Consider the following 57,671-nt stretch of genomic DNA (forward strand, 5'->3'; position numbering starts at 1 on the left):
CGGCGGATTTTACCATGCCTACATAGTTGGTGCTCCAGTCCTTGAGGTTGGCCAGGTACAGGTCGTCCTTGCCATCGCCGTCGAAGTCGCCCACATAGAACCTGTCATTCTTGTTCATGATCCAGTAACCGGGCGCGCCCAGGTTGTTGTCATACCTTTTTATAAAGGACATCTTGCTGCCGGTGGACTTCATCATGCCTACATATTTGGTGCTCCAGTTGGTGGTGTTCACAATGTAGAAATCGTCCTTGCCGTCGCCGTCGAAATCGCCTACGTAAAAATCATCGCCGGCGGACATCTGCCAGCCTTCCAGCAGTTTGTCATATCTTTTAATACAGTCGAAACCGTTACCATTGGAGCGGAGCAGGGCAAAATACGGTCCATGGCTGCCCCAGTTGGTGCCGTTGAACACGAAGAGGTCTTTTTTGCCATCGCCGTTGAAATCCGCTACGTAGAACTTGTCGCCAGGTGTGAATTGCCAGCTTGATCCGCCGGTGTTCACCCTTTCGGTAGCGGTAAAAATGTGGTTCATCTCCCCGCCATCTGAGCTGTACAGGGCCAGGCTGTTGCCAAAGTGCAGCGCCAGGTCGCCCCTGCCGTCGCCGGTAAAGTCGCCTGCATAGGAGTTATTGAAATTATAGCTGCGGTAAGGCTTTACCCGGGTCTGCATTTCGTTGTAGCATACGGGGCAGAACAGGGGCGAGTTACCGCGCATGCGGCAGTTCACCACCGGGCGGAACTTGCCCTGGCCGGTGTATTGCGCGCCTTCAAACAGGCCGGCGTCCCTGTCCGTATCAATACCTGCAGGTGCAGCAGCGCCGCAGCCGGTGGTAGTGGGCACGGCGCGGGATGCCGGTACGAAATTCTTCCACTGGCCTTTGAGGGTATTGCGGTTCGTGTTCGTGGTCACGTTCATCGCGGTGGGCTCTGCGCCGCTGTATACTTCACAGTCCACGGTGTACTCATCGGCCAGCAGGCCTACCATATGGCCCATTTCATGCGCGGCTACGGTCCAGCCGGGATCGTTGTCGTTGGTGCCGCGGGTGATGGCCAGCCTGCCGCCGCCTGCGCAGCCGCCAAAACCGGTCTCATTGAGGATAATGAACACGTAGTTGTACTGCGGCACCAGGGAAGTGAGGATGTTATTGAGCCGGGTGGCGGTATTGGGGCCGGGCTCCATCCAGCAGCGGTCCCATATGCCGCTGTAGCGGTAGTCAAGCGCGGTGTTGCGGGCGGTGGTCACGTTACCGTCTGCATCCACCCTGGTAACGCCGGACTGGGTGGAATTGGCGTTGATGCGGTAAATGTTATAGGCATCCATCGTTTCGTCGAACAGGTCCTGGTTGAAGAGGTTCCTCACCAGGTTGTTCACATGGGTATTGTAGGCTGCCTGGTCAGCGGCAGTGAAGCCGTCGCCGATGATGACGAGGTTCAGCTTGGCGCCGTTAGCGCCGTTGCGCAACAGCTCCGTTACGGTTTGGGCCTGCGAGGCTGCGCACAGCACACAGCATAATATGCCCAGGAATATCTTTTGCATCTTGAATACTTTTTGTTGGGGTGAACGAAAGGGGTTATTGACGGCGGATCACTTTCTGCAATGCATCGGTGCTGATCACGCCTTTACGCTGCAGGGCATTGGCCTGCAGCATTTTCACGTTACGGCTTTCCGGTACGGCCTCCCCGCGCACTTTGGAAAATTCCAGCGACGGGGCCTTTATGGCGTTCTTGTCCAGCACCTGCCTGGGCAGGGTGATATTGATATAGGCTTCCTTTGCCTGCAGCACCTTATGGTTGCCGTCCGGCGAATAGGCGTGCATTTCCAGGGGGTCCTGGAAGGAGCCGGTGTATACTTCGCGGCCGTTGTCCTTCAACTGGTACACATACTCGCTGGTAGCGGTGCTGTCCTCTACCAGGCGACCATTCACCCGGGAATAGCTCACCGGCTCGTAGCCGTTGGGCGTTACCCTTACCACTACTTTTACATAGTAGTCATCTGACTGCTGCAAGGTGACCGGTTTTACCAGTTGCTGGGCGCGGATGCCGGTGGCGGCCACGCGCAGGGGCATATTGCCCGCAGTGGGCGCCAAAGTGGCCGTGCGGCTGATCGCGGCGGTACCTGCTACCGTAGCCGGGCTGGCCAGGGTGGCGGTCCTGGCTACCCGTTTGGCCGTTACCGGCACGCTGGTAGCCTTGATGGCCGTGGCCGCGGGCTGGGCCTGCAGGCGGGCTTTGAGGGTGGGCGCTACATTGCGCGCACCGGTTTGTTTGGTTTCCGGGCGGCGGTCTTCCAGCTCAACGTCTCCCTTTTTGAAGCGGTAGAAGAAACGGGCCGCCGGCGGCAGGGCCTCCCGCAGCGCATCGTCAATGAACTTGTCCACCACGTTGCAGGTAATACGGGTATCCAGGGATATCTCCGTAACGAACAGCATGATCTGGTAAGAAGATTCCAGGCTGCTGATCAGCTCTGACAGGGGCACATCGGCGGCTTTAATGGACATTTTGCCGCTTTTGGCGTCATAGCGGATGCTGATCTCCGCTGCCGGGTGGCGGTATGCAGCAGGATGGTTTGCCAGGATACGGCTCCCCGGCGCGGGATATACCAGCACGCAGGAGAACATGACCGTCAGCAGGGTCCTGATCCGGGCGGTAAGCTTCCTGTACAGCGGGTGGACGGGCCTCCGTTGTTCGCTTCCCGGCGGAAGCAAATGAGTGGTGTTCGGTTTCATGATCTTTCTTTTGGGGTTATAAAAAAATGAGCTTCAGGGTCCATCCTCCATACGGGTGTAACGCCGAAATGTGCTGCGATACGGGTTTCGGGGTTATGGACAATGAATTTCCCCGCAATACTAGGCCATTCTGCCAAAAGTTGCCCGCCTGAAGTTGGTGGTTGGCTTGAAAAGTTTAATATCTGGCAGATTTGAGGAGATAAACGTAAAATCCCAAATCCCAAATCCCAAAATGCAAGGCAGGCCCCCAACTGATACTGAACGGTTATTTGTGGCCAGGTGGCTGCCCCGGATTGGAATTTGGGATTTGGGTTTTGGAATTTTATATTTTTGCAGACCTATTATAATGACAAGCATGGAACTTTCTAAGAATTATCTACCGGCAGCTACAGAGGAAAAATGGTACCGGCACTGGACAGACAAGGGCTATTTCAGGAGCCAGCCTGATAACCGCCCGCCCTTTACGATCGTGATACCCCCTCCCAACGTTACCGGGGTGCTGCATATGGGGCATACCCTCAATGAAACGGTACAGGACATCCTGGTGCGCCATGCGCGCATGAGCGGCTTCAACGCCTGCTGGGTGCCCGGCTCCGACCATGCTTCCATAGCCACCGAAGCGAAAGTGGTAGACATGCTGAAACGCGAGAAAGGCATTGAGAAATCCCAGCTTAGCCGCGAGGAATTCCTGCGCTATGCCTATGAGTGGAAGGACAAGTACGGCGGCATTATTTACCAGCAGATCAAAAAGCTGGGCTGCTCCTGCGACTGGGACCGGGTGACCTTTACCATGGACGATCATTACTACGAGGCGGTGATCAAAGTGTTCAACGACCTGTACAAGAAAGGACTGATCTACCGTGGGGCGCGCATGATCAACTGGGACCCCAAGGCCAAAACGGCGCTGAGCGACGAGGAAGTGGAATATAAAGACCTGCAGGGCAAACTATATTACGTGAACTACGCCATCGTGGACAGCGAGAACAATGCTACCGGCGATTTCATTACCATTGCCACCCAGCGCCCCGAAACCATCATGGGCGATACCGCCATTTGCGTAAACCCTTCCGATGAGCGCTATGCGCACCTGCGGGGCCGTTATGCCGTGGTGCCCCTGGTAAACCGCAAGGTGCCCGTGATATTCGACGAATACGTAGACCCCTCCTTTGGCACCGGCGCGCTGAAAGTAACGCCGGCGCATGATATCAATGACTACAACCTGGGCCTGAAACATCACTTGGAAGTGGTGGACACGCTGAACGAAGACGGTACGCTGAGCGCCGCCGCCGGCGTGTTCATTGGCGAAGACCGTTTTACCGCCCGGAAAAAAGTAGTGGCTGCATTGCAGGAGCAGGGCATACTGAGCAAGGAGGAGGTATACACCACCCGCCTGGGATACAGCCAGCGCAATCCCGATACCGTGGTGGAGCCGCGCATCAGCACGCAGTGGTTCGTAAAGATGGCGGAGCTGGCCAAACCGGCCCTGGAGGCCGTAGTCAACGGTGATGTACGCATACATCCCGGCGACCGCTTCCTGGCCACCTACAGGTATTGGATGGAGAATGTGAAGGACTGGTGCATCAGCCGGCAACTGTGGTGGGGACAACGTATCCCGGCCTATTACGCGCCGGACGGCAGCTTTGAGGTAGCCGAAACAGCGGAACAGGCGCTGGCGCAGTTCCATGCCCGGCCGGACTTTGCCGGCCTGCAAGCGGCGGACCTGCGGCAGGACGAGGACGTGCTGGATACCTGGTTCTCCTCCTGGCTGTGGCCTATGGAGGTGTTCCATGGCATTACGCAACCAGGCAATAAAGAGATAGACTACTACTACCCTACCAGCGTGCTGGTAACCGGGCAGGATATCATCTTCTTCTGGGTGGCGCGCATGATCATGGCCGGCCTGGAATACAAGCAGGAAAAGCCTTTCAGCGATGTATACTTTACCGGCATGGTGCGCGACAAGCTGGGCCGCAAGATGAGCAAATCCCTGGGCAACTCGCCGGACCTGCTGGAGCTGATAGACCGCTTTGGCGCGGATGCCGTGCGCTTTGGCATCATGATCTCTTCTCCTGCCGGCAACGACCTCCTGTTTGACGAAGCCAGTTGCGAGCAGGGACGCAATTTCTGCAACAAGATATGGAACGCGCTGAAGCTCGTGAAAATGTGGGAAGCCCGGCAGTCAGCCGAAGAAAAAGACAGCACGGAAAGCGCATTCGCCATCCAATGGTTCGACAGCCGCCTGCGGGAAGTACGGCAGGAGGTGGACCAACTGTTCAGGGACTTCCGGCTGAGCGAGGCGCTGAAAACCATTTACAGCCTGGTATGGGACGATTTCTGCAGTTGGTACCTGGAGTGGGTGAAGCCCGGCTTTGAACAGCCGATTGCCACCGGCGTATACCGCCAGACGCTGCAATTCTTTGAGCAGTTGATGCAATTGCTGCACCCTTTCATGCCTTTTGTAACAGAAGAGCTGTACCAGCAACTGCAAACCAGGGCCGCAGGCGACGACCTGATCATCCGGCAGTTCCAGCCGGTGGCAGCGCCGGGCCACGCCATCCTGGTGGAAGGCGCGCTGGCCAAAGAGGTGATCAGCAGCATCCGCGACGCCCGCAACAAGCACCAGCTCAAACCGAAGGACCCGATCACCCTGCACATTGATACCCATCATGAAAACGCCTTCCGCCAGATAGAAAGCATCCTGGCCAAACAGGTGAATGCCAAAGCTATCGTGTATACGAAAACGGCGGTGCCGGGCGGCATTACCCTGGTGGTGCAAAAGGACAAACTCTATATTGAAACGGAAAAGACGCTGGATACCGGCGCCCAGAAGGCGCAATTGGAGCAGGACCTGGTATACCAGCAGGGCTTCCTGGCATCTGTAGAGAAAAAGCTGGGCAACGAGCGTTTTGTCCAGAACGCCAAACCCGAAGTGGTGGCCGCAGAGCGCAAGAAAAAAGCCGATGCGGAGGAAAAGATACGGGTGATCATGGAGAGCCTGAAGCAGATGTAATTTTTAGCGGCAGCAAACGTTAAATGTAGATGCCGCTGCTTACTTATACTATGATACGAAAGACCTTTTTATTGTACGGGCTGTTACTGGCGGGTTGCGCGCAGGTATGTGCGCAATCTGCCGGTAAGGGCAAAACAGGGAATAAAAAACCGCTCCGCTTCCGTACCACCTGGGGCGTTTTCCTGAGCGATACCCTGCCCCGCCCGGAAGTGGTGAAGCTGCTGGATTCCTCCCTGGTAGTGCGCGACCAGCAGAACAACAAATATCCCGTGGTATCCTTTGACCTCACCTATGCACAAAAGGAACCCTACCTGAACGACACCACCGGCCGGCCGGGCTTCTATACGGAGTACATCGGGGACTCCTTCCGGTCCGACAAGCTCTCCCCCCTCTGGAGCAGCCGTTTAAAGGACATGCTGTCCACCGGCGAGGTCCTTTTCTTCGATAACATTATCATTAAATATCCCGGCCCCGCGGGGCAGGAGGACAAATACTACCGTGTTCCCGAACTAAGAATTGTGGTCCGGTGACGTTCAATAACTAAAAAGCTGCTGCAATGGCAGGATGAAATCAAACCGGTTACGGGCGTTATCCGCCGGGTCCTGGTCCAGCAGGTGGCTGTAGCGGACGCCGAAGGTGAAAGGAATGGTATTGCCGATCTTCGTATCAAAGAACAGCTCCCCTCCCGTGGATGCATAGCGGGTAGTGACCTTAGCCCTGAAATCATACGCTTCACTGTGATCATAGAACACATTGCCCCGCAGGCGCAGCAGGTACACCAGGTGCGCAAAGCCCCAGTCCGGGTATACGATGGGAAAATGATAATTGGCCCCCAGCTTGAAAATGTGCTGGTAAAAGGGATCATTATACCCCCTGGCATATACGAAATTATCTGAAAAGGAATAGCGCTGCATGGTGTCCTTCCGCTGGTAAGCGCCCTGCAGCACCAGGTTGTGATTGGGAAACAGGCCTGGCAGGTACAGGTCCATTCGGCCGTAGAGCTGGTGCGCCGGCACATTGTCTACGGAATGGGTGTACTGCAGGTACAGGTATTGCCCGAAATGGGTGAATATGTTCTGCGGGGCCTTTACCCGCTGGTTATTGAATACCAGGGCGTTACTGAGATACTGCACGCCGTCGTCCACGAACTTGAAGCCCCGGGCGTAGGTCTGCAAATAGTGATAGTTGCTGCTGAGGGAAAGGCTCCTGCCATACAAGCCGGAGGACAGGATCAGCGGGATGGTGAATCCCCCGTGCCAGTCCAGCTCGTTCCAGTACAGGCGGCCGCGGTTCTGCGTAAGCACGGAGCGGTTAATCGTATAGTCCACCCCTGCCTGCAGGTAAGGGAACCAGGCCCCGTACAGGAAATTGGCGCCCAGCGTGGAGCTGCCCTCGTTGCGGTTATACGTATAGCCAATGGCGGTAGATGCGGTGTTCAGCACATTATTCCCGTACAGCGTAAGGCTGTAATCCGGATCATCGAAGGTGGGCACCCAACTGTGCAGGTTAAAAAGGCCGTACGCTTTATGATACGGCTGTACCGGGTAATGCCGGGCGGGTATGCTGTCCAGTATGTTGCCGCCTTCCTTAAAATCGGGGCGCAGCCAGGCGCTGTGCGCATTCACCGTGGTATCCACTTCCGGCCAGGCGCCGGCCCGCAGCGGGGCGGTGTAAAGGGAATAGCCATTGCTGGTGAATTCGCTGAACACCAACTGCCGGTTGCTGACTGCGGCATGCAGCACGCTGTTGGGGCGGTCCGTTACCTGGTACAGCTTTTTATCCGCCAGCGTCACCGCGTATATATTATTCACGTCTTTCCGGGAGCCGGTAAAGTACACCGTATCACCGGACACCACGGGCGCACCGATCACGTTGTAGCTGAAGGGGGTCAATAGCGTAGCGGCGCCGTCTGCCAGGGATTGCCGGACCAGGGCCATCTGCCCTTCCCGGTTGCGCACGGGGCTGATCACGGCGCCGCCGTCTGCCGTAAAGCGGGGAAAGGTATAGTACCAGTTATCCGGGTTGGGCAGGGCGCTGAGCAGGGCGCCGGTATGCGCATTGAGCAGGTGCAGCCCGTAACGCTGCCCCGGTGTAGTGAAGGCGGTAATGATCCGTTCGCCGTCCGGCGTAATGTCCGGGGAGAAATATTTTGTGTGATGCGTGATCGTATAGGTTTTGCCGTTAGCCCGGTCATGCATTTTTATAATGGAATAGTCCTTCCATCCCCAGCGGGGATCGTAGCGGGCCTCGGTCCATAGCAGGCGGCCGTTGCTGTAGCTGAAAAAATCGTCAAAGCGGCTGCCGGGGCGGGTAATGAGCTGCTCGTGCCCGCTGCTGTCCACCAGGTAAAAGCCGGGTATGCGCTGGTAGCTGCTTTTCAGCACCACCCACTGGCCGGGACCGGCGCTGTACACGTAGCGGTAGTTGGTCACTACTTTGGCCGGGGGCAGCAGCGGACTGGCCGGGGTGATCTCCTTCCTGGCCGCATATTCCTTCCACCACTGGTTATACTCCTGCATGGCGGCCTGGTAAAAACCGGTGATATTATGCCCCGTTCTGCGGCGCAGGCTCTGCGAAAGCGGGTAAAATAATCCCCGGAAGCGTACCGCATCCGTGGTGACGTCTTTCCAGAACGTTTGCCCGTAATGGTTACGGCCGTAGGTGCTTAGCAGGTATCCCAGCTCGTAGTGATTGGGCACATAATCCCGGTAGGAACCGTTGCGGATCTTCATGTAGGAGTAATCCTCGCCGGACAGCGCCAGGCCGCGGAAACCGTCAAAGAAAGCGGGCAGGCGTCCCCTGCCCTGCGCGCTGAGCGCTGTTTCCATGGTCACCGCATCGCCCTCCCAGAACCAGTTGGGCACCGCGATATTGGTCACAGCCGCCTGTCCCAGCTCTCCGCCCAGGTAAGAGAATACTTTGGAGATCCCCTGGCGGAAATTGATATTCTGCAGCACATGGCGGTATTCATGCAGCGCCAGTTGATCCTCCCACTGCAGGGAGCCCAGCTCCAGGGAGGAAGGCGGCGGCGCCAGGTAAAACTCCGAGCGGAAAGGCCCCAGTTGCACATAGCCGTTGGACAGGAGGGTCTGGTTCTGCAGCACAATGTCCACCTTGCCCTGCCGGTTACCTATGGAGGTGCGCGCTTGGCGGTTAAGGTAATGCACAATATCCGCCACCCGCTGTCCCTGTGCCTCCAGCCCGGCCGGAAAAATAACGCGGGCGGTATCGGTATTGATCTGCCGCCACTGCAGGGAGGGCGGGTTGCCGCCGAAACGCTGGGCCAAAAGCAAGGAAGGGAACAGTAAAAGGATGAGCAGATGTGCAACTGTGCAGGCGGCAGGGACCGGATAGAGTGGTTGAATGGTGCATTTCATGTGGTGCTGTGCTGATACGCTGATCTGCTAATATAATATATTAAATGTGCAAATCAGCATTCCGGCAGGCTGATGGGAATATTCACCGCTAGGCCGCCATCGGAGGTTTCCTTGTACTTGGAATTCATGTCCAGGGCGGTTTCCCACATGGTTTTCACTACAGCGTCCAGGGATACCTTGGCCAGCTCGGGATTGCTTTGCAGGGCCAGTTGGGAGGCGGTTATGGCCTTAATGGCGCCCATAGTGTTCCTTTCTATGCAGGGCACCTGCACCAGCCCGCCAATGGGATCGCAGGTAAGACCCAGGTGGTGCTCCATGGCTATTTCAGCAGCCATCAGCACCTGGCGCTGGGCGCCGCCCAGGCATTCGGTAAGGGCGGCGGCGGCCATGGCCGAGGATACGCCGATTTCCGCCTGGCAGCCACCCATGGCGGCAGAAATGGTGGAGCGCTTTTTAAAGATGCTGCCTATTTCGGAAGCGGTAAGCAGGAACTGGATGATCTTTGCGGGCTGGTAGCCATCGCAAAAGGTGATATAATACTGCAGCACGGCGGGGATCACGCCGGCCGCACCATTGGTGGGGGCGGTCACCACCCGGCCAAAGGAGGCGTTCTCTTCGTTAACCGCCAGGGCAAAGCAGCTCACCCAGTCCAGCGTATAGGCGAAGTGGTTGCCACCGCCGCGGATCGCGGCGATCCAGGAATCAAAATCGTGGTAAGTGCGGCCCTGCAGCAGCTTTTTGTTCAGCGCGGCAGCGCGGCGCGCTACCCGCAGGCCGCCCGGCAGCTCGCCTGTGGTATGGCAGCCCCGGAAAATGCAGTCGCGCATTACCTCCCAGATGTGCAGCACGCCTTCGCGGGTGGCCGCTTCGGAGCGCCAGGCCTGCTCGTTCTCCATCACCAGCTCGGAAATGGAATAGCCGGTCTTGATGCACCATTGCAATAGCTGGCGCGCATTGTCTACCGGGAAAGGCAGTTCCGCGGAGGCTATACCGGCCGTGCCGGCTACGCCCGCCTGCTCACCTTCCTTCACCACGAAGCCGCCGCCCGTGGAATACCAGGTGAAAGCCTGCTGCTCCCCGCCGCTAAAGCTCACCAGGAAGGTAAGCGCGTTGGGATGGAAAGGCAGGCTTTCTTCGTAGAGGAACTCAATATCTTCGAGGGGGTCAAAGTCAATTTCATGACGGCCGTTGAGCAGCAGCTTTTTCATACGGCGGATATCATTCACCTTGGCGTTGATGTTATTCACGTCGAAAGTAACGGGATCGTCGCCGGAAAGGCCCAGTTGCACTGCAATATCGGTACCGTGGCCGTGGCCGGTCTTGGCCAGGGAACCGTACAGGAGCACCCCTACCCTTTCCACGGCATCCAGCCGGGAGGCGGTTTCCAGCTCCTGCAGGAAACGCAGCGCCGCCCGCCAGGGACCCAGGGTATGCGAACTGGAGGGACCTACGCCTATCTTGAAAATATCAAATACGGAAATGCTTTCCTGTGCCACTGTTTTGGTGTTTTGGCGCCAAAGGTAGGGAAAAGTTGGCAGTGGCTATTTAAAATCCACCAGCCCTACTTCGCACACCAGCACGGAGTTGGCCGGGATATCTTCCACGCTTATATTGCCAAAACCGAGGGCGGAAGGGATGATCATGAAGATCCGGCCGCCTTTGGCCACTTTCTGCAGCCCGATCTGCCAGCCGGCGATGTGATCCTTGAGCGGGCGGCCGTCAAAATCGGTGGGCCCGAGGGCAACGTCTATCAGCTTGTCGTCCAGGAAACGGCGGGTATAGGTGATGTAGGGCACATTTTCCAGCGTCATAAAGCTGGTGCTGTCGCCCTTGTCAATTACGGCGTAATACAAGCCGGTAGGATCTTTCGTCAGTTGCAGGTTGTGGGAGTGAATATACTGCAGTATCCGGGCCTGCTCTGCGCCGGTGCCAGCGTCGTCCATGTTTTCCAGCAGAGCGGAAGACTCTTTCTTGGCGCAGCCGGAGAGCAGTATACAGGTAATGCAGTAAAGGCTAGTTTGTAAAATCAGCTTCATTCCTCAATTTTTGTTTCATCCGTCAATATTTAATTTTTTACGGGTCGGATGACATCGAAGATGCATCGAGTCCTATAAATGTCTATTATAACCGAGATAAACCTCGCCCCTGTGTAAGCAATGTTTATCATGCCCGGTTTCACAGGGTTTCATTTGTTAAACGCCGGAAAACGGGAAATGTTACAAAAAAAGCACGGTCGCTGCTGCGCAGCAACCGTGCCTATCATGTAAGGGTACCTTGTACCGGGTATTAATAGTCCATACCCATGCCGTGACCGCCGGGCATAGCAGGAGCAGCCTGCTTGGGCTCGGGTTTGTCGGCCACCACGCATTCGGTGGTCAGGAGCATGCCTGCAATAGAGGAGGCATTTTCCAGGGCGATACGGGTTACTTTGGTCGGGTCAATTACACCGGCGGAGATCAGCTTTTCGTAAGCTTCCGTGCGGGCATTGAAACCGAAGTCGCCTTTACCTTCTTTTACTTTCTGCACTACGATAGAACCTTCGATACCAGCGTTAGCAGTGATCTGGCGCAGGGGCTCTTCGATGGCGCGTTTGATGATGGCGATACCGGTAGTTTCGTCGTTGTTGTCGCCTTTCAGGGACTCCAGCACTTCGATTGCACGGATGTAAGCCACACCACCACCTGCTACGATGCCTTCTTCTACGGCAGCGCGGGTAGCGTGCAGGGCGTCGTCTACGCGGTCTTTCTTCTCTTTCATTTCCACTTCGGTAGCAGCACCTACATACAGTACGGCCACACCACCGCTCAGCTTGGCCAGGCGTTCCTGCAGCTTTTCACGGTCGTAGTCGGAAGTAGTTACTTCTATCTGGGCCTTGATCTGGCTGATGCGGGCCTGGATATCTTTCTTCTCGCCTTTACCACCTACGATGGTCGTGTTGTCTTTATCGATGGTTACGGATTCTGCCCTGCCCAGGTAAGTGAGGTCGGCATTTTCCAGTTTGTAACCCTGGTCTTCGCTGATCACGATACCACCGGTCAAGGTAGCGATGTCGGTCAGCATTTCCTTCCTGCGGTCGCCAAAGCCGGGGGCTTTTACAGCGGCCACTTTCAGGGTACCGCGCAGTTTGTTCACCACCAGGGTAGCCAGTGCTTCGCCTTCCAGGTCTTCAGAGATGATCAGGAGGGGTGCGCCCTGCTGTGCTACTTTTTCCAGGATGTGCAGGATGTCCTTCATGGCGCTGATCTTCTTGTCGTAGATCAGGATGTAGGGATTCTGCAGCTCTACCTGCATTTTTTCGCTGTTGGTGATGAAGTAAGCGGACAGGTAACCGCGGTCGAACTGCATACCTTCTACTACTTCTACGGTAGTGTCGGTGCCTTTTGCTTCCTCAACGGTGATCACGCCGTCCTTGGTCACTTTGTTCATGGCCTCGGCGATCAGCTTACCGATCTCGGAGTCGTTATTAGCGGAGATAGCGGCCACCTGCTCAATTTTCTGGTTGTCGCTACCTACTTTTTCAGATTGTTTTTTCAGGTTTTCCACTACAGCTTTCACGGCTTTGTCAATACCGCGTTTCAGGTCCATAGGGTTAGCGCCGGCAGCTACGTTCTTTAAACCTTCGCCGATGATGGACTGGGCCAGTACGGTGGCAGTGGTAGTACCATCACCTGCCACGTCGGCAGTTTTGGAAGCTACTTCCTTCACCATCTGGGCGCCCATGTTCTCGATAGGATCCTCCAGCTCTATCTCTTTAGCAACGGTCACACCATCCTTGGTCACACCCGGAGCGCCGAATTTCTTTTCGATAACAACATTGCGGCCTTTAGGACCCAGGGTCACTTTCACTGCGTCGGCCAGGACATCAACGCCCTTCTTCATTTTGTTGCGGGCATCAGTGTTAAAGAATATTTGTTTTGCCATAATCGTAAATGATTTTTAGGTTTTAATGTGGAATGTTTGGGAGAGAGCTACGCAAGCTGTCTTAAACAATCGCCAAAATGTCGGATTCACGCATAATTAAGTAATCATCGCCTTCAAAGCTGATCTCGGTGCCGGAGTATTTGCCATACAGTACAGTGTCTCCTACCTTAACGGTTACAGGCTCGTCCTTTTTACCAGGACCAGCAGCTACAACTGTGCCTTTTTGCGGTTTTTCCTTGGCAGTGTCGGGAATAATGATGCCACCGGCGGTTTTTTCTTCAGCGGCTGCGGGTTTCACAATTACCCTGTCAGCTAAAGGTTTAATACTTAAATTCTTAGCCATAGTATTTAAATTTTAAAAAAGTTTGATAGCAAATAACAACTTAATAAGGTAAGATTAGAATTTTGACGTTTGTTTCGCCCTCGAGAATTATGCCAAGGGGGATTTCGGGTCAAATTTTCAGTCAGCCAGGACGGCAAAGATAGGGAGGACTGACATAAATGCCAATTTTTCAGGAATCCCGTCAAAAAGTGGCAGAAAAGGGACTGCTCAGCTAGTTTTGCCATTGTGAACAAATTGCTCTAGCTTTGCGCCCTTATTAGTTCTTATAGATATAAAGATGATCAGTAGAAGAAATATCCGGGTAAAGGTGATGCAAACCCTTTACGCCCTGGAAACAATGGAGCCTGGCAATATTAAACCAGGTACGGCTACCAGCCTGCTACGGGAGAAGCTGGACCAGACCTGTCAGATCTTTACTTACTTACTCTACTCCCTGGTACAGGTGGCCCGATACGCGGAAACAGACGCCAGGGCCCGCGCTTCCAAACACCTGCCTACTGCAGACGACCTGAACGTAAATACCAAGATATCCGGCAACGAATTCCTGGAACAGATACACCAGGACAAAGGCTTCCAGGCCAACCTGGAAATGTGGAAAATGCGGTTCCTGCCCGACCAGGAGCTGATCCGCAAGCTCTATAACAGCCTCGCCGCCGCCGATATTTACAGGACCTACATACAGACACCCGGCCGCAACCGGGCCGCCGAAAAGGAAATAGTGGAATACATGTATAAAAATGTGCTGGTGGGCAATGAGCTGTTCCTGCAGCACATGGAGGACCATTTCCTTCACTGGGGCGATGATGCGGAGATGATGGGCCTGCTGATCAATAACTACCTGAACAAGCCCCACCTGTTCAACTTCATGCAGCTCATCAGCCAGGAAAAGCTGGAATATGCGCGGGAGCTGCTGCTGACGGTCAGCGATAAGAAGGACTACTGCCTGGAGCTGATCAAGCCCAAGCTGCAGAACTGGGACCCGGAAAGAATAGCGGCGGTAGACATGTTGCTGATGGAAATGGGCGTTTGCGAGTTCCTCTACTTTCCTACCATTCCCACCAAGGTGACGATCAATGAATATATTGACCTGGCCAAGACCTACAGCACGCCGCAGAGCGGGCAGTTTGTGAACGGCATACTGGACAATATCCTCAAAGACCTGGAACAGGCGCAGCAGATACAGAAAACAGACCGTACGAAAAAATAGTTACTTTTGCGGACGGAGTATATAACACACTATGAAACAACTGTTCTATATCCTTATTGCCGCCGGTATACTGGCCACCGCCTGTAACAGCGGGGCCGCCAAAGAAGACCGGCAAACTGCCGCAGCAGCAGCGGTGACAGACAGCACCCAGGGTGCGCCGGAAATCACGTTTGAGCAAACCGTACATAACTTCGGGCAGATCACCCAGGGCGAAAAAGTGGAATATGCTTTCAAATTCACCAATACCGGCAACAGGGACCTGCTGATACAGGACGCGGTATCCAGTTGCGGCTGCACGGTGCCGGAATGGCCCAAAGAGCCGGTAAAACCCGGGGAAAGCGGCTACCTGAAAGTAGTGTTCGACAGTCATGGGAAAGAGGGGTTCACCGAGAAAGAGATCAGTATCAAAGCGAATACCAATCCCCCTTTCATACAGGGGCCCAAGATACAGTGCACGATCGTGAAAAATTAAACTTAAAACAACAATAATACGATTTACAACATGAACATGCTGAACATTTTATTGATGGCATCACCGCAGGGCGGCCAGGGTGGCGGCTCTCCCATGGTGTCTTTATTGTTCTTTGCGGGTATGATAGTAGTTATGTGGCTATTTATGATCCGTCCGCAAACCAAGAAAGCCAAATTGCAGAAACAATTCAGCGAAGGGCTGCGCGAAGGCGATAAAATAGTGACCATAGCAGGTATCCACGGTAAAGTAAAAAAGATCAACGCCGATAATACCCTGCAACTGGAAGTAAGCCCCGGCACTTTCTTTACCATTGAGCGCTCTGCTGTAAGCATGGAGTACACCACCGCGCACCAGAAAAATGAAGAGAAGAAGTAAGAAATAGTGGAAAGGAGAAGGGAAAAGGGAGAAAGTCCATTTTGAGGCTTAAAACTAAATTATAAATGTCCCGTTCCGGTCATCCGGAGCGGGATTTTTTTTGCGGCTTTTTCCTTTTCCCCTTCTCCCCTTTTCCCCTTCTCCCTTCTCCTATATTTCATTAATTTGGCGCTATGTTAAAAATAGGCATTACGGGCGGTATAGGCTCCGGCAAAAGCACGGTGTGCCGGATATTCGAGCTGCTGGGCATCCCGGTATACTATGCGGATGCGATGGCCAAAGAGATCATGAACCGGGACCCGGAGCTGAAAGCGCAGATAAAACAGCATTTCGGGGAGGACATCTATGACAGCCAGGGCCTGCTGGACCGGCAGCGCCTGGGCGGCATCGTGTTCAGGGACCAGGCCAGGCTGCAATTGCTTAATTCCCTGGTGCACCCGGCCACCATCCGCGACTCCGAGCAGTGGGCCGCGCGGCAGCAGGCGCCCTATGTGCTGAAAGAGGCCGCCCTCCTGTTTGAGTCCGAAGCTTTTCACTACCTGGACAAGGTCATTGGCGTGTCCGCCCCGCAGCCCCTGCGCCTGCTCCGCGTAATGCAGCGGGACCAGGCAAGCCGGGAGGAAGTGCTGGCCCGCATGCACAAACAGATGGACGAGACCATCAAGATGCGCCTATGCGATTACGTGATCTATAACGACGAACAGCAGATGGTAATACCGCAGGTGCTGGCGTTGCATGAAAAGTTGACACACTAAAACGACTCATGGCAGGAAAGAAAGACCCTTCAGGAAGAACCATTATTATGACGGAAGGCAGCGGCAAGCAGGCGGTAACGCCGGTGCTGCTGCTGGAACTGGATGCCGCCGCTGTGCCGGCGGTGAAGATCAGCGCGGGACTGATCAGGACCGTGCACGATGAACGTAAATGCCAGCGCATGCCGCTGCAGGACAAAAAATCCCTTTCCATTTTCAATACCCTGCCCCCCGGCGTACAGCACCTGCTGCTGCCCTGCACGCAGGAAGCCATGGTGCACAAGGAGCTGCAACTGAAGGAGAAATTCCTGGCCGCGCCGGTGAAGGAACAAACCCTGCAGCAATATATCCAGGAGGGCATGGCCCAGTACCTGTACCATACGCTGCAGCAACTGCGCCCCCTGGCCCCGCTCCTGCCCTGGTACTGCCAGGTAACGGAACAGTCCCTGGAAAAAAGGATACGCCCGGTAACGGTCAACAACTATGCGCCACTGCTTTCCTTTGAGCTGGTGCGCACGCCCGGCGGCATACTGCGGCTGCTGGCCATGGTAACGGTGAACGGGCAATCCTGGCCCCTCTCCGAGTTTGAGCAGTACGGTTTCCTGCTGCGCAGCCGGGGCGAGCTGTTCATCCTCTCCCCTGCAGACGCCCGCACGCTGGAGCAATTCCCCCAGGGCTACCGCGATGTGCCGCGGGCGCAGGAAGGCGCCTTTTTGCAGCATACCCTGCCGGCGCTGGCGGAGCGCTATCCGGTGAATAAAAACATCCTGCTCAGCAAAGAAGAGGTGGACGCGCCTCCCGAATGCAATATCTGGCTCAGCGAGCTGAATAAAAATTTCCTGATGCTGCGCATACAGTGGCAGTACGACCGGTTTACCGTGGAGGATGATACCCCGGACGCTACCGTATGGATCACCGAAGGCGATACCCAGTATGAGATCAAGCGGCGCCCGGAAGCGGAAAAGGAGATCAGCGCCTTTGTGAGGGGCCTGCACCCGCGCTTTGCCCAGCAGCGCAACGGGTATTTTTACCTGTCCTTTGCCGAAGCCGAAAAAAGCCAGTGGCTGGTGAAGTGCTACCGCAAGCTCACGGACCGCAACATAGGCGTATACGGCATGGACGAGCTGCAGCATTTCCGCTACAACACGCATATACCGGTAATGGACATACGCTGGCACAGCCAGGCAAAGGACCGGCTGGACCTGGATGTAAAAGTGCTGTACGGCGACCTGTCCGTGCCGCTTGCAGACATACAGAAAGCGCTGCTGCACCGGCAGCCCCACCTGTTGTTGAAAGACGGCACCATCGGCATCATACCGGAGGAGTGGCAGCAAAAATATGCGCTGCTCTGGAAGCTGGGACAAGTGCACAAGGACCAGCTACGCCTGTCCAACCTGCATTTTACGCTGGTACAGGAAATACTGGACTCACCGGCTGCCACCACACGGGAAAGCATCCGGGAAAAATGGGAGCGCCTGCAGCAGCAGCATTTTGCCGTGCCGGCGGAGATCAATGCCCGGCTGCGCGACTATCAGCAGGCCGGCTTCGCCTGGATGTGCCTCCTCGATGAAATGCAGTGGGGCGGCTGCCTGGCGGACGACATGGGCCTGGGCAAAACCCTGCAGACCATCACCTTTTTACAGCATGTATGCAATAAATATCCCGGCGAAACGCACCTGGTGGTATGTCCTACCTCGCTGATCTACAACTGGGAAAGCGAGCTGCAGAAGTTTGCGCCCGGCCTGCGCTACACTATTTACCACGGCCCCAGCCGCAGCTTTGACGAAGCACAGTGGCAGGAGCAGCAATTGATCATTACCAGCTACGGCACCGTGCGCAGCGACGCGGACATCTTTTCCCGCTTCGTGTTCGGCTACGTGGTGCTGGATGAAAGCCAGGTGATCAAGAATCCCGCTTCGCTCACCACCAGGGCTCTGCAGGTGCTGCAAAGCCGGAACCGGCTGATCCTCAGCGGTACGCCTATCCAGAACAACACCATGGACCTGTATGCGCAGATGCACTTTGCCAACCCGGGCCTGCTGGGCAACCAGCACTTCTTTAAAACGGAATTTGCATTACCCATTGACAAATATTCGGACGGCGGCAAAGCGGCGGACCTGCGCAGGCTCATCTATCCCTTCCTGCTGCGCCGTACCAAGGAACAGATCGCCAAAGACCTGCCGGACAAAACAGAGATCGTCATGTGGTGCGAGATGGGTAACGAACAGCGGCAGGTATACAACCAGGTAAAAGCGCTGTACAAGGAAAAATTGTTGAGCCGCATACAGGAGGAAGGCATGGCCGCCAGCGCCATCTACATCCTGGAAGGCCTTACCCGCCTGCGGCAGATCTGCAATGCCCCGCAACTGGTGCCGGAGCACGCCGGCGGCAGCACCAGCTCTGTAAAACTGGATGAGCTGATGCGGGAGATCAGTGAGAACACCGGGACGCACAAGGTGCTGGTATTCTCCCAGTTCACCAGCATGCTGCAGCTCATTGCGCAGGCCATGGACACGGAGGGCATTCCCTACCTGTACCTGGATGGCGGCACGAAAGCGGACACCCGCCAGCAACTGGTATCACAATTCCAGCAGGACGAAGAGCTGCGCGTGTTCCTGATCAGCCTCAAGGCCGGTGGCGTGGGCCTGACCCTCACCGCCGCCGATTATGTGTACCTGGTAGATCCCTGGTGGAACCCCGCAGCGGAGCAGCAGGCTATCGACCGCACGCACCGCATTGGCCAGCAGAACAAGGTATTTGCCTACAAGATGATCTGTAAGGACAGCGTGGAAGAGAAGATACTGGCGCTGCAGCAGCGCAAGCAAATGATCGCTGATGACCTGATCAGCGAGGAAACCGGGTTTATGAAGAAGCTGACGGAGGAGGATATAGCGTTCCTGTTTGATTAATGTGCCGGTGTGCTGATATGCGCATACGCACACCAGCACATCAGCACACCTTATTCCGAAACGAACTTGAAGAACCTGCTCTCCTTCCCCCCTGCCGTCTCGTCCTGGTACAGGAACTTCAGGTGTTTCTGGTCAAACTTCTCGAAAAATTCTTCCCAGGATATTTCTTCCAGGCTGTCTTCCCCGCTGTAGCCGGGGAAATTGATGCGCAGGATGCCTGCTTCCTCCTTGCTGCCGGTGCTTTTTACCGTTGCCGGCTTCCCGCCGCGCTCCTCCGCCCATTTGCGGATCACGTTATGATCTGTTGTGCTTAAAGATGCCATAATTACCTCCTTGTTTTTATGGTATATCTCCCTAAAAATGTGTGCCATACCATACGCCGGGCGGCCTGGCCAAAACTTTGGGACGGTAATTGCAGCAAAGCGGTGGCAGGGGGCAACAGGATGATGAAATTTGGCCACGCTTTAATTATATCTTTAATTTGCAGTATTTTATAGGATCAAAATATTTTATTTATGTCATTATCAACCAGGAAAACGGTATTATGCTACATCTTCATGCTGATAATGATAGGCAGCCGCTTGCAGGCTACCGGTGGCGAACGCCAGGCAGGAGCCGGTTTACAGGAAGACACCGGCAGCCACAGCAAAGCGACGGACTTCCACATCAGGCGCGGCACGAATGTAAGCCACTGGTTATCGCAGAGCATTCTACAGGGCAATGACCGCGTTAACTACTTCACGGAAAAAGATGTTATTTACCTCGCCAACCATGGTTTTGACCACATACGTTTACCCATAGACGAAGAAGAGCTGTGGAATATGCAGCAGGAAAAAGTACGCTCCTCCTTCCAGTTGCTGCACCAGGCCATGCAATGGTGCTACCTGCATCACCTGAAAGTGGTGATAGACCTGCATACCTTGCGCAGCCGGCACTATCATACCAAGGAAAAGCCTTTGTGGAACGACCCGGAAGCCCGGGAGCGCTTCCTGCAATGCTGGCGGGAGTTGAGCGGGGAATTGAAAAGATACCCGGTATCCATGCTGGCCTACGAATTGCTGAATGAGCCGCTGGCAGACAGCGCCGAACAGTGGAACGAGCTGCTGGCCGAGGGCATAGCGGTAATACGGGAACGGGAGCCCCGGCGCGTGATCGTGATCAGCAATAACGGGAAGCATGACCTGGGCAGCTTTGACGGGTTGCGGGTACCGGCAGGCGATCCCAACATCCTGCTCAGCTTTCATTACTACAACCCGCTGATTCTCACCTTTCACCTGGCCCGCGGCTTCCGGTTTGATGACTACAACGGCCCGGTGCATTACCCGGGACCTACCGTCACCCAAAAGGAAATGGACGCCGAGCCGGCCACCATCCGCAACCTGATCACAGGCAGCACAAAGCCCTACAACCGGGAGGTGATACAATCACAACTGCAGCCTGCCCTGCAGGCCGCCAAACGGCTGCAACTACCCCTGTATTGCGGGGAATGGGGCTGCCTGAACACCGTGCCCAAAAGAGACCGGCTGCGTTGGTACAAAGACGTGAGGCGCGTGCTGGAAGACAATAACATCGCCTGGAGCAACTGGGACTACAAAAGCAAGGGATTCGGGTTTATGGGGGAAGACGGAGAAGTGGACAAAAGCCTGTTAAGAGCACTGGTAAAGTAAAAGCAGGCGCCCAAAAGCTAAAAAGGACAAATCCGCTCCATATACAAGACCGAAAAATGAAAGGGGTTGTACTATTTCCTCCCATCATTTTTTTATCATTTTCATTTTCATTCATTTATTTCTCATTATGAACGAGATAGCAACACTTTTTTCCCTACATTTGACTTATTAGATTGTCATTTTCCTGTAGAGAGGCATTAGAATAATATCAACCAACAGTAACCATTATCGTAAATGTCCGGGGGGAGAGCAGCGTTATGATCCGCTGATTCCGGCTGCGCCGCCACGTTTGTCACTCCCAGGCGTTGACCATTATCTTTTAAACGTAGGAACAAAATAAATGCAGATGCCATCGTTCACAGATGATATCCTTTTATTACGACACCTGAAAACCGGCGACCCCAGGGCTTTTGAAACCTTCTTTCAAAAATACCGCATGGCAGCCATGGTAACCGCAATGGCCATCCTGAACAGCGAAGCCGCCGCCAAGGACCTGGTGCAGGAATTCTTTACGGATTTCTGGCAGAAACGGCTGTACCGGTATGTAAACCGTTCCCTGCATGGATTTGTAGTGCAGGCGGTGAAGAACAAATGCATCAACCAGCTCAGTAAGGAAGATACGCGCCGCCGGCGCATGCAGGCAATGACACTGTTCGATGAAGGGATCACCTGGCCCGATAACCGGCTGGAGCGGCAGGAACTGCGCAGCGAAGTATCCGGGCTCCTGCAGCGTGTATTATCGCCTGTCACTTTAAAGGTGGTGCAACTGGCCTATATGGACGGCAAAAGCCGCAAAGAAATCGCCGCTGAAATGGGCACCAGTCCTAATACAGTACGCAACCAACTGGTACAGGGACTGAAGATCTTACGGAAAAATATACGGCGGTCATAGTCCGCCTCCCCGCTGCAATCTGTCTTGTATAGAAAAAAAACGGTATGGCCTCCCGGATGGACCCTGACTATATTTTCTGGATGATGATCCAACGGCTTACCGGCACCCTGGACCGGGAGGATGCGCAATACCTTAACCGGCTGCTGGAGCGGGACCCTTCCGTAAGGGATACCTGGCATCGACTGCTGGACCGCTTTTCCGCCGAGGATATTGCCGGCCATATGATGCGGTTTAACCAGGAAGCGTACTGGCAGGACATGCAACTGCCCGAGCACCTGCCTGCACGCAGCAGGCGTTCCTTCCTGCCCGTGAGCAGGGTATGGGCATGGGCAGCCATATTGATCGTGCTTGCGGGAGCCGGTGGATATCTCTTTTTTAATACCCGCAGTAGCCGCCAGGCTGCCGGAGCATCCCGGCCCACAACCACCATCCCGGCAGGCGCGGTACAACTGGAGCTGGCCGGTGGCCCGGTGATAGACCTGTCCGTACCCGGCGAGGCCATACAGGCCGGTGGAGTAATACTACATGCCACCTCCGGAAGCCTGGCTTATACAGCCACAGATCCGGCCCTGCCTGCAGCCAGCGGGAACAATATCCTGCGGGTACCGGCCGGCTGCGATTACCAACTGGTATTATCCGACGGCACCCAGGTATGGCTGAATGCCGCCACCGAGATACGTTTCCCGTTTACCTTCACCGGTCCCACCCGGGAGATCACCCTGAACGGGGAAGCTTATTTAAAGGTGGCGCAGGACGCCGGCCGGCCGTTCATCGTGCATACGCCCCGCAGCGCCGTACAGGTACTGGGCACCGAGTTCAATGTAAACACCTACGATACCGGCCAGGTAAAAGTGGCGCTGGTAGCGGGCGCTGTTAAACTGCAGGCAGCAGCAGCAGCAGTGATCATCACGCCGGGCCAGGAGGCCGTATACACGACCCGGAGAAAAGGGATCACCATACAGGGATTTGACGAGGAGGAAGCGCTGAGCTGGCGGCAGGGCATTTACTGCTTTAACGACGCCACCATTGCGGAAATGTGCCGGGTATTGCCCAGGTGGTACGGCATCCCGGTAGTGCTGGACGATGCCGCGCTTGCACAGCGGCGTTTCCAGGGCGTCCTGGAACGGCGCAAGCCCGTTACCGTATTCCTGGACCTGTTGAAAGAGCTGCACATACTGGATCATTATTTTGATGAGGAAGGGACCCTGCACCTGGTGCAACCGGGCCCCGCACCATCCTCTTAAAAAATATACACCATGACGATCATTGCCTGGTGTTTCACCAGCCTGAAGAGCGGTTATTTGTCCCCGGTCTATACTTATGGTACCATGCACTCAAAAAGATTGCACCTATACGTTACCACTAAGCACCAGCCCCAGGAGCAATAGCTGTCCGCGTTCATCCATAGCACAACGGGGGCCTTCATCATTACATCCTAAAACATGCACATGATGTCTTATTTCAATCCCGATGAATTTATAGAGCTGCTGGTTAAATATCATGACGGCCAGGCAAGCCGGAAGGAGGTGTTGTTTGTGGAACGGCAGCTTAAGGAGAGCGACCTGGCCCGCAACTTATGGGAAGATGTACAGGCGACCTTTGCAGAAGAGGACGCGGAAGCTGCAGCCGCCCGGCAGCAGCAGCGCAGGCGTTACCGTCCTTACTGGCTGGCCGCCGCCGCCATCGTACTGCTGCTGATAGCCGGCGACAGTATATTTGTACACTTCCGGCAGCAACAGCGGACGCCGGTAACAGTTGATGCCCCCAAAACCGCTGTCCTGCAGTTGGCTGATGGGCAAATGATCCCGCTGGAACGGCAGGCCGGCCGGCTGGCAGACGCCGCCCGCAGCGTGTACGCCATTCCTGGCATACCGGCGGGCTATACATCCGGGCCGCATGCGCAGGAGCTCAATACCCTGTCCGTTCCCAAAGGATATACCTATGCCCTGCTGCTCCCTGACAGCACTGCGGTATACATCAATGCCGCCACGGACATCCGGTTTCCATTCCGGTACAATGCGCAGCGGCGGGAAGTGCATATAGCTGGTGAAGCTTATTTTGAGATAGCCCCCGACGCCACACGCCCGTTCATTGTACATACGCAGCAGGCGGACATCATTGCCCTGGGCACTTCCTTTAACGTGAACACCTATGATAACGGGCTGCGGGCTTCCCTGCTGACCGGCGCCGTAGTGATCATGGAGAAAAACAAAATGGTGCAGCTATCGCCCGGGCAGGTAGCCATCAAGGACCCCTCCACCGGATCGCTGGTGGTAGACACTTTCAGGAACGATACGCTGCCCACCTGGATGGATGGACGATATTACTTCAATAACAAGACCCTGCAGGAAGTATGCCGCACCGCGGAAAGGCTGTATGATATAACCATCATATTTGACAAAGCGGAGATCGCGCAATACCGCTATACCGGCGCAATCCATCAAAAGCGACCGGTAGCCGTGTTTGTGAAGAACATTGGCGGGCCGAATAAGATAGATTATTACTTTGACAAGCAGGGAAAGTTGCATTTAAGATAGCGTCTCTCATCCACCTACTGCCCCTGCATATTAAGAAATTGTTAACCCCTTTTCTCTCCCATTGCATTATGGAAGGGGACAACTAAATTGTACAATCGTTTGAAATTAGCTGTCCTCAAATAGCCATGCAAACCATATGAAAAGAGATGCGCCCCTGTCTTTTTATCCTTTCGTTCATGAGCGTCCTGTCGTACGGACATGGATAAACTCCGGCATCTGTTTATCATTGCGCATTACCACCGGTAACAGCATCGCGTCACTCCTAAATAAAACTGCCGCCTGATGGAATTCCGCGCCAACAATCCCGGTGAGATGGATGACAAGCTGGTATTTACCCGCCTGGAAGTGGAGAAACTGCACCATGTAAAGCATTACATTGACAACAACCTGGAGGCCAGGCTAACCATTCCCCTGTTGTCCAAACAATTTCATATCGGCACTACCCACCTGAAGCAGGGATTCCGTAAATACTTCGGAAGCACGGTATACCAGTACATCCTGCGGCAGCGGATGGAAACCGCCAAACAACTGCTGGCTAAAGGACAACGGGTACGGCAGGTAGCGGCGGACACGGGTTATTCACTAACGGGATTCTCCAAAGTGTTTAAGAACTATACAGGGATATCCCCGATAGCATACCGGAACAGCACACGCTGAGCGCATTATATCGCCTTCAAAAATTTTTGTCCGATAGAATAAATAATTGTTAAATCTTTCAGGTAATTTCATTTCCAGACACAACGATATGCGAGCCCTGCGTGCCCCTCACATGCAGGAATTTTTTTGGACCCTCAAAATTGTTTGATCTATGCCAGGAAAAATATTTCCGCATTAATGGAGCCCGAAACACCCGTATCACAACATAGCAAAATTTAACCCTTACCTGCAGCAGCGCTGCGGGGAAGCCATACTATTAATTGACTGAAAACCTGTCTGCGGCAGCAAGCGATGTATCTATTGTTTGCAGTACAACTGCATGCTTGCCCGCTAACCAATACTATGACCATGAACATTCTAAAAGTAGCGGATGGTATTACAGGATTATTCCCCCGGAAAATTGCGGTGAACATTGTGCATGCCGTCAGCGGCGAAACAGTAGCCACTTACAAGGCAGACCTGGAAAGTCTCCCGGAATCCTTTAACCGGCCTACTGTGATGGAGATCAACGGGCAGGCCTGGCGTGTTACCAAAGCAGATCCTGTACATATGGACCATGTGCGGCGACGCAAAGGACTGATGCTGCATGTGCAGAAGGCGGCGCAATTCCAAACATTTAAGTCCCTGGTACCGACGCGGGCAGCCTTGCTACCCGTAGCGGTGGTGCCATCCATAGCGCATGATAGTACACTGACTATTACACCGGATGAATGGCGGCAGCTCGAATTCCTGCCGGCGGACCTGCAGCCTGTTGTAGAAGAAGAAATACTGCTGATTGAAGCGGTGATGCAACGAGTGCCAGATGATAATGCCTTGTTGGGTTACGATACCGTGCATATCCGGGAAAGGATCGGCACTACTCCCCTGCGCATTCCGTTTGATAACTTTTACCAGTCGGTGAAGGGGAAAGAAAAGGGGGTGGTGCGCCTGGATGATCATGCGGTTATTGAGCATGGATTCTTTATCCGGTCGGAGCATTATGTGTATTACGGTGTGATGGAGGGTGAGGATATTGTGCAGTTGTGTTTGCGGACGTTTGATAGTGCGGATGATGAGTTTAGCAGTGTGGTGGAGGGTTGGGATCTGGTATTGGTGGATTGGTGTGGAGGGAGGGTGGTGTAGGGACCAATTTCATTCACGATAAAGCATTTTCCATGTATTACGAGGAAACTATAAGACGAATAGAGAAGATTGATCGCCTTATCCGGATAAAAGGAACCGGCAATGCAGCTACACTGGCAGAAAGGCTTGGTGTTTCAAGGGCAAGCGTTTACGAGTACCTGGACCTCATGAAACAGCGTGGAGCGCCTATTAAATATTGCCAAAGCAGGAAAACCTTTTACTATGATGAGGAAGGACGCTTTGAGACCAGCTTTGTGCCTAACAAAGGAGTAGGGCACCCGTTAAATGACGTAGCCTCTCTAGTTCCATTTGTACTCATGATACCAGCCTTGCTATAGATCAGTTATATGTATACACCAGGTGAAAAAATAAAGTGCATTATGAATCCTCAAACAGTCAGTGCTACCACCCATAATACAGAAGCGACCGAAACCAAAGGAAAGGTAGAGAAGAAGAGCGGTAAACGTATCGGGTACAACTATATTATTTTGAAAAGCCTGAAAAAAAGCCAGAAAAATGATGTAGTTAAGTGTATTTATATAAAAGGATTAACAAATTTCGGTATCTGTGTGATCAAGGAAGGTTCCTTCGGGGACTCTATGGATAAATATGGCCGGGACATCAGAGACAGGCTTATCTGGCAAAAACAGCTACACGAAACCTTACACCGGAAAATTCCCATCCCCGGTTCATTGGGCAGTTTTGAAGAAAATGGAAATTATTACCTTATACTTGAGCGAGTAAAGGGAAAGTCTCTCCATGCAATCTGCAAAGAAAAAAACAAGGAACTCAGGAAAGCGGTAACCACAGGGACCCATCTGGGATTAAATCTTCTGGACTATTTATTGCAGATTGTCTCCATATTGGATAAATTACATTATTACAAAATAATACACCGTGATGTTACAGTAGCAAATTTTATGGTAACACCTACAGGTAAAGTAACCGTCATCGATATGGAGCTTAGCTATTCCCTTCAGCAACAGTTCCCCTCCCCCCCTTTCACTTTAGGCACATTTGGCTTCATGTCGCCGGAGCAAGAAGCTACACAACCTCCAACTGTGCAGGAAGACATCTTTTCGGTCGGAGCCATTATATTGTTGATATGGAGCGGTATATGGCCTAACAAATTAACCAACGGCACTACAATTGAGGAATTAACCAGAAGAGTGTTTTTCCTTGTTCCCGATGAACGCATAGCCAAACTGGTGCTAAAATGCATCCATCCGGTAGCTGACCAGCGCCCTGATCTGAAAACAATATTTAATACTATAAGCGAATACCGGGAAGATCTACAAAAAAAAAGAAAACGTTCCCAATCAAGGGCGGATACATTTCACCGGGAAGAAATCCTGGACACCATCCAACGTACAATAGGAACAATTCATAGCCCTTTAATGGCCGACGAGGAAGGCTGGTTCTCAGACGACATGAACTATATCGAAAACCGAAGTACCAACAAAATCTATAAAGTTCACAATGCCGGCTTCAGTTATGGGGCGAGCGGCATTATATACGCCTTAAGCAAGGCCCGGTCGCTGGGTTTTGATGTACCACCTACGTCTCCGGAAATTAAAAAAGGTCTACACATCATAGAGGAAAGGTATATCGAAAAGGCAAACTCATATCCCGGACTTTTTCAAGGCGGAGCTGGGATTGCGTCAAGCCTGGCAACAGCAATACAATGCGGATTGATTGCGCCTGACCGACAATACACTGACTGGATAGAAATGCTGCTAAAGAGAGAGAATAAACAATTAAACCTGGCATATGGCGCGGCCGGACAGGGAATGGCACATTTGCTATGCCGGCCTTATATTTCCCAATATAATCTGGAGGAGCATTTGATCAGCTATGCCGATCAAATGCTGGAGCACCAGGAAAAGGACGGCTCATGGATACGCTCAACAAATGACAAAAAGAAGAAGATAACCAAGGGATTTGCCCATGGTGTTGCAGGCATCGTATACTATTTACTTGAAGTTTCAAAACGCTATCAATATAATGAAGCGTTTTCCGGGGCACAAAAAGGGTTAAAATGGTTATTAAAAAAATCGATCAACAAAAGTGGGGCACTCATATGGCTAAACTCCGAAAACAAATCCCCCCTGCCGCCCTGGTGGAGTGATGGTGGTCCAGGCATTGCGCTTTCATTCATTACAGCCTATGCAATTTCCGGGAATCATCTGTATAAAGAATGCGCTACAAAAGCCCTGCAAATACATGACAAATATATACTTCATTCTAACCTAAGCCAGTATCAGGGATTAAGTGGACTGGGAGAAATATACCTGACAGCCTTCCACCTTCTAAATGACCAGGAATGGCTGGACCGGGCTGCATGGATTGCCCAGGTGATCATGCACTTAAAGAAAGAAAATACCAGGTGTGGTCCATATTGGCTGGTGGGAAACGAGCCTCAGCCGGTAGCCAACTTTATGGGAGGTAACTGTGGAATCCTCCATTTCTTAATGCGTTACTGCTATCCGGACAAGCTTAGTTTACCTTTAATAACTGGTTGAATCACCAAATATCAGGGCATGCTATCTGATTCTCGTACGGTCCCCTCTGGCATCAATTTTATAGAAACGGCCTTCTTTTATAAGCAGCGCCTCCGGCTTTCCATACAACGGATCTACCCCCATATTTACCAATTTCCCCTTAAAGGCATCCGTGTTTAGATCCAAAGAAGGATTCCCGGTTATTATTGCATTAACATCAAAATGGTCCGCCACTGGGTAAGTCTTAATCTCCCGTTTCTGAGCAACAAATAAATCCTCCGGGCGGGCATAATACGAACGGGCCATGTTATTGATTTCCGTTATCGATAAATGGGGCTCATAAACTTCTTTAAACATAGTGCTATGCAAAAAACACATATCCCCTATTTTCTCTATAATATTCTTATGCCGCAACCATCTCCACAACTCGTTATTTCCGTCGTATAGTGCAGTAGATGGATGCTTAGACGACTTCCTTTTCACAGCATACCTCGGATGAGCATATCGCCATTCTCCGTTCAGGTTTGCGATCTCGCGGTTACTCAAAATAAAATGAACATATCCACCCGACCTGGCCGCCTTCTCTTCCAACGAATATATTAGCCAGAGGCATGCTATGCCAAGCTCGCTCTCTTCAAAAAAATTCCCCAAAAGGACAAGGTGCCCGTTACCGTAGGTCCATCTATAGCTTTTGTCTATGACACCATTCATCAACAAAAGCCTTCTAAAATACCGGAACTTACCACTAATATTAGCTAACACCAATATTCTTCCAGGGGTTTCATGTTCCGATGGTTCATTATGACAGTTTCTCTTCAGTCGTAAAGAAAAGTATACTCCAGCCCGCTTCGCACCCGGCTCGATCAGTGATATTCTTGTCTTGGGTCCCATATGACCAAATTCATTTGTTATTGAATCACAAATCTGACAAATACTATTCAGCTATGCCAGAGAAAAAACCATGTAAATTTTCCTTTACTGTTGCAGGAATAACCTCGATCTTTTTATAGACCCTTTTATTGGCGGTATAATATATCATAGGTTTATCATAAAACAAATCATACTTAAATCCCCGGTTACTACTATCCAGGAACAGCCTGCCTTCAACAACGGGCAATTCCGCTCCCTGCTCCCTGAAATAACTGTTTATAGTTTTATATCCTCCTCTTGCAGAAATAACAATAAACCGGTTATGAGGCAAGGCATCCCTATGCTTAACAATACTGTCGATGGCCTTCTTCCGGCAAGCCGGGCAACTGGCCTGTACCGGTAATATCAGGAATGCCAACGAATCTGCCTGCACAGCTTCCGGAACAGCATTCCGGGTAACGGTCAGAATGTCACCAAAAACTTTCGCCTGCTCTTCAGGCTGGGTGATCATTATACTATTACCACTTTTCGCCGCCTGCCTTCCGCAGGCCGTCACTAACAGGATGAGCAACAAAAAAACAAATACCTTTCCTGCCGAAACATTCCTTCTACTTTTAACGGATAATTCCATAGTAATTCTTTTTAGTATACATTAAAGCATCCAGACAAACTATCATTCGAATCATTTATTACCCGAAAACCCCAATTGGCCGGTCGCCAGATCGTTGTAAACCAATCTCACAAAGTGGAGCCCATATTCATCACGCGGATTCACCCTTGCATAAATACCACCATTTGCAGTAAAGAAAATGGACTTCAATATCACCTCCTTATTAATAGAAGACTCGCCAATAATCCTGCAATGCTCATCAAAAATAATCAGCCGTTGCTCCCGCTCCCAATTCTTAGCCTGGTAATCTGCCATACTAATTCCGGACTTTGCCACCCTCAGATAGCGCTTTCTATATGGATCAAAGTAAATAGGCCCATATGAATCCCTGGTCAAATAGCTTCTATAATTACCTTCGTTATCCTCCAATGTATCCTTACTCACCGGGAGGATTATATCGGCTTGCCGGCGACTTTTGGCATAATAGGCAACGTGGTAATCTGTCAGATCGGTTTCGTAGATATTTGAATCAGCCGGGAAGCTAAAAACAAAATTATTCCGGTTATTATAACAGTAGCTGTAATCCAGGAAATGGTATCCATAGATATTTTCCTGATACATTACAGGTAATGGATAGCACAAGCTAGCCTTATCATTCTCCATATCAAACCGATACAGTAGTTTCCATTGTCTCAATGCCTCCAGCGATGTTTCCTTTACGTAAGGGCGGGTACTGGCGTACAGTAATCCTTCTTTTACAACCGGGGGATTGGTGTTCTCAAATTTGGCCCAGGCGTTAGGTGGATCTTCAAGGAAAGCGGCACTTCCCTTAAGCCTGCCGGAGCTGTCAAACAGAAAGCATCTGTTCCTGGTATTTATAAAAACACTGTCAAAGTTCCTGATATAAACCGTTGTCTTAAATAACTTCTCCCCGGGAAAAAAGCTCTTAAGTATGATCTTCTTTAGCAGTTTTCCGGATTGAAAGTGGTATATATTAATAGATTCGGAGCGCCGGTCATAAAAAGAAATATACTCCTCTTTGCCTTGTGAGAAAATGTTAAAAGATTTAATAACATTATATGTATTCTCATTTAAACTAAACGTTACTGTATCTGTTGTCTCCTTCAATTCTACCAGATCATAATTGGGCTCAGTATATCTATACACGTTATCCACTGTATGGGCAGTTTCATTACAACTGAGGATAATAATTATATGCACCACAGCCAGCATGCACACCCCATTTTCACGTTCAAATAAATAACGTATCACAAACATTAACAGCTTCATCCAATAAACATTTATAGCCAGGTGGCCTGTCCTGATTTTAAGCAATGGCTTTCTACAAAGAGTCATAGAAAGCCATTGCTTATTCATTAAATTGATAAAGGAGGCGGTGTTTTACTCTACAGTAGTACCCATACTGGTGGGAACAAGCCCACCCGTAGTACCTGAGTCAGCAGTAAAAATGCAAGACTCCCCGGCGGCAGGAACGCAGGTGACAGAAGCACCGTCTGAAGAAGGTACTATAGAGTTCATGCCAAATTTATCGGCATCCTTTGCTTTGTCCTTTGAAGGAATGACGGCGGCAGTTACAGCAGAAGTCACTGTTAATACCAATCCCAGAATGGACAGGTTTTTAAATGATAACGGTTTCATAATAGAACATTTAGATGGTTAATAAACAAAAAAGGTAATCAATGGCCACTAGAATTACCTTTCTAAATTAGCATTAACCTGTCCAGCATGACTGGACAGGTTAATAATTCTATTACAAAGCCCTGGGTTAATTACGTATAATGAGGTCTATTCCTGCAAACCGGCCTGTGTAAAAAGCTCCTCTTTGTGGAACAACAGCCTTTTATCTCCTTGTGCATTTACTCTAAAATATCCGGCGTTCTCAATAAGCAGGGCCTCCGACTTACCCTCCGCGTGGTCTGTATCAATATTGATCACTTTCCCATTATAATGCATACTGATCGTATCCGCAACAATTGTATGTCCGGTAACAATGCGATTTACATCAAACTTATCCAATGTCCGCTCCACCTGCTTCAGTTCAGCTTTATAAATCGTATCTCCATTGGTCAATATCTTTTTCCAGCGGTCCTGGTAATACAACCTGTACCAAAACGGGGAAGTCCTGGGATCAAAGATAATGGCTATATCTTTCTCCAACATATTCCCCTTTAGGCTGTCTTTGTTATAGTCATAATAAAAACGCGCACGCTGATTTATTTGGTCAATAGAAAGCGGCAACCTGTTTACAGCGTCACTGATCCCTGCGTGAACAAACAGTACATCCCCAATCTTTTCCACAATATTCTTGGTGCGCAACCATTTCCCCAATTCTGTGTTCTTTCCATAAAGGTCCGGATAAGACAAGCCGAGTCGCTTTGCATTTTTTTGATACTTTTCTTCCACATACCGGAAGTCCCCGCTGAGGTTCATAATTTCATGGTTTCCCAATATAAAATGCACATGCCCACCCGCGGCCTCCGCTTTCTCCTCCAAAGAATAAATCAACCATAATACTTCAGTAACCTGTTGTCCTCTGTCAAAAAAATCTCCTACGCAAACCAAATGCCCATCGCCAAATGACCAGTTATAGTCTTCATCAATTACCCCGTTGTGCTGTAGTAACTTTCTGAATGCACTAAAATCGCCTTCGATATCTGATACCACGAAGAGTTTATCGGCCCGTGGGTAACTCGCCCGTTGGACCTCATGCGCCATTTTGATTGGAACATTGAATGCCCTACCCACCTGGTCACCGTTAACGCTCAATATCCGCCGGGAAGAAGGTTCCAATACTTCTGAAACAATACCAGACGGGGAGATTGAATAGGATGTGACAGTATCTGACCTGTGGAATACATAAGGACCATCATGCGCCAATAGTAATTGCCGGCGAATCAACTGCACCAACCGTTGCCCCCCGTCATCACGGGGATCAGGCAATGGATTTGCAGCAATATTTCCCCAAGAGTCCAATAAATACAGTTTGGGAAATGAAGTAACGTTAAATGCCTTCAACATAGGATGCTCGGTGCCAAGGCCGGCGGTATACAGGTTAATCCCCTTTCCGGTGGTATACTTCCCTTCCGCCAGGCTCTTCGTCCACCGATCCACCCGCTTATCCGCAGAAACGCTGATAAATACAACATTGCTATCACCTTCAAAAGTCTCCTCCACCTTTTTCATCGCCCGCGTCATCTGCACGCAACCTTTACAACCTGTAAACCAAAAATCCATAATGGCTATCTTCCCGGCAACTCTATCTTTTGTAAAGAGATGGCCCTTCATATCCACAAGGGAAAAATCGGGTGCTGGCATTCCGTCCCTTAAGGACCTTGCTTTCCTCTCATATTGCCTGACCCACTTTTTAAATGCAGGATATCCGGGCTGCAGGTAATAATCAGCAAGCAATGTTTCGGTCTCGGGTACAAACCCTATTTCCTTTATGGTTTCGTAAGTCAATAAAAATGCGAGCAATTTCTCCCGTACTACTCCTTTATATTTTTCCTTTGCCTCGGAATAATACAGCAATCTACGCTTAGCATCTGTGTTCAGACTGTCGTGGTCAATATTAAACAAGAATCTCCTGAACACTTCCGCTCTATTAAAGGTGTACAGATATGCCGCACGATCCAGGTTAGTTGACAGCGAGCGTGCCCACTTCGCGGGGGCGCTATAAAAGGTAGAATCATATATCTCTGCCAGATCGGGTCCGGTTATGCCGGAGCCTTTAAGCGTCTCCCTATTGGTCCAAAACAGGTCCAGCCGGTCACTCTCTATAGTTATAATAGTATTAGCCTTTATGCGTTCATAGGCAAATGCCGAAATGCGGTTCCTGTAGCTTTCGATAAGCGGCAGCACTACATCCAACTGTCTACTGAAGTAGGTATTCCATTTGAAATAATCTTCCAGGGAGTTCACCGAAAACAAAAATGACTTCGATGGTCGAACGATGCGATTCTTAAGCATTTCTATTCCCAGGAGCAGATCAAACTTTGCTGCACCTCTTCCCGAAAAAACTGTATTCCCATCTTTACGAGATACTTTAATGTGATCCCCGGGTTCTGCCAAAAACGTAATACCTTTCTTACCTAAAAAAGGAGAAGAGAATAATAACACGGGATCATCTGAATGGAGCGTCCACTTTACGTTGTCCTTCAATACGCTTTCCTTTACTGTTTTCCATTCAGGTGTTCCAACATAATTCACTTCAACAAACCTCAGGTCTGTTTCGTTACCGGTAAATGCTACAGGCATTTTTCCTTCGATAACAATAGTGCCCGATTGACGGCTATATGCCCATTCCGCCGTAAAACCATATCCTCCAAATATTGCGAATAAAATAACTAATCTACACTTCATTTGATATTAATTTAGTAGCCGGAATTTTGAGGCAAACCAGACAAATTGACATCCGTAGCAGGGATAGGGGCAATCGCTTTATTACTCGGATAAATCAACTCCTTTGCAACAGGAATTGATGCGTCCTCCCGGTATACATTTTTGTTCCACCTGAGCAGGTCAAACATTCTGTGCCCTTCAAATGCAAACTCTTTCCTCCACTCCTTGTGGATAGCATCCAAGAGGGCTTGCCCGGTACCAATGGTGGCTGGAGCACCGGGATCGGCCCGTTTGCGGACCATGTCAAGAAAAACTCTGGCGCTATCCTCCTGGCTCAGTTTTGCATACGACTCTGCAGCAACGAGAAACATCTCCGATGAACGAAGTATAGTATGGTAATAAGAAAGCGAGGGAAGGGGAAATCCATCAATAGCTCCGCCGGGATACTTAGTTACATTCCAGTTTTCCCCATCCTGGGCTACCCACACATTCCTTGCGTCTGCAGGACTCTCCTTTAAAACGGAGGCGATATCACCGGTTGCAACAAACTGCTGAAAGGAAGGATCAAAATACAACCCTGCGAAATATGTATAATAATTACCGCTTCCGGCGCCACCCCATGCAGGCGGCAATTGGAACAGCGCCTCCGTTTCCTCCGCAGTGAACAGCTTTGCAGGATAATCCGGCATTTTCATCAAAGGAGTAATTGCCGCCACGGCTGTTGCAAGGTCCTTTGCCGCCTGAAAATCTCCTTTATAAAGATAGATCCTGGCCAGCAATGCTTTTGCTGCGTTGCCAGTCATCATCAAGACATTGTCACTTCCCGTAGGCAGTAACCGGATCGCATCACCAAGATCAGCGATCATATGATCATACACGGCAGCCACAGTGGCTCTGGAGAAAACCTTCGTCCAATCAGAAGAAGTAATATATGGGATCCCTGGATGTGATGCGTCGGCAGTAAAGTTATAAGGCTGTGAGAATACATTTACCAGGGCGGCATGTACCAAAGCCCTTAAAGCGGATGCCTGCCCTTTCAGGTTATCAGCCTTTTCTTCATTTTCGGCCCGATACCTGTCTGCAGATTCGATCACAAAACTGCAGTCTCCCGCAATCCTGTAACCGGCAAACCAGGATGGGTTCATATTCAACCCTTCCGGGCTGATAATATTAGACACCTCTTCGTCGCTTTGCTGCGCCCAACTGTAGTGAGGCATCAATGCATTCGACCCTGTAACAGGCTTTACATTATCGGCAATCAGATCCGGGTAGATAATTGCATATCCATGATAGAAATATGATGCCAATTCCAGGTAAATCCCATTTAAATAATCCTCCGTTGTTTTCAGATCAGTAACGTATGACTGCCGGAGCGGATAACTGTTATCAGGAACATTCAGAAAGTCTTTTTTGCAAGCGCCTGCCAAAAGTACCAGTATAAACAGCACGTGCCATTTTTTACCTAATACGTTTTTCATTATCATTTATTAAGACGATTGAGATATTAAAAATTAACATTCAGCCCGCCCGAGAAAGAACGCTGGCTTGGATATGCATAAAATGTGCTACCCGTCAGGTCTGAATTATCAGGATCCTGCCCCGGAAATTTAGTCCAGAGGGCAAGGTTGTTTCCCTGGACGTACACCCTCAACGAGCTCAAGCCTGACCATCCAAGCATGTTTCCGGGAAATGTGTATGATAGCGTTATATTTTTTAGCCGTATATAGTCTCCGTCAAACAGGTAGCGGGTCGAAAAACGGTCCCCTCCATCGGTATTATTGAGCATTCTCCTGGGATTACTGGCAATATCACCTGGTTTCTGCCAGCGGTCCAAAGCCTGCTTTACCTGGTTAGCATATGGGTACCGGCCGTCTGTTAACAATGGGTTGGCGAGGGCACTGTTGAATACCTGAAAGCCATATTGATAGTAAAACATTGCGGAAAGTTCCAGGTTGCCAAAGTTTAATGTACTGGTAACCGCACCAAATCCGTCAGGCTGCGGCTTACCTACGAATTCTCTTATTGCTGCATTATAGTCACTGGTAGTCTTACCTGTAGAATCGATCCATGTAGGTAATCCATCCGCGGGGTTTACCCCAGCCCATTTTTTTAAATAAAAAGAATTGTAGTTCCTTCCCACTTCATTTGCCATCTTGTTGTTTACCGTTGCGGCAGAGGGTACATTTGCTTTCGTAAGCTTGTTCTGATTGGCACTCCAGTTCGCGCTCACATTCCATCTGAATGTCCCATTCCTTATTATATCCGCTGAAAGGGAAAGCTCTACCCCGCTGTTCTCTATGTTTCCTATATTGGACAAAACACTGTAATAACCCGAGCTTTGGGGAAGATTTATCCTGGATATGAGGTCGCTGGTATTTCTTTTATAGATATCGGCGGCGACTATAATCCTGTCCTGCAAGAAGCGCGCTTCCAAACCGGCATCCCAGGTGAAAGTCTCTTCCCACCTCACATCCGGGTTGCCTGGGCTGGTTCCCGGGTAGACAGCTACATTACCCTGAAAAGTGGATATTTCCAGTATGTCATAACGTGTAAGCCGGTCAATGGCGGCAGAGTTCCCGGCTGCACCAATGCTGCCCCTGATCTTTAAGTAGCTCAGCCAGGGAACCTGCTTCATAAATGGTTCAGAAGTAATTAACCATCCCAATCCTGCAGACCAGTAAGTACCGAACCGCTTTCTGTCACCAAATCGGGAAGAACCGTCCCTTCGCAAACTGGATGAAATAAAGTATCTGTCCCTGAACGCGTAATTTGCCTGCCCGAAGAACGATAACAGGGTTTCCCTCGTACTTACTCCACCGTATCGCTGTACGGTAGCTCCCGGGCTATTTATCTGGTCATAATAGGGAAGCCCCAGTCCTTTAACTGATACAAGCAGGTGCTTCCTGTTCAATACCTGCGCCTCCTGGCCCAATAGTATATTAATTATATGCTTTTCATTTATCTGCCTGTCAAACCGGAGAATATTTGTGTTAATAATGTTTGCATTTCGCAGGTCCATCTCCTCCACTCTTCCTACTCCTGTCGAATAATTAACCGGATCAAACAACCTCGGATCGACCTTCTCCTTTGACTCCGTCAGCATAAAATCCACTCCAACATTAGAAGTAAACCTTAAATACTTCAGAAAACCGACCTCCCCATATAGTTTAGCCAGCCCCCGGTATGATGTATTCCTGTTAATGTTATATTCCGCTGCGGCTAATGGGTTTGCTAACGGGATAGCCGAGGATGTGCCCCATTCATAGTTCAGCATATAATTGCCATCAGCCAATCGAACCGGGTTTAGGGGCGACATAACCTCTGCTATCCCGTTTGTCTGAAAGGCATCAGACGTATTTGAATAATCCTGCCTATTATAAGAGAACGTTGTATTGATACCGAACTTAAGCCAATCGCTTGCACGATTTTCAAAATTAAACCGGAGAGAAGTCCTTTTATAACCCGTTCTCCTGATGATGCCCTTTTGGTCAGAATGTTCCACATTCAAATAAAAATTGTTGCGATCACTGCCTCCCGACATTGAGATCTCATTGGTAACAGTGGTGGCATCTCCAGTATATAATTCACTATACCAGTTGGGGGCCGGATAAAAATCGCCATTCGCCTGCACAGGAAATTTTTGCTGCAAATCCGCCCTGATCGCGTCATCCGTCCACCTGGCAGGGTCAGTATTCCTGTATGTTTCATAGAGTAAATCAAGGTACTCCTGCCGGTCCAACACCTGCATTTCCCCTTTCCACCTGGAAGCAATATCTGTTTGATGACGAAAACTGAAGACTGTTTTACCTGATTTTCCTCTCTTGGTAGTAACCAATATTACGCCATTGCTTGCCTTGGATCCATATAACGCAATAGCCGCCGCATCCTTCAATACAGTTATTGTTTCAATATCCGAAGGATTTAGCTGGGACAGCGGGTTGCTGATGGCTGTACCGGAGATCCTGATCTGAATAGGGTCCTGAGAAACAGGTATACCGTCGATGACGATTAATGGATTTCTTACTGTTGTTCCATCCACCAGCTCCCCCCCGGTTGCAATACCCCTCAGCACAATATTTCCCACGCCGCCCCCCGGCTGCCCGGTCCCATTCGTTATCTGTAATCCCGGCACCATCCCTTGCAGGCTCTTATCAAAACTCCTATTCGGCAAATTCTGTATCTGCTCCCCCCTCACCACCGTCACCGCTCCCGTATTCGCCCGCTGCGTTGTCTCCCCATACGCCACCACTACTGTTTCATCCAAATCATTCACACTCACATTCAGCTTCGCCAATATGGTCTTCCCCTTCACCGGTATCTCCCGCTTTTCAAACCCCACAGAACTGATCACCAGCACCGCATTGGGCCTGACGCCTGCCAGGCTGAAATGCCCGTTCTCATCTGTACTGGCGCCGTCATGGGTGCCTTTGACCATCACTGTAGCCCCTGGTATCGGTGCTCCCTTTGCATCCGTTACGGAACCGGACACCGTTATCTGGTTCACGCTGGAATCTTTTACAGGCGCAGCAGGAGCCTCACTTCTTTTCACTTCTTCTTTTTTTTTAGTGATGCTCACTGCGTTCTCATTATACACCCATGTATAGTCATGCCCCAGCACTTTGCGCAGCACATCGTCTACCCGCGCATTCTGCATATCCACACTCACCCTTTCTTTATCATTCACGAAATTTGCCGCATAAAAGAAGTTGTAGCCGGCTTGTTTTTTAATAGATTTAAAAACCGTCAGGAGGGGAACATCCTGTCCCTTGACGGTCACCTTTTCTTCGCCGTCCTGGAAGGACCATGCACCCAGTAAAACGGCCGCCGGCGCCAGTAAGATCATGGGAAGCCACCTCCGGCAAAAGGCGCTTACCCTCGTAGGTAAGGTGGGACGTGTAAAGTTTGACATACTTAGGTGATTATAAGTTTTATGTGGTAATGCTGTTCACATGAATCTGTCCAATAGGCACTCTACATGTATATCGGGCAGCCATAAAAATCGTACTACCTCTTAACAATTTGTTTACAAACAAAAGAAGGCCCCCTTCCTGTTTACAAAGGATTAACTAAAAAAGTGATTATAGTTTATGCGTTCACGTTGTACCTACGGTGAAAAGATGAGCCGGCTGCAAAGGGATGCCCAGCCCGGTATCATAGTTTTGATAAATGTGCATAAAATGTATCATCCTGTTAATACAGGATTAACATTTGATTCATTTAAATAGTGTATCTTTCTTATAGCGAATAATAAAAACCTCTTACGCACCATTAATGAACGGTTCCCGGAAAAGCTTAAACAAAACTTAAAATAAATATTGGTGTAAAATTTATAATTTTCGGCGTCCATTATTTTACAAGCCCAATAGTACATCAAAGCAATTTTCACAATCGCAGTGATTGTCATGTTATAACTGTAAATATTGGGGACATCAGTATGCAACAAGCACACGAGGACTGGCTATTGGCCGAACTAAAAACAGGCAATGAGACGGCGTTCAGTGAGATCTACCGCCGGTACTACACGCCGTTGCGCCTGGAAGCCTACTACAGGCTCCGCAATGACGCAGAGGCGGAAGACGTAGTACAGGACGTATTCACCTCCCTTTGGGCCAGGAAAGAGAAACTGCCCGATATTGCCTTCAAGACCTACCTGTTCCAGGCCGTGCGCAACCGTTGTATTGACAAGATCCGGAAGAATGCCACCCATCATCATTACACCGAGCAATTAAAAGATCTCCCCGAACCTTCGACCCGGTATATCGCTATAGAACATAAAGAATTATCCCGCCAACTGAAGACCGTCATATCCGGCATCCCACCCGCCCAACGCAAAGCTTTTGAACTGTCCTACCTGGAAGACAAAAGCAACCGGCAGATCAGTGAAGAACTGGGCACTTCGCTGCAAACTGTCAAGAACAACCTCACTTCCGCGCTGAAAACCCTGCGCAATAAGTTAATCAATTTACATAACGCCTAGTACTTTTAGGCTACATCTACGATATACACTTAGTATGGACCTGGAAGCAATACAGCAACTGATCATCGAGGAGATTGCCGGCACCCTTACACCGGAACAACAAACGCACTTACGGCAGATCGTAGCGGACAACGAGGAAGCGGCCGCGTTACGGGCGGCCATGCACGAAGCGCTGCCCCCGGAAAAAGTGGCTACTATCCGTGCCGGCTTGGATATGGAACGCCCCGGGGAGATCATTGCCGGGGTAAAACGCCGTAAAAGAAAGGTGTTCCTGCTTAAAGCTTCAGGTATAGCGGCTTCCATCCTGTTACTTGCCGCCATCTGCTGGCAATTGCTGCTGGCTCCTGCTATCCATCCCGGGAAAGACAGGCTGCCGGGGAATGGCAAACATATAGCCCTGCAACTGGCCAACGGCAAAACCATCGACCTCTCTACCGCCGGTCCGCGGGTTCGGATAGACAACATTACCCTGAATAATGCCAACAAAAAGCTCAGCTACGCTACTGATGAAAGCATCCCCCAACTGGTGACGCTGTATATTCCCGCCGGCAAGGACTATAATATTGTACTGTCCGACGGTACGGAAATAATGCTCAACTCCGCTACTACCCTGCAATTCCCCTCCGCCTTTACCGGCGGCGCCCGCGAGGTGACCATCCAGGGGGAAGCTTTCCTGAAAGTGGCTAAACAGGCCGGCAAACCCTTCCTGGTGCACCTGCCCGGCAATACCGTGCAGGTGCTGGGCACTGCGTTCAACGTCAATACCTATGATTCCGCACGGGTAAAGGTGGCGCTGGTAAACGGATCGGTGAGATTAACCTCCGGCGTGGACAGCGTATTGCTGAAACCCGGTTACCTGGCTGCCAGCAATGGCCAAAAGATGCAGGTTGCCCGCTTTGATGCCGAGGAGGTGCTTAGCTGGCAGCAGGGGATCTATAATTTCTATAACACCCCCTTCTCCGAGGCTGCCGCTGTTATTTCCCGCTGGTACGGGATCGACTTTATTATTGATGATCCGGCACTGAACAAGCGGCTGTTCACCGGCGTAATTGACCGTAACCAGCCCTTGCAGCAATTCCTGGACAATATGAAAGCAACAAATGGCCTGCAATATGAGATCCGGGATGAGAGCATCCATATCCGGTAACCCCATACAGGCTGAAAACCTCTCTTAAATTATTATCCAAAACAGCTAAAATACCCCAATAGTCCGGCTGTAATACGGCCTGCCGTTGCGTTGCAGTGGCTTTGGCTAATTTGTATCACCATTTATCCCCATTTTGAAGAAGGTATCATCAGGCAGGCCGGAGATGCTACCCTCGTGACCGGAATTTTTTAATGCCCCATGCCCCTCAAGCAATGGCGGCTGATTTTAGATAATACAGATCCTTTTATACGTTGTTTGGAATACGCTTATGTTAATACCACACACTCCCGACCAGGTTACTCACACAGGCCAAACCGTGCCCGTACCGTGGGAATTGAAAAAGTACCTGGCGCCCTGGGCTGGCGCCGAATGCCTGTCCTACGATTTTGGAATCATCATCCGGCAGGTGCTCGCAACAGCGGATTTCCGGATCTGCGCATCGGTATTGAACATTACCCGGCCGGTACAATTGTATCCCTATTGGGATACACCGGCGATTGCGCTGCAATATATACGCCAGGGGAGCATATGCGCCTGCTTAAACGGTACGGCAGAGGTTTCGCTGGATGCTTCGCGGTACAGTCTTTTTCATATAAGAGCCGGCCAGCATGTTTACCGGCCGCAGGAAGGCCTCAGCGAATTGTTGCGCATAGAAATAAGCCCGCGCTTCCTGCAGGAGCTGCAGGCCGCCCACCCGCTGCTCCAACAAATGCTGGACAACCTTCGCAAGGGCCATCAGACAGGCGAGCTGTTATACCCTGCCAGGATGAATGGCAAAGTAAAGCACATCTTACATGAAATATACCAGTGCCGGAAAACCGGGCCCTCCCTGCACCTGGAAATGAAGGCCCATATATACAGCCTGCTCAGCGCCTATGATGAGGAGATCACCCTGGCGCATAACCTGGAGAGCATCCAGGCCTCCAAAATGGAAAAGACCCTGCTGGCAGTGAAGCATTACATTACCGATTACCCGCACATCCATGAGTGCAGCCTGGAAAGCATGTCGCGGCATTTCAATATCAGCTCCTCTGCTCTAAAACTGAATTTCAAAAGGCAATATCACATATCCCTGGGGGATTTTGTGCAACAGCAGTGCATGCTCAAAGCCCAGCAATTGTTGGCAGGCGGCGCAGATCCTGTGAGGGATATTGCGCTGCAGTTGGGATATACGGATGTATCCAATTTCTCCCGCGCCTTTCGGAATTATACCGGCCGCTCACCGCATGAGATGCGGATCCATCCGGAGCAGGCCTCCCGGGGGCGGCACTGAGAGGTTATCCAGCTCCAGGCCGGATTCAATCCCTTTCAGGCGGGCCGGTATCCCCCTGGTCATCCATACGGGCGCCGGCGTTCTTTTCAGGTAATGGGCAAAGAACTGCGCCATGCGGATGCTGAAGTCCATAGCCGGAGGGCCACTGAGCGTATGCGCACAGTCGTCGTACTGCAGCATCCAGCCGGTTTTACCCAGGCGGCGCAGCCCGGTTATTAACTCCACGCCTTGGGCAAAGGGTACCACTTCGTCCTGCTTGTTATGCATCAGCAGCAGCGGGGTGGTGATTTCATCGGCTCCTAACACGGGAGAGTTTTCAATATACCGTTCCGGCACTTCCCAGAGCGGGGCTTCCATACAATAGGGATATCCTTCTATTTTCGGCATCATGCTGGCGCCATTCTCATCCAGGGCGCCGTGTGCGCTGATCAGGTCTGTAAAGCCGGCAGCAGCACAGGCAGCAGCGAAACGGCCGGTACGGGTCACCAGGTAGTTGGTGGCATACGCCCCCAGTTCGAAGCCCTGCAATCCCATTTTCTTCGCATCCACCCATGGTTGCTTTGCCAGATAATCCGCCGCACTATTTACGGCATTATAAATGCTTGGCCCCGGCGCGCCCATCTTATAATAGATATCCGGTGAAAATACGAGGTAGCCATTGCTCACATACCAGGGAATATTCAGCCGACCATCGGAAGGACCAGGGGGTAGATACAGGTGTAGCCTGTCGGACATTAGCTCGTTATAATAGAAGATCACCGGGTACCGTTTGTCCGGATTAAAGTTTTCCGGCTTGTACAGGATGCCCTGCAGGGTATCGCCGTCCGGCGAGCACCAGTTGTGCAGTTCGGTGGTGAACCAGTTGCAGGCCGTTTCCGGGTGCAGGTCGCTTAAAGGGGTAAAGGTTTTAAAATCCGTTGTGTAATAATAATTGGGGGATTGTGTGGCGCTCTCCCGGCGCAGGACGTATGCCTCCGCATCCCGTGCTTTAAGGGGCGCCTCGCCGTATTTGCCAGGTATATGGTACAGGTAGGGGCCCATAACCAGCGGCTCCGGAGTGGCAGTCTTACCGGGCGCCAGGCGGTAAAAGCCATTGTCTTTTGTACGTCTGTTAAGCGCCGTTAATAAAAGCGGCGGTGCGACGCCATCCGCCGTGTTATCAAGCTCCAGGGCCGGCTGGAGCATAAGATGGTGCTTGTCCCCATATGCTTTAATGGCGCTAAGGAGCGCCGCATCGTATAACTCCTGCTGCCCCGGATAGGCTATCTTGCGGTTATTAATGCCAATGGAGATCGTATCTTTTAAGTTTCCTAGCTCCTTTAGCTGCTGCGACTGCAGCTTTTTGTCCCTGTAATGCCATATGTCCACCATTACGGCATCAGGGCCGGGCTTGGGCAGGAATTTCTGTTTCAAAACGCACAACAGGGAGCTGCCGTCCCGGCTGAAGCGCAGTACACCATGAAACCGGAAATCCGTATCTATCCCCCTCGACTGGTTATTGGCCAATAGTATGGCCTCCTCCTGGCCAAGCCGGTAATTCCACACGCTGCTGCTGTCCCTGGTAAAGGCCAGCTGCGTACCGTCTTCACTCCATACATAATCGCTGACGCCAGTGAATTGTTTCTTACTGCCGCTGGCGGGATCATAAATTACCAGTTCCTTACCAGGTGCCTTAGGCTGGTATGCCAGCATAAGCTTTTCCCCGGCTGCTGGCACCTGGAAGGACTGCACACCTGGTATATAGCTGGCAGCAGTTGTGCCCAGGGTAAGCAGGCACAAGCTGTCGCCCTGTGTAATAAAAACGACAGTGTGGTTACCAGGAGCAAAGGCAGCCTGGCGGGCGCCTGGCCATGCTTTCTCCCAGCTAAGGTCGGCAGCTTTCAGCACCAGCGAGCTGCTGCCGGCTGGCTGGTTTTTGATGTAATACAATACATATTTTCCATCGTTGCTGATAGCGGCGTCACCAACGGAGGGCCAGGAGGCATACATACCGGTATCTATTACTGGCTTTTGCGCCAGCAGGCAATTGGCATATAACAATATGAGGGAAGATAACAGAAATCGTTGCATAAACAGTTCTACTTATTGTTTCAAGGGTCTATGAAATAAGGGGAGAAGAGCATACACAAGCAACGGCAACAGGATAGCAAAGTAATACATTTTGAAATGACAAACAAACAGGATAGGCTTTATTATTTATAGGTGGTACCTTTTTGTTTACTATCCGTTACTATGTGGGAGACACAGGACATCATACAATTGCAATAGTTTATTAATTAACGGGAAACTGTCCCTGTATATGTATACGTGGACAGTTTTTCTTTTTGGAGAGGGACCGGCTACACTTAAAAGCAAACTGATCCAAAATGACAATAAAAAAAATGTAAGATGATAACAGCGTTTAGTGCACCACGCACTAAATTAGAATAAATGTTGAAGTTCTTATTCTATCCTCAAGTTACTGAACTGCCAACATCATGGGGAAGCCGAAAACCATAAAACAGAGTGGCAATATAAGTTAACTCTAAAGTTTAGCTTTTTGAACTTTAAAAAGCAAAATGATCATGAAATGTGCTAAAATTGCTTTGACAGCTATTGCTTTGTTTGCCGTTGTTGGTGGCGCCTTGGCTTTTAAATCTTACAGGGGCATTGATACTTACTACAGGCTTACTGCAGACGAAACTGGACCGTGTACACTAACTGCTATTAATCATACATTTGGTATTTCTCCACAAGGTACCGTCTATGCGACAACCATAGAAGGTGCTGATTGTATAACAAGAGCATTCTTGATTGATCTAATGTAAAACAACCCCTTAAAGGGCCAACAACCTCAATAATAGTTCATTTAGATGTCTGGATGTAAGAACAGGACGGCTTCAAAACAGTCCTGTTCTTGTACTTCAACCCAACGTGTTGCTGGACATAAAGAAGTCCGCTGCTTATTGCAACCCCCTGTCAACACCTTTTAACTTTGCCGGCACCCCGGTATTCATCCATTCAGGGGCCGGTTTTTCTTTCAAATAGTGATCAAAAAACTGTGTGATACGAATGGTTAAGTCCATCTCGTTCTTTCTTTGATGAAGACTATGCTGTTCTTCATCATACTGCAGTAACCAGGCCCTTTTCCCCAGGCGATACAGGCTGGTAAAAAGTTGTACTCCTTGTTCAAAATGAACAATCGCATCCAACTTATTACTGATTACTAATACGGGAGTTGTTACCTTGTCTACCTGAAAAATTGGGGAGTTCTTAATATACAGGTCCGGCTTCCCCCACAAACTTGCTCCCATTCTGTTCTGTCCTCGTTCGCAGAATTCCTGAAGGCTCATTCCCGAATTAAATACGTAATTCCCATATTGGCTAATATTGTTAACCACACCTGCATCAGCACAAGCTGCCGCAAATAAATTGGAGCGAGTAATCACGTAATTTGTTTCATATCCGCCAAAACTACGTCCGGAAATGCCTACGTGACTGCTATCTGTCCAGGGCTGACCAACCAGGTAATTCCTTGCACCTGCTATTGCACTATAAGCACTTTCCCCAATCTCTCCAATAGTATAATGAATGTCCGGTATAAAAACCAGGTACCCCTGGCTTACAAAATAAGAAATGTTAATGCCCCCATCTGAAAAATCTGGAGGAATATATTGATTTAGCCAATCTGATTTTGATTCATAGTAGTGGATAATAACAGGATATTTTTGATGCGGATCAAAACTCTCCGGCTTATACAGTACGCCCTGCTCCTTCCGCCCATCCAGGGTGCAAAATGTTACCAACTCTGATTGCAGCCAATTGTAAGCACGCTCTGGATAAACATGGCTTAAAGGAAGGAATTGCTTGAAATCTTTTGTTAAAAAATAATTGGGCGCCTCCCTGGCACTACAACGCCATACTACATAATTTACTGCATCACGTGCTTTGGCAGGTCGCATGCCTTCTAAAATATAAGCAGACCAGGCATAATATATATAGGGGCCCATTGTTAAAACATCTGGCTCCCGTTTGTTACCAATCACGGCAGCATAAAAACCGTTGTGCCTATTATCATTATCAAAAGCAGCCAGTATTAGTCTATCTCCCCTTTTGTAAATGGTACCTTCATTATCAATAAATCTGAAAGTAACATTATTTCTCCTGCCGTAACCATTGGTAAGATTCACGGGAGCGCTGATCCCTTTGGGATCCAGCTGCCAGATATCATACCTGTCATATATTAACATCGCTTCATCCCCCTCTAGCCAATATCCCCAAAAAGATAAGCCACGGTGATCCGATGGCACCCAGGAAGGATCACTATTCCCGGCATCTCCAACCGAAAGAGGAAGCAACCCGGTAACATCATATGTCACTCCCGTAGCCAGTTCATAAGTGAACATATTACCATGGCTGTCTTCGCCTACCAAATATTTATCCCCGGGAGATATCCCATAAAAAGGGACCCGCACCTGCTTCCGTTCACCTGTCTTTACAGATACTAGATGATATAGAGGCCGGGATAGATTATTCCAATACCTTTCTCGCTGATCGCCTTCGTTATAGACTACTATCCCCCAATCATCATTGCTTTTATTACTGATCAAACGGAATTCTTCACCCTCATTTTGCAAGCGGATGATATGTTTATTTTGTATATCAACTACTGCCATATAACCCAGTTGGCCAGTTGCTTTCTCCAATAACTGCTGAGGTTGTAACTTTGCATCTGTAGTGCTCCATATATCCATTGCCACGCCGCCCTCAACCTCCTTTGCATGATTGCGCTCCTTTATACTAAAAAACAACCGTTCGCCCGCTATATTAAAGTTTGACAAGTCATTAACTTCCCAGCTACTATCAAGCGCATTCATCTTATTATTATCCACCAGTGATACAGCAGTATCCATACCTGCACTATAATACCAGATCGATTTCATCTCCCTCTTGTTGTAAGTATATTTTTCTACAAAAGCTAATTTTTTGCCGGTATTATCAAAGCGAAAATCTGAAATACTCTCGCTTTCCCCGATAACTTTCGGCTTCCCGGAATGCTTACCTGAAATATCCACCCAGTTTAAAGATTGAATTACGGTATGGGGGGTGGCTTCTTCCCGCTTAAACACCAAAGTTGTACCTTCTTTATTTAGCTTATAATTTTCAACCCCAACAAATACCTCTTCCTTATCGGTTTGTATATTTCGTAATACCAACTTTTTTTCAGCACCCTTTAACCGGTAGGCTAACCAGTCCTCCTGCCTCTTCCTGAAATACTCAAAACCGCTCACATTAGTAATACAAAATTCTGCCAGCCCGCTACCACCCAGTTTGTACCCGCATAAGCTATCTCCCCCCTGAAATACAATCGCCCTCCGGCTATCATCTGTGAATAAGGCTGTCCTTCCACCCTCTAACTCCAGTTTCCAACGGTTATCTACTGACTGAATCACCCGATTAGCTATCCGATAAGTAACATACTTCCCATTGTTGCTGACTTTAAGATCACGTTGAACGGTATGCCATTTATCAAAAACACCAGTGTCGATAATTGGCTTTTGGGCAAATAAACAGATAGTATAACAAGTAAAAAATGAAAATAAGAAAAACTGTTTCATAAACTGTTACATGAAGTTTTAATAGCCAATAAATTGTATAGAGAGAAAGACAAACATCATAAGCAACAGTAAGGCAAAATAATACATTTTGAACTGGCAAACAAACAGGGTATTGTTTATTATTAATAGGTAGTACCTTTTCTTAGGCTATCCGTTTTTACGCAAGAGAAATAAGGTAATCATAAGCAAACGGCAACAATTTATTAAGGAAATTCCCGCTAAAACAAACTATATCCTGTACTTCCGAATAGGTTGGTCTAAAATGACCACAAAAAAAATTCCAAGATGATAACGATCGTTACCCGATAGTGTTCTAAATTCGAACAAGTGTTAAAGCTTATAGCAAAGTCAAGCACCATACACTCGATCCGAATTGAAGAACTCAAAATAGCCGTTATGCTAAAAAGGAAAATTCGTAACCCTCAAAGGTATCTGATGACCTGTAACTCTAAGATCCGGCATTTCGTCCTTTCATCTCAATATATATAAGAGTGGCTTATATGCACCGCTTATCTTTCTTAGTAAGTCCAGCCGGCTGCTGCTGTGCCTTGCCGTATAGCACCACCGGGTAACCCTCAAAACCTTAAAGCATTTGACTATGCCACGTAAACAACCGTTTGTCTCGCCCGCATCTGCTCCTTGTCAACATGGCAGGCTTACAGGCATGCCTGTAAACGGGAAGATGCAATGCATTCAACATTGCAGCACGGAAGCAATCCCTGGTCAGGCTATTAGGGAACAGGCGTTCAGCCATTAGCAGGACAACAAGCATTGCCATCTTTAGGGCCGATAGTTAACTATCCACTATAAATGTGCCCATTGGTCACAGTCATTCCTATTCTTTTGCTCTGCCGGGTCTGCCTCCCTTGCCCGGGTAAGGGAGTGCAGATACGGTAGCTAATGAACAAAACTATGAACAACAAGAAGAATGCTATTATCATAGGCGCCGGACCGGCAGGACTTACTGCCGCGTATGAATTACTGAAGAGAACTGATATCACTCCCATTATACTGGAAAAATCGGGAGATATAGGCGGCATTTCCAAAACTGTTAATTATAAAGGCAACCGTATAGATATTGGCGGGCACCGCTTCTTCTCCAAATCGGACCGGGTCATGAACTGGTGGTTCAATATTATGCCGGTGCAAGCTGAGGGGCAAAGCACCTTTAATATCAGCTACCAGCACAAGTCCCGGGAAGTGGATACCGCATCTATTGGGGCAACAGATAACGCAGGAACGGATCCTGATAAAGTGATGCTGGTACGCAAACGTTTATCCAGGATCTATTTCCTGCGGAAATTCTTTACCTACCCTATTCAACTATCCCTGGACACCCTTGCCAAGTTGGGCCTATGGACCACTATTGCTATTATGTGCTCCTACCTGAAGGCGCAATTATTTCCCCGCAAGCCGGAGAAAAACCTGGAGGACTTTATGGTGAACCGCTTCGGGCAGGTACTATATAAACTTTTCTTCAAAGACTATACGGAGAAAGTTTGGGGCTTGCCCTGTAATAAGATCAGTGCCGAATGGGGCGCCCAGCGTATTAAAGGGGTATCTATCAGCAAGGCCATACAGCATGCGGTGCAAGCGGCTGTGAAGCGCAAGGAAAAGCAAAATAGCAACGATATTTCCCAAAAAGATACTGAAACCAGCCTGATAGAACAGTTCCTGTATCCCAAGTTCGGCCCCGGCCAGCTCTGGGAGGAAGTAGCCCGCCAGGTAGAGGAAATGGGCGGCCGGATACTGATGCACCATGACGTAAAGCGCATCTATACCAATGATGACAATAACCAGGTGACAGCCATAGCAGCCATCAATAACATTACCGGGGAAACCAGCTACCTGGAAGGCGATTATTTCTTTTCCACCATGCCGGTGCAGGAGCTAGTCGGCGGATTGGATGGCGCGGTGCCTGATGATGTGAGAGAAATAGCTGCCGGCCTGCAGTACCGGGATTTTATTACCGTGGGCATCCTGCTGAAAAAACTCTCCTTCCAGGATAAAAGGACCGGTGAATGGAAACCGCTGCAGTTGAAGGATACCTGGATATACATACAGGAAAAAGATGTGAAGGTGGGCAGGTTACAACTGTTCAATAACTGGAGCCCTTACATGGTAAAGGACCCGGATACCACTTGGGTGGGCATGGAGTTCTTCTGTAATACAACAGATGATTTCTGGAAGAAGACGGATGAGGATATCAAGCAACTGGCCATTAAAGAGTTAGAAAAGATAGGGCTGGCCTCTGCAGCAAATGTGTTGGACACCACAGTGCTGCGTGTGGAAAAAACCTACCCGGCATATTTTGGCACCTATGAACGGTTTGATGTAGTACGGGAGTATATAGACCGGTTTGAGAACCTGTTCCTGGTGGGGCGGAACGGGATGCATAAGTATAATAATTCCGATCACTCTATGTTGACGGCTATGGTGGCGGTGGATAATATTGCGGCAGGGGTGGTTTCTAAGACGAATATATGGGCCATTAATACCGAGCAGGAGTATCATGAGGAGAAGGCAACTGCTGACAACGAGACCGTAACGGAAAAAGTGGCGCCGGCAGCTCAACCGGTTTGGGAACAGAGCCTGAAGCATTTCATATTCCTGAACCCCGCGCATAAATGGTTTGTGTGGGTGGGTGTTATAGGGATTATAGTGCAGTGGGTGGTGTTTAAGTTTTTGTACCCTTTTGCGAGCTTTATTAATGGGGATTCTTATGTGTATCTGCAAACCGCCTACATGAACTGGGATGTTAACACCTATCCGATTGGATACTCCAGATTTCTTCGGTTATTCAGTGTGTTCACCTCCTCTGATACTGCGCTGGTAACCTTCCAATATCTGCTGTTACAGGCTAGCGTGATGGCCTTTATATTTACCCTGTTCTATTTTTACAGACCGGGGAGGGTGGCAAAAATACTGTTATTCGGATTCATGCTGTTTAATCCGGTGTTCCCGTACCTGGCGAACTATGTATCCAGTGATTCCCTGTTTCTTTCCTTGAGCCTTATATGGTTTACGCAGTTGCTCTGGGTCATGTACCGGCCTAATAACCACCTGATCCTGCTAAACGTGGTGGTGTTGTTTCTGGCTTTCATTATCCGTTACAATGCCTTATACTATCCCATAATAGCTGGATTAGTGTACCTGATGTCCAAAAAACATATTAAAGTAAAGGCAGCGGGTATTGTGCTCGGTATACTGCTGATCGGAGGCTTCATACAGTTTACCAGCAAGCAGTATTATGAGTTGACCGGCCAAAAACAGTTTTCCCCCTTTTCTGGCTGGCAGATGGCTAATAACGCCATGTACGCTTACCGTTACGTAGATAGTGCCAATGTAAAGCCTGTGCCGGCTAAGTTCCGCCAACTGGACAAAATGGTGCGTACCTACTTTGACACCACGCGGGATGCCAAAAAACATCCGCAGGAAATGCTCGTGGCCAGTACGGTGTATATGTGGGCTCGCATGTCGCCATTACAGCAATATATGGAAAACCAATTTAAAAAGGATTCGACAAAAGGACCTGTTACAAAATGGGCTACGGTAGCTCCATTATATGCAGAATATGGGGCACATCTTATTAAAGAATATCCCCTGGTATTTGCCCGGCATTACCTTGTTCCCAATGCCATCAAATATTATACCCCGCCAGTAGAATTCCTGGAAAACTATAATATGGGGATTGACAGTGTGATGCCTGTAGCGCAGAGATGGTTTGGCTACAAAACCACTAAAATCAGCAGCTATTTCAAAGATTTCAAAGTAAATGTGCTCAACTTCTATCCGATTTTGGTGGGTATTATGAATGTGGTATTCCTGTGCAGCATAGCAGGTTTTATCTTTCTAAAAAGGCATAGGCAATACCCTGCGCTGTCACGAGCGCTATTATTGGTGGCCGGGTTATGGCTGGCAAATTTCGCGTTCAGCGTATTTGCATCTCCGATTGCGCTGCGTTTCCAGCTCTTTCCCATACTGGTGCTTATATCATTTGCCGTCATTTTAATTGATTACCTGTGGAAACTGGCAAATGCTGAAGAGAACGCTTAAGCAAAATGATTGAAAATGACTTTCCAACATCATACAGCATCAACGCCTTTCAGTAAATGGCTTTGGCAAACCCGGGAGCGTAAACTGCTACTGGGGCTGGCAGGTGCGGCTGTGCTCATACAATTTAGTGTATTGAAATACCTTTACCCTTTCCCCAACTTTTTGCCGGATTCCTACTCTTATCTGGAAACTGCTTTCTCTAACCAATTTATTAATATGTGGCCCATCGGCTATTCCAGGTTCCTGCGGTTGTTAAGCGTATTCACCAAGTCGCACATGCTGCTGACATTAATACAGTACCTGTTATTGCAAGCCAGTATGCTTTATCTGGTGTTTACCGTTGCTTACCTGCTCCAGACAGAAAAATGGGTATTGAGGGTCCTGCTTGGTTGCAATATTCTGAATCCCTTATTGTTACACATCAGCAATTTTGTGTCCAGCGATGCCTTGTTTGCAACGTTAAGTCTGATATGGTTTACCCAGTTAATATGGATAATTTATAAACCAGGATGGCGACTATTATTGGCACATGCTATAATATTGCTCCTGGCATTTACCGTCCGATACAACGCGCTCTATTACCCGCTGATCAGCATGCTGGCAATTGCGCTATGTCATATACATACCCGGGAGAAGATTGCCGGTATAGCAGTCGTTGTGATATTGACAGGAATCTTTATTGCACAAACCATTCGCCAATACCGATCCACAACCGGCACTACTCAATTTTCCGCCTTTGGAGGCTGGCAACTCGCCAGTAATGCATTGTTTGCTTACGCACATGTTCCCCCATCCCCCTATGAGTCAGTACCTGCGCAATTCAGCGCATTACACGCGCTCGTAAACTGGCATAACGATTCACTACGCCAACTAACACAACGACCCGATGCAGAATTAGGGGTATATTATCTCTGGGATGAGCAGGCGCCGCTGAAAAAATATGTACGCGAAAAATACAGAGAGGATAGCACTACTGACGGGTTTAAACGTTGGGCCTCAATGGGGCCGTTATATGGGCAATATGGTAGGTATCTTATTCAACAGTATCCTATTGCATTTACCAGGTACTATTTGTGGCCCAATATACTGAACTACTATTCCCCTCCACTGGAGTTTCTGGGTACTTACAATATGGGAAAAGATAGTATTGAAGCAACAGGCCAATTCTGGTTCGGATTAAAAAGCAACAAAGTACATGTTACTTTCACGGACAAAGAAATTACCAGCGCTATCATTTTACCGGTATTACTGGCTGTTATCAACCTTGTATTTATAGTAAGCTTTTTCAGTTTTCTATTCTTGAATGGGCTTAAGAAAAGTATGCCTTTGTTCAGACAAGCATTATGGATAATGTTACTGATATGGTTTTGCAATGCGGGTTTCAGTATACTGGCCTCCCCTATTGTACTAAGGTACCAGGCATTTCCGATGGTCACTACTTTTACATTTACGGTATTGCTGGTAGCATTTATCATATATGAAAGCGGGATAGTAAAAACACCTGTTGAAGAAGAAGAGCATCAGTTGATGACGCCGGCAATTTTTTCCCATTATCATAGGTGATAAAAAACTCTAGCATGAAACAGCTTGTATTTCTAATATTAATAGTGAGCTTATATGGCTGTTTTGCCCGGGCTCCTCAAAAAACCGGCCTGGAAGGAGAGTTGCTTCCTTCCTTCCGGTTATTGCTCCCGGATAGCAGCACCTATCTCAATACGAATGATATTCCCGCAGGAAAACCTTTTGTACTATTCTACTTTGGCCCACACTGCCCTTACTCACGGGCACAGATGGAAGAAATCATTGAAGATAGCAACAGGCTAAGCGGCATCCACTTCTATGTATTCACCCTGTCGTTCAATGAGATGAAGGATTTTTACCATCATTATCAATTAAACAAATACGCAAATATAACTACAGGTATAGACGCCGATCTTTTCTTTGGAAATCATTTCAAGACCAATCGTGTCCCGTATGTAGCTATTTATGGAAAAGATAAAAAACTGAAAGAAGTGTTTACAGGTAATATAACATCCAAACAGATAAAAAACATTATTGAAAAATAATTTATTGCGCAATACATAAGGCTCTGAACTTGCAAACAGAGCCAAACGACATGGGGAAGCCGAAAACCATCGAAAAGAGTAGGCCATTCATTCATACTAAAGTTTAGCTTTTTGATTTAAAAAGCAAAATGATCATGAAACGTGCTAAAATTGCTTTAACAGCTATCGCTTTGTTTGCCGTTGTTGGTGGCGCCCTGGCTTTTAAATCTTACAGGGGTATTACCACTTATTATAGGCTTACTGCAGACGGTACCGGCGCCTGTACATTAACCGCAGACAACACCACTTTCGTTCCTGCAGCAAATGGGACGGTTTACGCAACAACACTTGAGGACGTTGATTGCCAAGTAAGAGCAAACCTGGCCATTCAACAGTAATAAGGTTAACTTTAAATGTTGCTAGCATAGCTAACTGTTAGTTTCATTTAAAGGTTCAATGATTGAAAGAACAGGCCTGCATCAACAGGTCTGTTCTCCCATACTCAGTATCCCGGATTCTGCTGCAAATCGGGCGATTTTCTCAATTCTTCATCCGGAATGGGATATAATTGATCCGTTGTTTGCCAGTTAGCCCCCTTTACTATCCCCAGTTCCCAATCAGCTTCGCCTGTACGCTTTAGGTCCAGCCAACGGTGTCCCCATTCCGTAAACAATTCAACCCTCCTTTCATGGCTGATAATGTCGATCAGTGCCGACTGGGAAGCAGCAATGATATTGGGTAATCCGGCTCTGTTCCTGATTATATTCAGATCCTCTACAGCCCCATTCAAGTTACCCTGATATGTCCTCGCCTCTGCGCGGATCAGATACAATTCCGCTAACCGAAGTATAGTGGTATATTCCGTGCTCTCAGCATTCACCAGCCCTATTTTGTATTTATAGGGATAATGATAAACGATATTACCGACGGGCACCTGTCCCACCCAATGTATTTTTCTCAAATCACCTGTTTCAAAACTATTCACCAGTTCCTCCCGCAAATAAACAGGATTTGCACTCCCTGGTCCTGCTTCGGGCAGTATAAAGAATTTCGCTTCGCCCGTGTTCGCATAAATACCATTGTTCACTGGCTGCAATTGCCAGATAGCTTCCCGGTTATTTTTCAAGAAAGCATTATCCAATGTTTCGAGGTTGTATAGCGATGTTTGATTAATTACTTCCGTAGCGGCTTTCTCCGCATTTGCATAGTCCTTCGTATATAAAAGCACTCTTGCAAGGAGTGCTGTGGCGGACCAGTTGGTAGGACGCACCCGCTCTTCTGCCCCGTTAGCATAGGCCGTCATGGCGTCTCCCTGCAGGTATTGGCTACTCAGCAATGTTTTTGCCTCCTCCAAATCTCGAATAATCTGGTCATACACCTGTTGCTCCGAAAATCTTGGCAGTGCCGTGTTCACAGTATAGTCCGTACTCAAAGCCAGTGGCACATCTCCATACAGATTCACCAGGTAGAAGTAATTAAAGGCTCTGAGAAACTTCGCTTCCCCTAAGAGCTGCTTTTTTACGGCGGGAGTTAATGAAGTACTCGACTCTATTCCTTCCATTACCGCGTTTGCAATATAAATAGTGTTGTATATATTTCGCCAATAACCTGGGGCACTAGTCGCTGCGAGGTCATTAGTGTAATACGGATTTAAACTCATAGAATTAATATCAAATAATATTAGTTCATCCGCTGATAATCCAAGACCTGTATAAATATTTGCTAATTTCCCGGTAGCATTAAATTCATCTGAATTTTCCCTGCTCATCGTCTGGTAGATTCCTGTTACCACACTGGCGGCTGTTGCATCATTTGTATATACATTACCTTCATTAATGCTGTTAGCCGGGCTATCTACTTCAATAAATTTCCGGCAACTAGTAAATAATATAACAACAACTATCATCACATAAGTGCTAAAGTAAAGCTGCAGACCGAACAATTTATGCTTATTCATATTAATTCTGTTTATGCAATTATTTAGAAGGATGTGCGAAAACCAACAGTTATTACTCTTAAGGCAGGTACAGCCAGGGAACTTGTTCTCGTTTCCGGATCTAATCCTTTATATTTTGTTATTGTCAAAATATTTTGTCCCTGTAAAAAAAATCTCGCTCCATTCATACTCACTTTCTGTTGCCAGGAGTTGGGCAAGGTCCATGATATGGATAAATTCTTCAACCTGATAAATGAAGCATCCATAAAGGCCGCATCGCTGTTGCTTGCATTAGTATAAGAAGTGGACATTTCCCTTGGCCAGGTTGTTCTTACCTTCTGTACATTGGCTATGTCGCCGGGCTCCTTCCAACGCTCTAAAACCTCAACAGGCTGGTTACCTATATTATTTGCGCCATAAAATGTTCCCGGCCGGCTCCTTCCAAACGGATTATACTGCCCCATCTGTTTTGCAAACTGAAATAGAAAATCCATCTCAATTGAGCCATAGGAGAAGGTATTCTGCACCCCCCCATAATACTCTGGGTTCAAATCAATACTCAAAACACGGTCATCCAGAGTGCCAGCAATCCCGGAAATAATTTTACCCTCCTTATCTGCTATTTGATACAATCCTGTTTCAGGATCCACCCCCAGATACTTGTAACGTTTTCTTATATTCGTTGAATGCCCGATTGTGTAATCATACTTATAAGAAGATGTTTCTAACCCTGGATAAGAGACGAGTTTATTTCTGGGTATTGTTAGATTAATATTGCTATTCCACCTGAACCGGCCAGCTTTAATATTCTCCGTGCTAAAACTAAGTTCCCATCCTGTATTTTGAATTACTGCATCCAGGTTCTGTTGAATACTCGTATACCCTGTCACTGCAGGGAGTCCATAGCTTACCAATTGGTTGGATGATCGATTCCGGAAATAATTTGCTGCAAATAAAATACGATCATTTAAAAAGCCGAGATCAATACCCAGTGACAATTTTCTCGTTTCCTCCCATTGCAGGTAGGGATTTGACAACTCTGTGGGTTGTAATCCGGTAATACCCTGGTATGGCAACACAGCAGAAACTGCGTTATACCTGTTCAAGAACTGATAATCCCCAATCCCATCGTTGCCGGTTGTACCATAGCTTGCTTTTAGTTTTCCAAAACTTAACACCTGCTGTTTCTTAAAAAAATTCTCTTCAGAAAATATCCAGGCGCCTGCAATAGATCCGAAATTATGAAATAAATTTTCCCTACCGAACCGGGAGCTCCCATCCCGGCGCCCGGATAACGTTAAAAGGAAGCGGTTGTCCCAGCTATAATGCAGCC

42 protein-coding genes (2 of these 42 cut by a window edge) are annotated in these 57,671 nt (G+C 49.4%); 23 read left to right on the top strand and 19 right to left on the bottom strand.

Annotated elements, in window-relative coordinates; all coding sequences use genetic code 11:
- Both LX66_RS23270 and LX66_RS23275 read right to left on the bottom strand, forming a co-directional pair.
- A protein-coding gene (locus LX66_RS23270) for a M64 family metallopeptidase (RefSeq protein WP_145717904.1) crosses the window boundary here: on the bottom strand, positions 1-1,537 show its 5' portion. 575 nt of this gene lie to the left of the window's left edge; the window shows 1,537 of its 2,112 coding nt (coding positions 1-1,537); it begins with the start codon at positions 1,535-1,537; its stop codon lies beyond the left edge, outside the window.
- 34 nt (positions 1,538-1,571) lie between these two features.
- Positions 1,572-2,726: a hypothetical protein gene (locus LX66_RS23275; protein WP_145717906.1), complete on the bottom strand. Its 1,155-nt coding sequence runs from the start codon at positions 2,724-2,726 to the stop codon at positions 1,572-1,574.
- A gap of 355 nt (positions 2,727-3,081) precedes the next feature.
- On the opposite strand from LX66_RS23275, the gene LX66_RS23280 reads away from it, so the two are divergent.
- Together LX66_RS23280 and LX66_RS23285 are read left to right on the top strand one after the other, a co-directional pair.
- Positions 3,082-5,736 (top strand): valine--tRNA ligase, encoded by a 2,655-nt coding sequence (locus LX66_RS23280; protein WP_145717908.1) that lies wholly within the window; start codon positions 3,082-3,084, stop codon positions 5,734-5,736.
- Positions 5,737-5,786: 50 nt separating this feature from the next.
- Positions 5,787-6,266, top strand: a complete 480-nt coding sequence (locus LX66_RS23285; RefSeq protein ID WP_145717910.1) for a hypothetical protein — start codon at positions 5,787-5,789, stop codon at positions 6,264-6,266.
- Positions 6,267-6,269: 3 nt separating this feature from the next.
- Here LX66_RS23285 and LX66_RS23290 read toward each other — a convergent pair whose 3' ends face one another.
- From LX66_RS23290 to LX66_RS23310, 5 genes are all read right to left on the bottom strand, one after another.
- Positions 6,270-9,023, bottom strand: a complete 2,754-nt coding sequence (locus tag LX66_RS23290) for a TolB family protein (protein ID WP_145717912.1) — start codon at positions 9,021-9,023, stop codon at positions 6,270-6,272.
- A gap of 143 nt (positions 9,024-9,166) precedes the next feature.
- On the bottom strand, positions 9,167-10,609 hold the full coding sequence (locus LX66_RS23295; protein WP_145717914.1) for an L-serine ammonia-lyase: 1,443 nt from the start codon (positions 10,607-10,609) through the stop codon (positions 9,167-9,169).
- Positions 10,610-10,654: 45 nt separating this feature from the next.
- Positions 10,655-11,149, bottom strand: a complete 495-nt coding sequence (locus tag LX66_RS23300) for an FKBP-type peptidyl-prolyl cis-trans isomerase (protein ID WP_145717916.1) — start codon at positions 11,147-11,149, stop codon at positions 10,655-10,657.
- 250 nt (positions 11,150-11,399) lie between these two features.
- Positions 11,400-13,034 carry a chaperonin GroEL gene (gene groL, locus LX66_RS23305; protein WP_145717918.1) on the bottom strand — a complete coding sequence of 545 codons (1,635 nt, stop codon included), beginning with the start codon at positions 13,032-13,034 and terminating at the stop codon, positions 11,400-11,402.
- A 61-nt stretch (positions 13,035-13,095) separates the two neighbouring features.
- On the bottom strand, positions 13,096-13,377 hold the full coding sequence (locus tag LX66_RS23310; RefSeq protein WP_089915754.1) for a co-chaperone GroES: 282 nt from the start codon (positions 13,375-13,377) through the stop codon (positions 13,096-13,098).
- A gap of 277 nt (positions 13,378-13,654) precedes the next feature.
- Here LX66_RS23310 and nusB point away from each other — a divergent pair, with 277 nt between their 5' ends.
- The 5 genes from nusB to LX66_RS23335 all read left to right on the top strand — a co-directional run bounded on the left by nusB (position 13,655) and on the right by LX66_RS23335 (position 19,092).
- On the top strand, positions 13,655-14,584 hold the full coding sequence (nusB, locus tag LX66_RS23315; protein WP_145717920.1) for a transcription antitermination factor NusB: 930 nt from the start codon (positions 13,655-13,657) through the stop codon (positions 14,582-14,584).
- Positions 14,585-14,615: 31 nt separating this feature from the next.
- Entirely contained in the window at positions 14,616-15,056 is a 441-nt protein-coding gene (locus LX66_RS23320) for a DUF1573 domain-containing protein (protein WP_145717921.1), read from the top strand.
- Between the two features lie 30 nt (positions 15,057-15,086).
- Positions 15,087-15,431, top strand: coding sequence for a preprotein translocase subunit YajC (gene yajC / locus LX66_RS23325; RefSeq protein WP_244620490.1), 345 nt, complete (start codon positions 15,087-15,089; stop codon positions 15,429-15,431).
- Positions 15,432-15,604: 173 nt separating this feature from the next.
- Positions 15,605-16,186, top strand: a complete 582-nt coding sequence (coaE, locus tag LX66_RS23330) for a dephospho-CoA kinase (RefSeq protein ID WP_145717925.1) — start codon at positions 15,605-15,607, stop codon at positions 16,184-16,186.
- 8 nt (positions 16,187-16,194) lie between these two features.
- Complete coding sequence (locus LX66_RS23335) at positions 16,195-19,092, top strand: DEAD/DEAH box helicase (protein ID WP_145717927.1); 2,898 nt, start codon at positions 16,195-16,197, stop codon at positions 19,090-19,092.
- A gap of 50 nt (positions 19,093-19,142) precedes the next feature.
- Here LX66_RS23335 and LX66_RS23340 read toward each other — a convergent pair whose 3' ends face one another.
- Positions 19,143-19,415: a hypothetical protein gene (locus tag LX66_RS23340; protein WP_145717929.1), complete on the bottom strand. Its 273-nt coding sequence runs from the start codon at positions 19,413-19,415 to the stop codon at positions 19,143-19,145.
- 192 nt (positions 19,416-19,607) lie between these two features.
- Between LX66_RS23340 and LX66_RS23345 the strand changes: the two genes are divergently transcribed.
- The 8 genes from LX66_RS23345 (at position 19,608) to LX66_RS23380 (ending at position 28,489) form a co-directional block, all read left to right on the top strand.
- On the top strand, positions 19,608-20,759 hold the full coding sequence (locus tag LX66_RS23345; RefSeq protein WP_145717931.1) for a glycoside hydrolase family 5 protein: 1,152 nt from the start codon (positions 19,608-19,610) through the stop codon (positions 20,757-20,759).
- A 346-nt stretch (positions 20,760-21,105) separates the two neighbouring features.
- Positions 21,106-21,651 carry an RNA polymerase sigma factor gene (locus LX66_RS23350; RefSeq protein ID WP_158642728.1) on the top strand — a complete coding sequence of 182 codons (546 nt, stop codon included), beginning with the start codon at positions 21,106-21,108 and terminating at the stop codon, positions 21,649-21,651.
- A gap of 44 nt (positions 21,652-21,695) precedes the next feature.
- Positions 21,696-22,895, top strand: a complete 1,200-nt coding sequence (locus tag LX66_RS23355; protein WP_145717934.1) for a FecR family protein — start codon at positions 21,696-21,698, stop codon at positions 22,893-22,895.
- Positions 22,896-23,099: 204 nt separating this feature from the next.
- Positions 23,100-24,188 carry a FecR family protein gene (locus tag LX66_RS23360; RefSeq protein WP_158642729.1) on the top strand — a complete coding sequence of 363 codons (1,089 nt, stop codon included), beginning with the start codon at positions 23,100-23,102 and terminating at the stop codon, positions 24,186-24,188.
- Between the two features lie 282 nt (positions 24,189-24,470).
- The gene (locus LX66_RS23365; RefSeq protein ID WP_145717938.1) at positions 24,471-24,845 is read left to right on the top strand and encodes a helix-turn-helix domain-containing protein; all 375 of its coding nucleotides are present in this window, start codon (positions 24,471-24,473) and stop codon (positions 24,843-24,845) included.
- Between the two features lie 348 nt (positions 24,846-25,193).
- On the top strand, positions 25,194-25,967 hold the full coding sequence (locus LX66_RS23370; RefSeq protein WP_145717940.1) for a hypothetical protein: 774 nt from the start codon (positions 25,194-25,196) through the stop codon (positions 25,965-25,967).
- 32 nt (positions 25,968-25,999) lie between these two features.
- Entirely contained in the window at positions 26,000-26,305 is a 306-nt protein-coding gene (locus LX66_RS23375) for an HTH domain-containing protein (RefSeq protein WP_145717941.1), read from the top strand.
- A gap of 42 nt (positions 26,306-26,347) precedes the next feature.
- Positions 26,348-28,489, top strand: coding sequence for a protein kinase/lanthionine synthetase C family protein (locus LX66_RS23380; RefSeq protein WP_158642730.1), 2,142 nt, complete (start codon positions 26,348-26,350; stop codon positions 28,487-28,489).
- A 21-nt stretch (positions 28,490-28,510) separates the two neighbouring features.
- On the opposite strand, the gene LX66_RS23385 is transcribed toward LX66_RS23380, so the two are convergent.
- The 7 genes from LX66_RS23385 to LX66_RS23415 form a co-directional block, all read right to left on the bottom strand.
- A complete protein-coding gene (locus LX66_RS23385) occupies positions 28,511-29,359 on the bottom strand; it encodes a metallophosphoesterase family protein (RefSeq protein WP_145717945.1) in 849 nt (282 codons plus the stop codon).
- A gap of 43 nt (positions 29,360-29,402) precedes the next feature.
- Positions 29,403-29,969: a hypothetical protein gene (locus LX66_RS23390; RefSeq protein WP_145717947.1), complete on the bottom strand. Its 567-nt coding sequence runs from the start codon at positions 29,967-29,969 to the stop codon at positions 29,403-29,405.
- A 51-nt stretch (positions 29,970-30,020) separates the two neighbouring features.
- Complete coding sequence (locus LX66_RS23395) at positions 30,021-31,238, bottom strand: DUF4221 family protein (RefSeq protein ID WP_158642731.1); 1,218 nt, start codon at positions 31,236-31,238, stop codon at positions 30,021-30,023.
- Positions 31,239-31,349: 111 nt separating this feature from the next.
- Positions 31,350-31,607 carry a hypothetical protein gene (locus tag LX66_RS23400; RefSeq protein ID WP_145717950.1) on the bottom strand — a complete coding sequence of 86 codons (258 nt, stop codon included), beginning with the start codon at positions 31,605-31,607 and terminating at the stop codon, positions 31,350-31,352.
- A gap of 147 nt (positions 31,608-31,754) precedes the next feature.
- Positions 31,755-34,328, bottom strand: coding sequence for a metallophosphoesterase (locus LX66_RS23405; RefSeq protein ID WP_145717952.1), 2,574 nt, complete (start codon positions 34,326-34,328; stop codon positions 31,755-31,757).
- Positions 34,329-34,339: 11 nt separating this feature from the next.
- Positions 34,340-35,785 (bottom strand): RagB/SusD family nutrient uptake outer membrane protein, encoded by a 1,446-nt coding sequence (locus tag LX66_RS23410; protein ID WP_158642732.1) that lies wholly within the window; start codon positions 35,783-35,785, stop codon positions 34,340-34,342.
- A 26-nt stretch (positions 35,786-35,811) separates the two neighbouring features.
- Positions 35,812-39,084, bottom strand: a complete 3,273-nt coding sequence (locus LX66_RS23415; RefSeq protein WP_158642733.1) for a SusC/RagA family TonB-linked outer membrane protein — start codon at positions 39,082-39,084, stop codon at positions 35,812-35,814.
- Positions 39,085-39,741: 657 nt separating this feature from the next.
- Between LX66_RS23415 and LX66_RS23420 the strand changes: the two genes are divergently transcribed.
- The 3 genes from LX66_RS23420 to LX66_RS23430 all read left to right on the top strand — a co-directional run bounded on the left by LX66_RS23420 (position 39,742) and on the right by LX66_RS23430 (position 42,704).
- Positions 39,742-40,284: an RNA polymerase sigma-70 factor gene (locus LX66_RS23420; protein WP_145717957.1), complete on the top strand. Its 543-nt coding sequence runs from the start codon at positions 39,742-39,744 to the stop codon at positions 40,282-40,284.
- 34 nt (positions 40,285-40,318) lie between these two features.
- On the top strand, positions 40,319-41,431 hold the full coding sequence (locus LX66_RS23425; protein ID WP_145717959.1) for a FecR family protein: 1,113 nt from the start codon (positions 40,319-40,321) through the stop codon (positions 41,429-41,431).
- Between the two features lie 316 nt (positions 41,432-41,747).
- Positions 41,748-42,704: an AraC family transcriptional regulator gene (locus LX66_RS23430; protein ID WP_158642734.1), complete on the top strand. Its 957-nt coding sequence runs from the start codon at positions 41,748-41,750 to the stop codon at positions 42,702-42,704.
- Here the strand turns inward: LX66_RS23430 and LX66_RS23435 are convergent.
- Positions 42,651-44,774, bottom strand: a complete 2,124-nt coding sequence (locus tag LX66_RS23435) for an alpha/beta hydrolase family protein (protein ID WP_145717963.1) — start codon at positions 44,772-44,774, stop codon at positions 42,651-42,653. The two genes, LX66_RS23430 and LX66_RS23435, sit on opposite strands and share 54 nt — an antisense overlap.
- 494 nt (positions 44,775-45,268) lie before the next feature.
- On the opposite strand from LX66_RS23435, the gene LX66_RS23440 reads away from it, so the two are divergent.
- Entirely contained in the window at positions 45,269-45,511 is a 243-nt protein-coding gene (locus LX66_RS23440; RefSeq protein ID WP_145717965.1) for a hypothetical protein, read from the top strand.
- 135 nt (positions 45,512-45,646) lie between these two features.
- Here LX66_RS23440 and LX66_RS23445 read toward each other — a convergent pair whose 3' ends face one another.
- Positions 45,647-48,301 carry an alpha/beta hydrolase family protein gene (locus LX66_RS23445; protein ID WP_145717967.1) on the bottom strand — a complete coding sequence of 885 codons (2,655 nt, stop codon included), beginning with the start codon at positions 48,299-48,301 and terminating at the stop codon, positions 45,647-45,649.
- A gap of 912 nt (positions 48,302-49,213) precedes the next feature.
- On the opposite strand from LX66_RS23445, the gene LX66_RS23450 reads away from it, so the two are divergent.
- The 4 genes from LX66_RS23450 (at position 49,214) to LX66_RS23465 (ending at position 54,800) form a co-directional block, all read left to right on the top strand.
- Positions 49,214-52,357 carry an NAD(P)/FAD-dependent oxidoreductase gene (locus LX66_RS23450; RefSeq protein WP_170232408.1) on the top strand — a complete coding sequence of 1,048 codons (3,144 nt, stop codon included), beginning with the start codon at positions 49,214-49,216 and terminating at the stop codon, positions 52,355-52,357.
- 15 nt (positions 52,358-52,372) lie between these two features.
- On the top strand, positions 52,373-53,920 hold the full coding sequence (locus tag LX66_RS23455; RefSeq protein WP_145717971.1) for a hypothetical protein: 1,548 nt from the start codon (positions 52,373-52,375) through the stop codon (positions 53,918-53,920).
- Positions 53,921-53,934: 14 nt separating this feature from the next.
- The gene (locus LX66_RS23460) at positions 53,935-54,423 is read left to right on the top strand and encodes a TlpA family protein disulfide reductase (RefSeq protein ID WP_145717973.1); all 489 of its coding nucleotides are present in this window, start codon (positions 53,935-53,937) and stop codon (positions 54,421-54,423) included.
- A gap of 134 nt (positions 54,424-54,557) precedes the next feature.
- Positions 54,558-54,800 carry a hypothetical protein gene (locus LX66_RS23465; RefSeq protein ID WP_145717975.1) on the top strand — a complete coding sequence of 81 codons (243 nt, stop codon included), beginning with the start codon at positions 54,558-54,560 and terminating at the stop codon, positions 54,798-54,800.
- Positions 54,801-54,904: 104 nt separating this feature from the next.
- Here LX66_RS23465 and LX66_RS23470 read toward each other — a convergent pair whose 3' ends face one another.
- Both LX66_RS23470 and LX66_RS23475 read right to left on the bottom strand, forming a co-directional pair.
- Complete coding sequence (locus tag LX66_RS23470; protein WP_145717977.1) at positions 54,905-56,359, bottom strand: RagB/SusD family nutrient uptake outer membrane protein; 1,455 nt, start codon at positions 56,357-56,359, stop codon at positions 54,905-54,907.
- A 23-nt stretch (positions 56,360-56,382) separates the two neighbouring features.
- A protein-coding gene (locus LX66_RS23475; protein ID WP_158642735.1) for a SusC/RagA family TonB-linked outer membrane protein crosses the window boundary here: on the bottom strand, positions 56,383-57,671 show its final stretch. 2,125 nt of this gene lie beyond the right edge of the window; 1,289 of the gene's 3,414 nt are visible here — the last part of the coding sequence; the start codon falls outside the window, past its right edge — the gene reads right to left on this strand; it ends in the stop codon at positions 56,383-56,385.

Origin of the sequence: Chitinophaga japonensis, from assembly GCF_007830125.1 — a bacterium.
In the GTDB taxonomy this organism is placed as follows: Bacteria; Bacteroidota; Bacteroidia; order Chitinophagales; family Chitinophagaceae; genus Chitinophaga; species Chitinophaga japonensis.

What these genes read in the sequence shown, in the direction of transcription:
- LX66_RS23275 (WP_145717906.1), bottom strand. Translation starts at nt 2,726, where the DNA reads ATGAAACCGAACACCACTCATTTGCTTCCGCCGGGAAGCGAACAACGG.
- LX66_RS23280 (WP_145717908.1), top strand. Translation starts at nt 3,082, where the DNA reads ATGGAACTTTCTAAGAATTATCTACCGGCAGCTACAGAGGAAAAATGG.
- LX66_RS23285 (WP_145717910.1), top strand. Translation starts at nt 5,787, where the DNA reads ATGATACGAAAGACCTTTTTATTGTACGGGCTGTTACTGGCGGGTTGC.
- LX66_RS23300 (WP_145717916.1), bottom strand. Translation starts at nt 11,149, where the DNA reads ATGAAGCTGATTTTACAAACTAGCCTTTACTGCATTACCTGTATACTG.
- groL (WP_145717918.1), bottom strand. Translation starts at nt 13,034, where the DNA reads ATGGCAAAACAAATATTCTTTAACACTGATGCCCGCAACAAAATGAAG.
- LX66_RS23310 (WP_089915754.1), bottom strand. Translation starts at nt 13,377, where the DNA reads ATGGCTAAGAATTTAAGTATTAAACCTTTAGCTGACAGGGTAATTGTG.
- nusB (WP_145717920.1), top strand. Translation starts at nt 13,655, where the DNA reads ATGATCAGTAGAAGAAATATCCGGGTAAAGGTGATGCAAACCCTTTAC.
- LX66_RS23320 (WP_145717921.1), top strand. Translation starts at nt 14,616, where the DNA reads ATGAAACAACTGTTCTATATCCTTATTGCCGCCGGTATACTGGCCACC.
- yajC (WP_244620490.1), top strand. Translation starts at nt 15,087, where the DNA reads ATGAACATGCTGAACATTTTATTGATGGCATCACCGCAGGGCGGCCAG.
- coaE (WP_145717925.1), top strand. Translation starts at nt 15,605, where the DNA reads ATGTTAAAAATAGGCATTACGGGCGGTATAGGCTCCGGCAAAAGCACG.
- LX66_RS23335 (WP_145717927.1), top strand. Translation starts at nt 16,195, where the DNA reads ATGGCAGGAAAGAAAGACCCTTCAGGAAGAACCATTATTATGACGGAA.
- LX66_RS23340 (WP_145717929.1), bottom strand. Translation starts at nt 19,415, where the DNA reads ATGGCATCTTTAAGCACAACAGATCATAACGTGATCCGCAAATGGGCG.
- LX66_RS23345 (WP_145717931.1), top strand. Translation starts at nt 19,608, where the DNA reads ATGTCATTATCAACCAGGAAAACGGTATTATGCTACATCTTCATGCTG.
- LX66_RS23350 (WP_158642728.1), top strand. Translation starts at nt 21,106, where the DNA reads ATGCCATCGTTCACAGATGATATCCTTTTATTACGACACCTGAAAACC.
- LX66_RS23355 (WP_145717934.1), top strand. Translation starts at nt 21,696, where the DNA reads ATGGCCTCCCGGATGGACCCTGACTATATTTTCTGGATGATGATCCAA.
- LX66_RS23360 (WP_158642729.1), top strand. Translation starts at nt 23,100, where the DNA reads ATGATGTCTTATTTCAATCCCGATGAATTTATAGAGCTGCTGGTTAAA.
- LX66_RS23365 (WP_145717938.1), top strand. Translation starts at nt 24,471, where the DNA reads ATGGAATTCCGCGCCAACAATCCCGGTGAGATGGATGACAAGCTGGTA.
- LX66_RS23370 (WP_145717940.1), top strand. Translation starts at nt 25,194, where the DNA reads ATGAACATTCTAAAAGTAGCGGATGGTATTACAGGATTATTCCCCCGG.
- LX66_RS23375 (WP_145717941.1), top strand. Translation starts at nt 26,000, where the DNA reads ATGTATTACGAGGAAACTATAAGACGAATAGAGAAGATTGATCGCCTT.
- LX66_RS23380 (WP_158642730.1), top strand. Translation starts at nt 26,348, where the DNA reads ATGAATCCTCAAACAGTCAGTGCTACCACCCATAATACAGAAGCGACC.
- LX66_RS23385 (WP_145717945.1), bottom strand. Translation starts at nt 29,359, where the DNA reads ATGGGACCCAAGACAAGAATATCACTGATCGAGCCGGGTGCGAAGCGG.
- LX66_RS23390 (WP_145717947.1), bottom strand. Translation starts at nt 29,969, where the DNA reads ATGGAATTATCCGTTAAAAGTAGAAGGAATGTTTCGGCAGGAAAGGTA.
- LX66_RS23395 (WP_158642731.1), bottom strand. Translation starts at nt 31,238, where the DNA reads ATGAAGCTGTTAATGTTTGTGATACGTTATTTATTTGAACGTGAAAAT.
- LX66_RS23400 (WP_145717950.1), bottom strand. Translation starts at nt 31,607, where the DNA reads ATGAAACCGTTATCATTTAAAAACCTGTCCATTCTGGGATTGGTATTA.
- LX66_RS23405 (WP_145717952.1), bottom strand. Translation starts at nt 34,328, where the DNA reads ATGAAGTGTAGATTAGTTATTTTATTCGCAATATTTGGAGGATATGGT.
- LX66_RS23410 (WP_158642732.1), bottom strand. Translation starts at nt 35,785, where the DNA reads ATGAAAAACGTATTAGGTAAAAAATGGCACGTGCTGTTTATACTGGTA.
- LX66_RS23420 (WP_145717957.1), top strand. Translation starts at nt 39,742, where the DNA reads ATGCAACAAGCACACGAGGACTGGCTATTGGCCGAACTAAAAACAGGC.
- LX66_RS23425 (WP_145717959.1), top strand. Translation starts at nt 40,319, where the DNA reads ATGGACCTGGAAGCAATACAGCAACTGATCATCGAGGAGATTGCCGGC.
- LX66_RS23435 (WP_145717963.1), bottom strand. Translation starts at nt 44,774, where the DNA reads ATGCAACGATTTCTGTTATCTTCCCTCATATTGTTATATGCCAATTGC.
- LX66_RS23440 (WP_145717965.1), top strand. Translation starts at nt 45,269, where the DNA reads ATGAAATGTGCTAAAATTGCTTTGACAGCTATTGCTTTGTTTGCCGTT.
- LX66_RS23445 (WP_145717967.1), bottom strand. Translation starts at nt 48,301, where the DNA reads ATGAAACAGTTTTTCTTATTTTCATTTTTTACTTGTTATACTATCTGT.
- LX66_RS23450 (WP_170232408.1), top strand. Translation starts at nt 49,214, where the DNA reads ATGAACAACAAGAAGAATGCTATTATCATAGGCGCCGGACCGGCAGGA.
- LX66_RS23455 (WP_145717971.1), top strand. Translation starts at nt 52,373, where the DNA reads ATGACTTTCCAACATCATACAGCATCAACGCCTTTCAGTAAATGGCTT.
- LX66_RS23460 (WP_145717973.1), top strand. Translation starts at nt 53,935, where the DNA reads ATGAAACAGCTTGTATTTCTAATATTAATAGTGAGCTTATATGGCTGT.
- LX66_RS23465 (WP_145717975.1), top strand. Translation starts at nt 54,558, where the DNA reads ATGAAACGTGCTAAAATTGCTTTAACAGCTATCGCTTTGTTTGCCGTT.
- LX66_RS23470 (WP_145717977.1), bottom strand. Translation starts at nt 56,359, where the DNA reads ATGAATAAGCATAAATTGTTCGGTCTGCAGCTTTACTTTAGCACTTAT.